Genomic DNA, 57,671 nt, shown 5'->3' with positions numbered 1-57,671 from the left:
CGGGCGCGGGAGTGCCTGAGCTGCTGACCGAGCGCCTCGTGCTGCGGCGGTGGCGGGCCGAGGATCGGGGGCCCTTCGCGGCGATGAACGGGAACGCGGCCGTGATGGAGTTCTTCCCTGCGCCGCTCTCGCGCGCGCAGAGCGACGACCTGGCGGAGCGCGCGGACGGCCTCTTCGAAACGCTCGGCTACGGGCTGTGGGCGCTCGAGCTGCGCGAGACCGGCGAGTTCGCCGGCTTCACGGGGCTGGCCCCGATGCCGGAGGGCGTGCCGGGGGCCGGGGGAGTCGAGGTGGGCTGGCGTTTGGCGCAGCCGTTCTGGGGTCGCGGGCTCGCGACGGAGGCCGCCCGGGCCGCCCTGCGGTTCGGGTTCGAGAACGCCGGGCTGAGCGAGGTGAACTCGATCACCGCCGTGATCAACGTGCGCTCGCGGGCCGTGATGGAACGGCTCGGGATGCGCGAGGCCGACCGCTTCGAGCATCCGCGGGTGCCGGAGGGCTCTCCGCTGCGGCTTCACGTGCGGTACACGATCCGGCCTGAAGGGGAGTTCGGTTCACAAATGCAGAAATAACGAAGAGCGACCCCGTATAGGGCGTCGCTCTTCGTTATTTCTGCAGATTCGAACCGACTACGGGGTGAGGCGGGTCGGGCCGCGGAACAGGTACACGACCTCGCGCAGGTTCGTCTGGTGCAGCATCAGCATCAGCACGCGCGAGAGGCCCATGCCGAAACCGCCGTGCGGCGGCACGCCGTAGCGGAAGAAGTCGAGGTAGAAGCCGAGCTCCTCGGGGTCGAGGCCCTTCTCCTTGGCCTGCTCGATCAGCACCTCGACGCGGTGCTCGCGCTGGGCGCCGGTGGAGATCTCGACCCCGTTGTAGATGAGGTCGTAGCTGTTGGTGAGGCCCGCGTCGCCCTCGTGGCGCATGTGGTAGAACGGCCGGATGCTCGAGGCGTAGTCGGTGAGGAACACGAAGTCGTGCCCGTAGGTCTCCTTGACGTAGGCCGCGATCTGGCGCTCGCCCTCCGGGTCCATGTCGTCGTCCTCGCGGGGCACGACGTAGCCGCGGTCGGCCACGATCTGCTTCGCCTCGGCGAGCGGGATGCGCGGGAACGGCTGCGTGGGAACCTCGATGTCGACGTCGAACAGCGCCTTGATCTCCTCGCCGTGCTTCTCCTTCACCGCTCGGAGACCGGCGACCATCAGGTCTTCGTGCAGCTGCATGACGTCTTCGTGCGAGTCGATCCAGCTGATCTCGGCGTCGACCGAGGTGAACTCGGTGGCGTGACGGGAGGTGAACGAGGGGTCGGCGCGGAACGCGGGCCCCACCTCGAACACCTTGCCGAAGCCGGCCGGCTGCGCCATCTGCTTGAAGAACTGGGGGCTCTGCGAGAGGTACGCCTTGGTCTCGAAGTACTCCACCTCGAACAGCTCGGCGCGCGACTCGCTGGCCGAGGCCATCAGCTTCGGGGTGTGGATCTCGATGAAGTCGTGCTCGACCCAGTAGGTGCGCCACGCGTGCTCGAGCGTGGTCTGCACGCGGAAGACGAGGTTCTGCTCGGGGCGGCGCAGGTCGAGGAAGCGCCAGTCCATGCGCTTGTCGATGCCCGAGTCGGCGGCGATCGGCGTCTCGGGGATGGCGGCGGTGACGAGCTCGAGGGTGGCGAGCTTCACCTCGATGCCGCCGAGCTTCACCCGCTCGTCGTGCTTGAGCTCACCGGTGACGGTGATGAAGGAGCCCTGCGCGAGGCCGGAGATGGTCTCGGCCACGGCCTCGGTCTCCTCGGTGCGCGGGTTCACCAGCTGCACGGCGCCGGACTCGTCGCGGAGCACGACGAACTGCACCTTCTTCTGATCGCGCACCGTGTCGACCCATCCGGACACGGTGACGGGGCCGTCTTCGAGGGCGGCGAGGTTCTTGACGAGGGTGCGGGAGCTGGTGGTCACGATCGGCAAGTCTACCCGCCGGTCACGCGTCGGCCGGAGCGTAGGCCCCGAGCAGGTACACCTTGCGCAGCGTCTCGGTGACGGTCCAGGTGGTGTGCAGGCCCTCGCCGAGGCGGCCGATGGTGCCGGGCTCGAGCACGAGGGTGTGCGCTCCGTCGCCGTCGCTGTACTCGACCGTCGCTCGGCCCGAGAGCACGACGAACACCTCATCGGTCTCCACATCCGTGGAGACGCCCGGGGTGATCTCCCACAGCCCGAACTCGACCTCGCCCACGGTGCCCAGTTCGGCCGCGGCGGTGGTCGGGCGACCCGAGACGACCTGCTCATCGGCAAGGGCCTCGTGCGGGAGCGGGACGGTCAGAGCCGTGGCCTGCAGGATCGCGGCGGGTGCGACAGGTGCGGCGGGTACGGCGGATGCGTCGGTCATGAGGCGATGCTACTCAGGGCGTGCGACATCACAGGGCGGCGTCGAGCGAGCCGAGGGCCGCGTCGATGATCGCGAGTCCGCGCTCGGCCTCGGCGGGGCTGATCACGGCCGGCGGCACCACGTGGATGCGGTTCTCGGCGAGGAACGGCAGCAGCCCGCGCGCCATCAGGTCGGCCTTCAGGCGGCCCATCGCGGCGGCGGAGAGCGGCGTTCGCGCCGAGCGGTCGGAGACGAGCTCGATCGCCCAGAACACGCCGGTGCCGCGCACCTCGCCGACCACCTCGTGCGTGGCGGCGAACCGCTCGAGCGCGGGCCCGATCGTCGATCGCCCGATCTCGCGGGCGTTCTCGACCACGCCCTCCTCGGCCATCGCGGTCAGCGCGCCGACGATGCTGGCGGCGGCCAGCGGATGCCCGGAGTACGTCAGTCCGCCCGGGAAGACCCGCTCGTCGAAGTGGTGCGCGATCGGGCTCGAGATGAGCACGCCGCCCACCGGCACGTAGCCGGAATTGACGCCCTTCGCGAAGGAGATCAGATCGGGCACCACGTCGAAGGCGTCGAAGGCGAACCACTCCCCGGTGCGTGCGAAGCCCGCCATCACCTCGTCGAGGATGAGCAGGATGCCGTAGCGGTCGGCGATCGCGCGCACGCCGGCCAGGTAGCCGGGCGGCGGCACCAGCACGCCGGCGGTGCCCGGGATGGTCTCGATCAGGAACGCCGCGATGGTGTCGGCCCCCTCGGACTGCACCACGCGCTCGAGGTGCTGGAGAGCGCGCTCGGTCTCCTGCTCGGGGGTGGTCGCCCAGAAGTCGGAGCGGTAGAGGTAGGGGCCGAAGGCGTGCACGTGCCCGCGCGCGTACTCGTTGGGCATCCGCCGCCAGTCGCCGGTGGCGACGACCGCGGCACCGGTGTTGCCGTGGTACGAGCGGTAGTGCGAGACGATCTTGTCGCGGCCGGTGTACAGGCGCGCCATCCGCATGGCGTTCTCGTTGGCATCCGCCCCGCCGTTGGTGAAGAACACCTTCTCGAAGCCCTCCGGGGCGCGGTCGAGGATGAGCTGTGCAGCGCGGGCACGCGTCTCGTTGGCGTGCGCCGGGGCCACGGTCGAGAGAAGGGCGGCCTGCTCCTGGATGGCGGCGACGACCTTCGGATGCTGGTGCCCGATGTTCACGTTCACGAGCTGCGACGAGAAGTCGAGGTACTCGCGGCCGTCGGCGTCCCAGACGGTGCAGCCGAGGCCGCCCGCGATCGGCAGCGGGGCGAGGGCGCCCTGCGCCGACCAGGAGTGGAACACGGTGGAGGTGTCGAGCGCGCGGATGGAGTCGTTGGTGGCCATGCCTTCAGTGTGAGCGCGGCGAGGCGATCGCCGTGGTGCCAGAACGTCGAAGGCTAAGCTGGAAGTTGGACGAATTGAAGCGCGGCAGACGGTGCTGCGCGAGTCGAACGGATGGCGGGCCCGTGCCCGCGAAGGAGGACGGATGCCCGCGACGTTGCGCAGCATCCTGGCCCGCCGCGAGTTCCGGATGGAGCTGGTGGCCGGCGGCACCCTGCTCGACCCGGTACTGGATCAGCCGCTCACCTGGGCGCACAGCTCCGACCTCGACGACCCGACGCCGTGGCTGGAGGCCGGGCAGCTGCTGCTGACGGATGGCGCGCAGTTCGAGCGCACACCCGGCGAGGCCTTCGCCGCCGCGTACGTCGGCCGCCTGCGCGACAGGGGAGTGCTCGCGCTGGGTTTCGCGCGCGGGATCTGGCACGACGACATCCCGCCGGCGCTCGTGCGAGCCTCTGACGAGGCCGGGCTGCCGCTGTTCGCGGTGGCGACGGCGACGCCGTTCATCGGCATCATCCGCTTCGTCGCCGACGTGATCGCCGAGGAGCGGCGTGAGCGCCTGGAGTGGTCGCTGGAGGCGCAGCGGGCGATCGCGCGGGCGGCGCTGCGCGTCGACGGGCTCGGTGCCATCCTGCTCGAACTCGCCGAACGGCTGGAGAGCTGGGTGGCGCTCTACGACTCGGCGGGCACGGCGGTGCGGGTGCCCGGGCTCGCGCCGGTGCCGAGCGAACTGCAGCCGGTCGTCGAGCAGGCCGTCGCGCAGGCGCTCGGGCGCGGATCGCGGGCGGGGCTGCGCATCATCGAGGAGGGCGGCGGCATCTCGCTGCAGACGCTCGGGCAGCGCGGGCACCTGCGGGGAGTGCTGGCGGTGGGGGCGTCGACGCCGCTGGATCCGGCCGGCAGCGACCTCGTGGCGAGCGTGATCGGCCTCGCCAGCATCGCGCTCGAGCAGCGCAGAACACTGGATGCGGCGCGGCGGCGACTGCGCACGGGCCTGTTCGAGCTGCTGCAGTCGGGGGTCGTCGACGTGGCCGACCGCACGGCGGGAAGCCTCTGGGGGCCGTTGCCGACCGAGCCCGTGCGGGTGGCTCTCGTGGTGGGAGAGGTGCCCGGGCAGTCGCTGTTCGACGAGCTGGAGCTGCTCGCCGACCGCAATGCGGGGCGGATGTTCTTCGCCGAACACGGCGACGAGACGCTCGTCATCACGCGCTACGACGAGCGCGACGAGGCGCATCCGCTGCTGCGGCGGCACGGATTGGGCGCCGGGTCGTCGGGGCCCGTGGGCTGGAGCGAGCTGCCGAGGGCGCTCGCCGAAGCGCGGCACGCGGCGGCCGCCACCACCCGCGAGCGGCCCTTCGTCGACTTCGAGAACCTGGCCGAGCAGGGCCTGCACGGCCTGCTCGCGGCCTCGGGCGGCGCCGAGGTGGCACGGCGCGTGCTGCGGCCGGTGCTCGAGCTGCCCGAGGCCGAGCGCGAGACGATGCTCGCGACCTTGCGGGTGTGGCTGGCGCAGAACGGGGCGTGGGATCCGGCCGCGCGCGAGCTCGGCGTGCACCGTCATACCGTGCGCAACCGGGTGGATGCGGCCGGCGCCCTCCTGGGCGTCGACCTCGAGCGCTTCGCGGCCCGCGCCGAGCTCTGGGCGGCTCTGCAGCTCGTCTGAGCCGCAGAGCCGCCATCCGCTCGGTTACCGGAGCGGCGTCAGTTCTGGGCTGCCCGTCAGTTCTGCGCTGGCGTCAGTTCTGGGGGAAGCCCAGGTTGATGCCGCCGTGCGAGGGGTCGAGCCAGCGCGAGGTGATGGCTTTCTGCTGGGTGAAGAAGCGCACACCCTCGGCGCCGTGCGCCTTGGTGTCGCCGAAGAGGGAGGCCTTCCAGCCGCCGAACGAGAAGGTCGCGGCCGGAACCGGGATCGGCACGTTGATGCCGATCATGCCCACCTGGATCTCGTTCTGGAAGCGGCGGGCTGCCCCACCGTCGTTCGTGAAGATGGCGGTGCCGTTGCCGAAGGCACCCGAGTTGATCAGGGCGACGCCCTCGTCATAGGAGGAGACGCGCACGATCGACAGCACCGGCCCGAAGATCTCCTCGGTGTACACCCGCGAAGTGGTGGGCACGTTGTCGATCAGCGTCGGGCCGAACCAGAAGCCGTTCGGGTCGCCGTCGGGCTGCACGTCGCGGCCGTCGACCACCACGGTGGCCCCGTCCTGCTCGGCGATCTGCACGTAGGAGGCCACCTTGTCGCGGTGCGCCTCGGTGACCAGCGGCCCCATGTCGCAGCCGCGTCGGCCGTCGCCGATCCGGAGTCCGGCCATCCGGGAGCGGATCTTCTCGATCAGCGGATCGGCCACGGGCTCGACCGCCACCACGACCGAGACGGCCATGCAGCGCTCGCCGGCGGATCCGAAGCCCGCATTGATGGCGGAATCGGCGACCAGGTCGAGGTCGGCGTCCGGCAGCGCCAGCATGTGGTTCTTGGCCCCGCCGAGAGCCTGCACGCGCTTGCCGTGCTTGGTGCCGGTCTCGTAGACGTACCGCGCGATGGGGGTGGAGCCGACGAAGGAGATGCTCGCGACGTCGGGCGAGGTGAGCAGGCCGTCGACGGCCTCCTTGTCGCCGTTCAGCACGGTGAAGACGCCGTCGGGGAGTCCGGCCTCCTTCCACAGCTGGGCGAGCCAGATGGCGGCCGATGGGTCTTTCTCGCTGGGCTTCAGGATGACGGTGTTGCCGGCCGCAATGGCGATCGGGAAGAACCACATCGGCACCATGGCCGGGAAGTTGAAGGGGCTGATGATGCCCACGACGCCGAGCGGCTGCTTGGTGGAGTACACGTCGATGCCGGTCGAGACCTGCTCGGAGTACTCGCCCTTGAGGTGGTGCGCGAGGCCGGTGGCGAACTCCACGACCTCCTGGCCGCGGGCGATCTCGCCCATCGCGTCGGACAGCTCCTTGCCGTGCTCGGCGGTGATGATGGCGGCGAGTTCGCCCTTGCGGGAGTTCAGCAGCTCGCGGAACGCGAACAGCACCGACTGGCGCTTGGTGAGCGAGAGGTCGCGCCAGGCGGGGAACGCGGCCTTGGCCGAGGCGATCGCGGCGGCGATCTCGTTCTGGTCGGCCAGGGCGACCTGCTTGGTCACGACGCCGAGGGCGGGGTCGTAGACGGGAGCGGTGCGGCCGGAGGTCGAGGGGTGCTCGGCGCCGTCGATCCAGTGCGGGACGACGGGGACGGGGGAGTCGATCGGTGCGGACATGGGATACCTCGGCGTCTCGTTCTCGAAAGGGGCGGTCGAGAGCGAGCGTAGGGGGGTGATCCGGTCAGGGTCCGTACCGGAATGTCGATCGAGCGGATGCCTGTTGGACGGAAGGTCCAAGTGGGCCGGCCGCCCGATCGATCCGGGTCAGCGGTGGCTGGGAACGGCGCGGTAGCCGTCGACGCGGAGCGTCTTGACGGTGGCGACGATTCCGGCGACGGAGACGAGAGCGAATGCGGTGAGGGTGATGAGGGTCATGATTAAGCCTTTCTGCCTACAATTATTCGCGCGACAACCGTTGAGCACAATCGCATAGTTCTACAAGTCTCGTGTAGCGGATCTACATTGTCGTGGCGAGCATCCGGCTCTCGGCGGATACACGGCAACACCGCTCGTAGACTGGATGCCGTGCCCGCCAGCCAGATCCATCTCGTCCGCCACGGCGAAGTCTTCAATCCCGATCACGTGCTCTACGGGCGCATCCCGGGGTTCGGCCTCTCCGAGCTCGGCCGGCGGATGGCGCAGGCGGCCGCCGACGACCTGATCGCGCGCGACCGGCCGATCGCGCGGCTCTACACCTCTCCTCTGCAGCGGGCTCGCGAGTCCGGCGAGCCGATCGCTCTGGGGCTCGGCCTCGATCCGGTCGTCGAAGAGCGCATCATCGAGCCCACCAACGCCTTCGAGGGGCGCCGGATGTCGGGCCCCGGCGGAGCGCTGCGCGACCCGCGGATGTGGCGCTACTTCTACAACCCCTGGCGGCCGTCGTGGGGCGAGTCGTTCAGGAGCCTCTCGACCCGGATGCTCGCGGCGATGACGGATGCGCACGCCTCGGTCGAATCGGGCGACGTCGTGATGGTCAGCCACCAGTCGCCGATCTGGATCGCGCACCGCACCATCGTGGGCGAGTCGCTGCCGCACGACCCGCGCAAGCGCCGCTGCGCGCTGTCGAGCGTCACGAGCTTCGAACGCCGGGGCGACCGCTTCGTGGAGGTCGGGTACACCGATCCCGCGGCGCCGCTGGCCGCGACCGCGACCGATGTGGGGGCGGTGTGAAGCTCCGTCTCGCGCTCGCCGCCGTGGTGGCCGCCGGCGCCCTGGCGCTGACCGGGTGCACGAACGATCCGCTGGCGCAGCAGTACCTGGATGGCAGCAACAAGGGCTACATCTCCGGTGACGGCACCGTCACCGAGGTGAACGAGGCCGATCGCGGCGAGCCGGTCGAGTTCACCGGCACCGACGAACAGGGCGAGACGGTCAGCTCGGCCGACTACGCCGGCCAGGTGCTCGTGCTCAACTTCTGGTACGCCGGCTGCGCGCCCTGCCGCGCCGAGGCCCCCGACCTCGAGAAGCTGAACCAGCAGTTCGAAGGCTCGGGAGCATCCTTCCTCGGCGTGAACGTGCGCGACCAGGCCGACACCGCAGCGGCCTTCTCGAAGACCTTCGGCATCAGCTATCCCTCGATCGTCGACACCGACGGGGCGATGCAGTTCGCCTTCTCCGGCACGGTGGCCCCCAATGCGGTGCCGACCACCCTGGTACTCGACACCGAGGGCCGCGTTGCGGCGCGCATCCTGGGCCGGGTGAGCGATCCGTCGATCTTGGAGACCCTCATCAAGTCGAGCCTCGGCGACACCTCGACGCCGGCCGCCACGCCGACGCCGGCCGCCGTCGGGGCGGACTGAGCCCGTGGGCAATCCCTTCGCCGAGATCGTGCTCAGCGGGCAGCTGCTGCTTGCCATCCCGATCGCCCTGCTGGCCGGGCTCGTGTCGTTCGCGTCGCCGTGCGTGCTGCCGCTCGTTCCGGGCTACCTCGCCTACGTGGGCGGCATCTCGGATGCCGGCGCGCGCGCCGAGGGCGGCTCCCGCAAGGCGGGCCGGCGGCGGATGTTCCTCGGCATCGCCCTGTTCATCCTCGGGTTCTCGGTGATCTTCCTGGCCTACTCGGCCGCGTTCGGCGCCCTCGGCACCTGGCTCGTCGTCTGGCAGGACGCCATCACCCGCATCATGGGCGTGGTCGTCATCGTGCTCGGGCTCGTGTTCATCGGGCAGTTCAGCTTTCTGCAGCGCACCTTCAAGCCCTCGTGGCGGCCGGCGACCGGCCTCGCGGGCGCGCCCGTCCTGGGCATCGTGTTCGGTCTCGGCTGGACGCCGTGCATCGGCCCGACCCTCGGCGCGATCCAGGCGCTCAGCCTCACCAGCGGCTCGGCGTGGAGTGGCGTGCTGCTCGGCCTGTTCTACTGCATCGGCCTCGGCGTGCCGTTCCTCCTGGTGGCCCTCGGGCTCGACTGGGTGACCGGATCGGTGTCGTTCCTGAAGCGGCACATCCGCACCATCAACATCGTCGGCGGCGCGCTGCTGGTCGCGATCGGCGTGCTCATGGTGAGCGGCCTCTGGACGATCTGGATCTACCAGCTGCAGGCGGTGATCAACGGTTTTGTCTCGCCCATCTGATCACTACGACTCCGCGGAGCCCGGCGCCGGCAAGCGCGGCGGCTTCGGCGGCGGCACCGGATCCGGCTCGGGTTCTGGCGCCGATTCCGGTTCCGACGACATCACGCAGCCCAAGCTCGGGTTCGTGGGCTGGCTGCGGTTCTTCTGGCGGCAGTTGACGAGCATGCGCACGGCGCTGTTCCTGCTGCTGCTGCTCGCCCTCGCGGCGGTGCCCGGATCGCTCGTGCCGCAACGCGCGGCCGACCCGAACGGCGTCACGCAGTACTTCGTCGACAATCCCGATCTCGCACCGGTGCTCGACAAGGTGCAGGCGTTCGACGTGTACACCTCGGTGTGGTTCTCGTCGATCTACCTGCTGCTGTTCATCTCGTTGATCGGCTGCGTGGTGCCGCGCACGAAGCACCACTTCGACGCACTGCGGGCGAAGCCGCCGCGCACCCCCGCGCGGCTGTCGCGGCTCGCGGGGTTCACGACGCGCGACATCGCGGGTACCGCGGAGGGGGCATCCGGATCGGGCGTCTCGGCGGCGGCCCCCACCGTCTCGGCCGCCTCGGTGGTCGACTCGGCGCGCGCTCTGCTGAAGCGCCAGCGCTACCGCACGGTCGTGTTCACGGGCGTCGACAAGAAGACCGGGCTGGAGACCGCCTCGGTGTCGGCCGAGCGGGGCTACCTGCGCGAGACCGGCAACCTGGTGTTCCACTCGGCGCTGGTCGGCATCCTGCTCACCGTCGGAGTCGGCGGCGGTTTCGGGTACAGCGGCCAGCGCGTGGTGGTGGAGGGCCAGACCTTCGTGAACACGCTGCTCGCCTACGACTCGTTCAACCCCGGCCGGTTCTTCAGCGACGACCAGCTCTCGCCGTACTCGCTCACGCTCGACTCCTTCTCGGCGACCTATGAGACCGAGTCCCTGAAGGCCTTCGGCCAGCCGCTCGACTACACGGCGGCGGTCACCACCACGCAGGCCGACGGCACGGCCTCCTCCGAAGACATCAAGGTGAACAGCCCGCTGAAGATCGGCGGCACGGACGTGTACCTGCTGGGCAACGGCTACGCGCCTACCATCACGGTGCGCGATCCTTCGGGGAACGTGGTGTTCACCGACTCGGTGCCCTTCCTGCCCCAGGATGCGAGCCTCACCTCGCTCGGCGTGGTCAAGGTGCCCGACGGGCTGGCCGACCAGCTCGGCATGATCGGATTCTTCTACCCCACCCAGTCGCAGTCCTCGTCGGGGGCGTACTTCTCCAGTTTCCCCGACCTCGAGTACCCGGTGCTGACGCTCAACGTCTACGACGGCGACCTGGGCCTGGACGGCGGCGTGCCCGCATCCGTCTACTCGCTGGACACCGACAAGATGAACCAGCTCACCGGCGGCGCCACGGGTGTGGACTCGATCGAGCTGAAGCCGGGCGAGACCGCGTCGCTGCCGAACGGTCTCGGCACGGTGTCGCTGGACGGCGTGAAGCGCTTCGCCTCGTTCGACGTGCATCACGACGCCACCCAGACCTGGATGCTGCTGTTCGCCATCCTGGTGCTCGGCGGCCTGCTGACCTCGCTGTTCATCCCGCGCCGGCGGGTGTGGGTGAAGGCGACCGCCCGGGCCGACGGGAGTGTGCACCTCGAGTACGCCGGGCTCGCGCGAGGCGACGACCCGCGGTTGGTGGAGGCCGTGGCGGCGCTCGCCGATCGGCACGCGGGGGCGTACGTCCCCTTCTCCACAACCCCCGGTGACGAGGGGGTTTCTCCCCAGGCGTCATCCTCTTCTCCGTCATCCGATCCGAAGGCTTAGGCTCTAGCTGTGACACAAACCCTCGACGAGATCTCGATCATCCTCATCTACTCGGCCATGGCCGTGTACGCGCTCGCGTTCATCGCGTTCGCGCTCGATCTCGCGCGCCGTTCGTCCACCGTCAAGAGGGCCGTAGCGGCCGAGTCGAAGGTGCCGGCAGCCGTCGGGGCCGGGGGCGGGGGCGCATCGTCGGGCGCACCTGGCGCATCTGCCGACGACGCGGAGCTGGTATCCCTGGCGGGTGTGGATTCCGCGGGCAAGCGGTCGATCGCGCTGCGCCTGGGCGTCTCGTTCACCATCCTCGGGTTCGTCATCCAGCTGGGCGGCGTCATCCTGCGCGGCATCGCGGCCTCGCGAGTGCCGTGGGCCAACATGTACGAGTTCTCCATCACGGGCACGCTGCTGATCGTGGCGGTGTTCCTGGTGGTGCTGATCCGTCAAGACATGCGCTTCCTCGGAACCTTCGTCACCGGGCTGGTGCTCATCCTGCTCGGCATCTCCACGCTCCAGTACTACGTCACGGTGGCGCCGCTGCCGCCGGCGCTGCAGTCGGCCTGGCTCGTCATCCACGTGCTCGTGGCCATCCTCGGCACGGCGTTCTTCGCGCTCGGCGGTGCCCTGTCGGTCATCCAGCTGCTGCAGACGAAGGGCGACTCGGTCTCGCGCCTGGCCACCGTGCTGCGCCTGCGGTTCCTCAAGACGCTGCCGGATGCCGAGACGCTCGAGCGCCAGGCCTACCGGGTGAACATCGTCGGCTTCGTGTTCTGGACCTTCACGCTCATCGCCGGCGCCATCTGGGCCGAGCGCGCCTGGGGCCGCTACTGGGGCTGGGACACCAAAGAGGTCTGGACCTTCATCATCTGGGTCATCTACGCCGGGTACATCCACGCTCGCGCCACCCGTGGCTGGCGCGGTTCGCGGTCGGCGTGGCTCGCGATCGTCGGCTTCGCCGCGGTGCTGTTCAACTTCGGCGTCGTCAACGTCTTCTTCAAGGGCCTGCACGCGTACTCGGGCCTCTGAGCCTGCGCTCACCCCACCCCACCCCACCCCACTCCCGTCGACCCGTCACTCGGTCCCGCTTTGGGGCCGCGATAACGGCACCAACTGACGGGTCGGTGTGGTTGGGGGGGCGTCTGGCGCGCGCGCGGCGTGGCGTGGCGCTCAGGTGTGGGGCACGAGGAGGGCGTGGCAGCGGGTGATGCGTTCGCGCCACCACTGCTCGCGGGCGGCGGGCGCGCGGTACCGTTCCAGCAGGGCGGGGTCGACCTCGGGGCGAGTGACCGGGATGCGGCCGTCGTGCGGAACGAGGCTCTCGCGCACGATGTCGCCCTCGAAGAGGTCGACGGTCGCCAGGCCGCAGTCGTAGTCGAGTTCGGGCAGGGCGGCGGCGAGGTGCGCGCCCATCGCGATGCCCACCGAGCTCTCCAAGGCTGATGACACCACCGCAGGCAGCCCGGCGGAGGCCACGATCTCGAGGGCCCGGGCCACGCCGCCGAGCGGCTGGGCCTTCACGATCACGAGGTCGGCGGCGCCGGCGCGGGCGACGGCGAGCGGATCCTCCGCCTTGCGCACGCTCTCGTCCGCGGCGATCGGGATGTCGAGATACGCGATCCGCTCGCGCAGCTCGGCGAGCTCGGGCACGCTCGCGCACGGCTGCTCGACGTACTCGAGGTCGAACTCGGCGAGCCGGTGCACGGCGTGCTCGGCCTCGTCGACGTTCCAGCCGCCGTTGGCGTCGATCCGGATGCGCCCCTCGGGCCCGACCGCCGCGCGGGCGGCGCGCACCCGGGCCACGTCGTCGTCGAGCACCTGGCCGCGCTCGGCCACCTTCACCTTCACGGTGCGGCAGCCGTCGTAGTGCGCTAGCACCCGGGCCACCTCGGCGGCGGGCACGGCGGGCAGGGTCGCGTTGACCATGATCTCGGGACGGATCGCGGCCGGCGTCGCGCTCCAGCCGAACTCCACCGCCGCTCGCAGCCAGTTCGCGGCCTCCTCGTCGGGGTACTCGAGGAACGGCGAGAACTCCGTCCACCCCTCCGGCCCCTCGAGCACGGCGAGCTCGCGCACGCTCTGCCCCCGGAACCGCGTGTGCAGCGGGATCGCCACCACGTGCATCCGCTCGAGCAGTTCGGGGAGGTCGGGCACGTGCAGCTCTGAGGTCACTCTCGCAGTCTCCCATCAGTTGCCCCGAGCCCGTTGTGCACAGGCTGCCGAGATCGGGGATCCGTCCACAGCTTCGGCCGCGCCGCGGGCGGGCGCGCGCCGGAGCGTAGGCTTTCGGGTATGAGCGAACGCACCACCGTCAGCGACATCTTCGACCCCGATGAGTGGGTCGTCGCCCCCGGCTCCGAGGGCTTCACCGACATCACGTACCACCTCGACATCGAGGGGCGCGTGGCGCGCATCGCGTTCGACCGGCCGGAGGTGCGCAACGCGTTCCGGCCCAAGACGGTCGACGAGCTCTACGCGGCGCTCGACGACGCCCGGCAGAACCCGCGGGTGGGCGTGGTGCTCATCACCGGCAACGGGCCGAGCCCGCGCGACGGCGGCTGGGCGTTCTGCAGCGGGGGAGACCAGCGCATCCGGGGCCGTGACGGCTACAAGTACTCCGAAGAGGAGACGGCGGCGGGTATCGACACGGCGCGCTCGGGGCGGCTGCACATCCTCGAGGTGCAGCGGCTCATCCGCTTCATGCCCAAGGTGGTCATCGCGGTGGTTCCCGGCTGGGCGGCCGGCGGCGGCCACTCCCTGCACGTGGTCTGCGACCTCACCCTCGCCAGCGAAGAGCACGGCAGGTTCAAGCAGACGGATGCCGACGTCGGGTCCTTCGACGCCGGCTACGGCAGCGCATACTTCGCTCGGCAGATCGGGCAGAAGTTCGCGCGCGAGGTGTTCTTCCTCGCCGAGGAGTACAGCGCCCGGCGCGCCTACGAGATGGGTGCCGTCAACGCCGTCGTGCCGCACGCCGAGCTCGAGACCGAGGCGTTGCGCTGGGCGCGCGTCATCCTGGGCAAGTCGCCGACCGCCATCCGGATGCTGAAGTACGCCTTCAACGCCGTCGACGACGGGCTGGTGGGCCAGCAGGTCTTCGCCGGTGAGGCCACCCGTCTGGCCTACGCCAGCGACGAGGCGGTCGAGGGTCGCGATTCCTTCCTGGAGAAGCGGGATCCGGACTGGTCCGCGTTCCCGTACCACTTCTGATGCGCCCGCTCGAGGGTCCGATCCCTCCGTTCGTAGGCGTCTGATGCATCCGCTCGAGGTCGTCGACGGCGGTGATCCGCGGGCGGTGGCGGTGGCGCTGCGCCGAGCGCTCGCGCATGAGGGGCCGGCGGTGCTGCCGCGTGACCCTCAGGCCGACGACCTCTTCGGCGCCGAGCTCCCCCACGAGGTGCCGACGGCCGTGTCGCTCGTGATCGAGACCTCGGGGTCGTCCGGTGCGGCGAAGCGTGTCGCCCTCAGCGCCGACGCGCTGCTGGCGTCGGCGGCGGCCTCCGAGGGGGTGCTCGGCGGGCCCGGCCAGTGGCTGCTGGCTCTGCCCACGCACTACATCGCGGGGGTGCAGGTGCTGGTGCGGTCCATCGCGGCCGGAACCGAGCCCGTCATCCAGCCGCTCGGGCACTTCACGCCCGAGCTGTTCGCCGCCCTCGCCGGGCGCCTCGAGGCGCCCCTTCGCTTCAGCTCGCTGGTGCCGGCCCAGCTCGCCCGGCTGGTCGAGGCCGGGGAGCAGGATGCCGGCATCCGCCGGGCCGTGGCCCGGTTCGACAAGCTGCTGGTCGGGGGGCAGGCCCTGCCCGACCCGCTGCACGAGCGAGCCACGGCGCTCGGCTACACCGTGGTGCGCACCTATGGTGCCAGTGAGACGGCCGGGGGCTGCGTCTACGACGGGCGGCCGATCGGGCGCACGGTCGCGCGGATCACCGATGGCGAGATCGAGCTCTCCGGGCCGAGCCTGGCCGAGGGCTACCTCGACGACGACGAACTCAGCCTGAGGTCGTTCCGCACCGAGGGCGGCGTGCGCTGGTACCGCACCGCGGATGCGGGAACGGTGATCGACGGGGTGCTGCGCGTCACCGGCCGCGTCGACAACGTGATCATCTCCGGCGGCGTGAAGGTGTCGCTGGATCGGGTGGAACGGATCGTGCAGGGCGTGCCGGGCTACGAGGAGGCCGTGGTCGTGGGGCGCGACGACGAGCGCTGGGGGCAGGTGGCCGTGGTGGTCGTGGCGGATGCGGGAACGGCGTCCGAGGTGCACGCCGCAGAACTCCGCCACCTGCGAACGATCGTGGCCGAGGCTGCGGGGCGGCCGGCGGCGCCGGCCGGCATCCTGCGCCTGGCCGAACTCCCGCGGCTGTCGTCGGGCAAACCCGATCGCCGTGCGATCGCCGGCTCGCTCGTCGTTCCCACTGCCGACTCCAAGCTCCCGCCGATCAGAAGCTGACTAGAATCAGCCCCGATGTCAGCTACGAAATCGAAGAAGCGCCGCTCCGGCCACCCCGCCCGCGCGCACGACCGCGGCCGCGCCGCCTCCGGCCGACCGGCCCGTCCCGCCGGCCCGAAGACAGCCGCCGGTGCCTGGATCGCGGGGGCCCGCCTGCGCACGCTCCCGCTGTCGATCGCTCCCGTCGCGCTCGGCACCGGAGCCGCCATGGTGATGACCGACATCTCCAAGCTGCTGATGGTGCTCTGCTTCTTGGTGGCGGTGTTCCTGCAGATCGCGGTGAACTACTCCAACGACTACTCCGACGGGGTGCGGGGTACCGACGACGTGCGGGTGGGGCCGCCGCGTCTCACCGGCTCGGGTCTCGTGCCGGCGAAGCGTGTTCTCGCGGCCGCCATCGTCTTCTTCGCTCTCGCGGGCGCGGCGGGTCTGGCGATCACGATCATCACGGGGCACTACTGGCTGCTGGCCGTGGGCGCGGCGGCGATCGCGGCGGGCTGGTTCTATACCGGCGGCAAGCATCCGTACGGCTACTACGCTCTCGGCGAGCTGTTCGTGTTCGTGTTCTTCGGGCTGGTGGCCACCGCGGGCACGACCTTCATCCTCGCGGGCGACGTGAACACCGAGAGCTGGGCGGGCGGCGTGGCCGTGGGGGCCATCGCCTGCGCGGTGCTGATGGCCAACAACATCCGCGACATCGAGCAGGACAAGCTGGTGAAGAAGCGCACCCTCGCAGTGCTGATCGGCCGCACCGCGTCACGCGTGGTCTACGTGTTCTGGTTGCTGGTGGCCTACGCGGTGCTGGCGTTCTTCGCGCTGCTCTACCCGCTCGCGCCGCTGGTGTTCTTCACCCTGCTGGCCGCGGTGCCGGCGACGATCATCATGCTGACCGCCACGAAGCCGCGCGAGTTCGTGACCGCGCTTCAGCTCACCAGCCTGGTGGGCCTGGCGTACGGGATCGGGCTGGGGCTGGCTTTCGCCTACTGAGCGGAGTCGGTGGGGCGGGACGGGGCGGCTTCGGCCGAATCCACGGCCTGGTCTTCGACGTCTTCGTCTTCCGAGACCTTGGTGGCCGGCTCGGTGCGGGCCTGGCCGCGGTTCAGCCGAGCCTCGTGAAGCGTGCGGGAGGCGTCGTCGCGGGGCTTCCGCAGCGCGATGATCGAGATGCACAGCGCGATGACGGCGGCCACGATCGCGGCGATCCAGCCCGGGATCTGCAGCAGCAGCAACACCCCGAGCACCGCGGCGAAGATGCCGACGCGGATGAGGGTGTACACGAGCCACGTTCGTCCAGGTTTCACGGCTTCGAGTCTAGGCCGGGCATCCTGACCGTGCGCTCGAAGCCGCATCCATCCGCCCGCGCATCCGGCCGTCCGGGGGCCCGCGAGCCCACGCCCGGGACGGGTCGAACCACCCGGTGAGCGCACGGCCGACGCGCAGTCGGCTCACGGATGCCGGGAGTACAGTTACTGCATGGCTCGCGTACTCCTTGCCCTCGTCATCGTGGTGGTGGCGTTCACCGTGTACGCGCTCGTCGACTGTCTCATGCTGCCGAAGTCGCGCGTGAAGGCTCTGCCCCGAGTGGCGTGGGTGTTCATCATCATTCTGTTCACCCCCATCGGTGGCATCCTGTGGCTGCTGATCGGTCGCGGCCGGCGCATCACGACTCCGCCGCGACGGGCGATGGGGCCCGACGACGACCCCGACTTCCTAGGCACCATCCGCCCTGTGCACGATCCCCTCGAAGACGAGCGGATCCGTGAGCTGGAGCGGCGTCTCGCCGAGACGGACGACGAGGACAACGGCAGAACCGAACGGTGACGTCGAGTCCGGCCGCCACGAGCGCCACCCGGCTCGTGCGCGCGTTCGCCGCGCTCGGGGTGCAGCACGCCGTGGTGTCTCCCGGCTCGCGCTCGCAGGCACTCGCGCTGGCGCTCGCCGAACTCGAGCTCGAGGGCCGCATCGCCCTGCACGTGCGCATCGACGAGCGGGTCGCGGCCTTCACGGCGCTGGGGCTCGCGCGCGAGAGCGGACGGCCGGCGCTGGTGGTCACCACCTCGGGCACCGCCGCCGCCAACCTCTTGCCCGGTGTGGTGGAGGCGAGCCACTCGGGGGTGCCGCTGATCGTGCTGACGGCGGATCGGCCGGCGCGGCTGCGGGGTACGGGCTCGAACCAGACGACCTGGCAGCCCGGGCTGTTCGGCCGCTTCGTGCGACTCGAGCTCGACGTGCCTCCTCCTTTGCCCGACGAGATCCCGGATGCGCGCGCACTGGCGGCGCAGGCGTTCGGCGCGGCGACCGACGGGCTCGCCTCCGGGCCTGTGCACCTCAATCTGCAGTTCGTGGAACCGCTCTCGGGCGACGTGGAACCGGAGGAGCCGGCATCCGTCGACTCGTCCGGCTCACGCCCCTTCGACGAGCCGGTCGATTCTGCGGGAGGCACCGTGGGGCGGCGCTCGGTGCACCTCGCCGCCGGTCCGCGCACCGTCGTGATCGCGGGTGCCGACGCGGGCGAGCGGGCCAACGCCTTCGCTCTGGCGGCGGGCTGGCCGCTGATCGCCGAGGTCTCCAGCGGGGCGCGCTTCGGCCCCTGCCTGGTGTCGGGCTACCGCACCCTGCTCGACCACCCCGAGTTCGGCGGGCGCGTCGAGCGCGCCGTGGTGTTCGGGCATCCCACGCTCAGCCGTCAGGTGCCGGCGCTGCTCGGGCGGGACGACGTGGAGGTCGTGGTGGTTCGTGGGGCCGGCGAACCGTTCGTGCCGCATCCGGATGCCGTGCTGGTCGACGAGGCGACGGCCGATCCCGACGATCGCAGCGACCGTGCGGCGCGCGCCTGGACGGGGCAGTGGGTGTTCGCCGGGCGCGAGCTGCTCGAGCAGGAATCGCAGGCCGACGAGGTGGCGCCACCGCTGCTCGGGGGAGCCGATGCCGGTCCCGGCGACGTGGCGGCCGCGCGCGCGTTCGCCAAGGCCGAGCTCACGGCGCTGCGCGCACCGGTGACCCGGCGTGCGCTCGCGCTCGCGGTGTGGCGCGCGACCTGGCCGCACGACCGGCTGGTGCTCGGGGCGTCGCGGCTGATCCGCGAGCTCGATTCGGCAGCGGGCGGAAAGAAGATCCCGGTGCACTCGAACCGCGGGCTCGCAGGCATCGACGGAACGGTGTCGACCGCGCTCGGCGTGGCGCTGGCCAGTCAGTCGGAGTTCCGGGATGCCGGGTCGGCCGGTGCCGGTGCCGGTGCCGGTGCCGGTGCTGCGGGCGCCTCGCGGCGCGGCACGGCGGGCACGACCCGCGTGCTGCTCGGCGATCTCACCCTGCTGCACGACGTCGGCGCTCTGCTGCTTGCGCCCGGCGAGACGCGGCCCCGCATCCAGCTGATCGTCGGCAACGACGGCGGCGGCACGATCTTCGACGGGCTCGAAGTGGCGGGCACTGCGGCACCGGCGCAGTTCGACCGGGTCATGTTCACGCCGCAGCAGGCGGACATCGCGGCGCTGTCCGCCGCCTACGGTTGGCCGCACCGGGCGATCGCCACCCGCGGCGACCTCGACTCGGCGCTGGCCTCGCCTCCGGCCGGGCCGAGCATCCTCGAGGTGCGCCTCGACCGCTGAGGGCCCGTGACGTGCCCGGTTTCGAAGACTCCTCCACAGGCGGCCCCGAACGGGTGCGATTCGGGAGAGCCTGTGGACAACTCTCCGATGTCGCCACCGCGAACTAGGCTCGACTCGTGACCCAGACATCAGCATCCGTAGCGCTCGACACCCTCAGCCGGGTGTTCGGCTACGACTCGTTCCGCGGCGACCAGGCCGAGGTGATCGACCACGTCATCGCCGGCGGCGACGCGGTCGTGCTGATGCCCACGGGTGCCGGTAAGTCCCTCTGCTACCAGGTGCCCTCGCTCGTGCGGCCCGGCACCGGCGTGGTCATCTCGCCCCTGATCGCGCTGATGCACGACCAGGTCGAGGCGATGAAGGCGGTCGGCGTGCGCGCCGCGTTCCTCAACTCCACGCAGGATGCCCGGGAGCGCGCCGAGGTCGAGCAGGCGTACCTCGACGGTGAGCTCGATCTGCTCTACGTGGCGCCCGAGCGGCTGTCGGCCGAGAGCACGAAGCGCTTTCTCGAGAACGGGCAGATCGCGCTGTTCGCCATCGACGAGGCGCACTGCGTGTCGCAGTGGGGGCACGACTTCCGGCCCGACTACCTCGCGCTCGCCGAACTGGCCGAGCGCTGGCCCACCGTGCCGCGCATCGCGCTCACGGCCACGGCCACCGAGGCCACCCATAAAGAGATCACCGAGCGGCTCTCGATGGGCCGGGCTCGGCACTTCGTGGCCAGCTTCGACCGGCCGAACATCCAGTACCGCATCGACCCGAAGGGCGAGGTGCGCAAGCAGCTGCTCTCGTTCGTGCGCAACGAGCACGGCGGCGAGGCGGGAATCGTCTACGGCCTCTCGCGCAACACGGTCGAGAAGACGGCGCAGTTCCTGGCCGAGAACGGCGTCGACGCGATGCCCTATCACGCGGGTCTGGATGCCCGGGTGCGGGCGCGCACGCAGGCCCGGTTCCTGCGCGACGAGGGTGTGGTGATCGTCGCCACCATCGCGTTCGGCATGGGGATCGACAAGCCCGACGTGCGGTTCGTGGCGCACATCGACCTTCCGAAGTCGGTGGAGGGCTACTACCAGGAGACCGGGCGCGCCGGGCGCGACGGGCTGCCGTCGACGGCATGGATGGCCTACGGGCTGAACGACGTGGTGCAGCAGCGGCGGATGATCGACGACTCTCCCGGCGACCTCGCGCACCGCCGACGGCTCTCGGCGCACCTCGACGCGATGCTCGCGCTCTGCGAGACCGTCAGCTGCCGCCGGGTGAATCTGCTCGCGTACTTCGGGCAGAAGAGCGAGCCCTGCGGCAACTGCGACACCTGCATCACGCCGCCGGAGTCGTGGGACGGCACGGTGCCGGCGCAGAAGCTGCTCTCCACGGTGGTTCGGCTGGAGCGCGAGCGCAACCAGCGGTTCGGGGCCGGGCACTTGATCGACATCCTGCGCGGCAAGCGCACCGAGCGGGTCGGCCAGTGGAAGCACGACGAACTCACCGTGTGGGGCATCGGCGCCGACCTGAGCGAACAGCAGTGGCGCGGGGTCGTGCGGCAGCTGCTGGCCCAGGGGCTGCTGGCCGTGCACGACGACGGGTACGGCACGCTGGTCATCACCCCGGAGAGCGCTGAGGTGCTCTCGGGTGCGCGCGCGGTGCAGCTGCGGCGCGAGCCCGAGCGGGTAGCGTCGTCGCGGGGGAGCGGATCGGGGTCGAGCGGATCGGGCGGCTCCCGCAGCGGCTCGGCCGCGAAGGCCGAGCTGTCGACCGAAGACGCCGAGCTGTTCGAGGTGCTGCGGGCCTGGCGGGCGGCGACCGCGCGTGAGCAGGGTGTTCCGGCGTACGTGGTGTTCCACGACGCGACGCTGGCCGCGGTCGCGGCCCAGCGGCCCAGCAGCGTCGAGGCGCTGGCGGGCATCGCCGGCATCGGAGAGCGCAAGCGCGAAGCCTATGGCGAGGGCCTGATCGCGGCGGTCTCGTCGGGGGAGTTCATCGCGCCGGCGGGTGCGGCGGCGCCGACGGGCAGCGGGTCGGGCGGCGCCGCAGGAGGTGGCTCACGGCGATCGAATGCGCGTGGTGCGTCGCCCACGCGTCCCCGTCCGGGGTTCACGCAAGCGGAGGAGCCTCCGTTCGACGACGTCCCGCCCGACGAAGAGCCGCCGCCCTACGACGACATCCCGCCGTACGACGACCACGAGGCGCCGCCGCTGTACCCCTGATGCGCCCGCCGGCCGTGTGATGGGCCCGCCGGCCGTGGCGCGGGGGTCACTCGCGGGCGGCGAGCAGCTCCTGCATGTACTGGATCTCGCCGTTCTGGGCGAAGACGATCGCGTTCGCCAGGGCCAGCACCACGGGGTTGGTGGTGCGGGCGATCACGGCCTCCGCCATCTCGACACCGCCCTTGTGGTGGGCGATCATCAGCTGCAGGAAGAGCTTCTCGGCCTCCACGCCCGTGAGCGTCGAGAGACGCGCGATGTCCTCGGCGCTCGCCATGCCGGGCATCGGATCACCGGGAGCCATCTCCGCGCCGGTCACCGTATTCGTCATCGTGCCGTCACCGCCGTGCGCGTGGTCGTCGGATCCGTCGAGGGTCGGCTGCAGCATCCACGTCATGGTGGGCTGCGAGGAGGCCTGGGGGAGCTGCCAGAGGTTCAGCCAGCCGTACATCTGACCCGACTGCTGGGCCTGCGAGGTGGCGATGTCGTAGGCGAGCGAGCTCACCTCGGGGTCGTCGGTCTGCTGGCGGACGATCATCGCCATCTGCACCGCCTGGTCGTGGTGCTCCTGCATGTCCCGCGCGAACCCGGCCTCGACACTGGTGTCGGAGGGGGTCGCGATGCGAGGCGCCGCCAGCCAGCCGGCCGAGAACGCGGCGATGCCGATCACCGCTGCGGCCACGACGGCGGCGAGGACGATCCGGCCCCGCGACGCGCGAGGCGCTGCGGAGCCGGCCGCGGTCACCGATCCGGAGTCGCTCAAGCGACCTTCCCGGGAGCGTCGAGTCCGCCGGTGCAGGCCGCGCCGGGCTCGGGAGCGTCGTTCGAGCGCCAGAACTTGGTGACGAAGTCGCTGAGACGCTCGTCGTCGACGCCGTCCAGGTACACCTGGTTGCCCCACGCCGACGCCACGACGGGAGCGCTGAGGCCCGGGAAGGGCGAGAGCACGACATAGGTGTCGGGCAGCTCCGAGCGCAGCGTCTCGACACCGGCCTCGTCGACGACGGTGGGATCGTAGGTCACCCACACGGCGCCGTGCTCGAGGGCGTGCACGGCGTTCTCGTTCGGAACGGCCTCGGAGTAGACACCGCAGTTCAGCCAGACGGCTGCGTGGTCGCCGCCGGCGGGAGGGGTCTGCGCGTAGTCGACCTTCGTGCTGACGTGGTTCGAGGTGAGGTCGGGGTAGGTCTGCAGCTCGCCGATCGCGATCGACGCGGGGTCGACCTTCGGCTCGGCGCTGGTGACCACGAAGCCGATGACCAGGGCCACCACGGCCACGCCTGCGACGCTGCCGCCGATCCAGGCGAAGCGGCGGTTGCGCTGCTGGCGCTTCTGCTCCGCCACCATCGCCGCGACCTTCTCGGCGCGGCGGGCATCGCGTTCCTGCTTGACGGTGAGCTTCTTCGCCTGCTCCTTCGCCTTCGGCAGGAGGGACGAGGAGGAATCGGAACGCGAGGGCACAGTGCTCATTTCGATCAGGGAGGAAAGGAGTTGACGCTACAACTATTCCCGAGGATGCCTGGAAAATCCATGTACACCCAACGACCCGCCCTGCATAGCCGTGGCGGCATGCGATCCGTGTGAGGATCGGGGGATGTTCAAGTCGGTGGCGAGGGGCGTCGTGCGCCCGGTCGCCCGGGTGCTCTACCGGCCGACGGTGGAGGGTCGCGAGAGGGTTCCGCGGTCGGGTCCCGTGCTGTTCGCGAGCAATCATCTGAGCTTCATCGACAGCGTCGTGATCACCCTGATCGCCCCGCGGGACGTGCGTTTTCTGGCCAAGGCGGAGTACTTCACCGGCGAGGGTGCCAAGGGGCGGCTCTCGAAGACCTTCTTCGAGTCGATCGGTGCCATCCCGGTCGACCGCGCGAGCAATTCTGCCGCTCAGGATTCGCTCGAGAGCGGCCGTGAGGTGCTCGACGGCGGCGGTGCCTTCGCGATCTATCCCGAGGGCACCCGCTCGCGCGACGGCCGGCTCTACCGAGGCCGCACCGGCGTCGCCTGGCTGGCGCTGACCACGGGCTGCCCGGTCGTGCCCGTGGCGCTCACCGGCACCGAGGAGCTCTTGCCCGTGGATGCCAAGGTTCCGCGCATCCGGCCCGTCACCATCCGATTCGGGGAGCCGATCGATCCCGCCGCGTACGGCGAGGCGTCGTCCGCGCGCGCCCGCCGCAAACTCACCGACGACGTGATGGCCGCCATCGGGGAGATGTCGGGCCAGGAACTCGCCGGCGCCTACAACGAGCCGCCGGCGGCGAACGTCGTGGAGCGGGTGCGCCGCGCCCTGCACCGCAACGACCCGAGCTGAGCGGCACGCGCCCGATCGGATCGCACCCGTTGGGTCGCAAATACGCGTCTATAACGTGGAAGATAGACGCATTTTTGCGACCCAACGAGGTGGGCGGGGGCTCGTGACTACCAGCGCTCGCGCGCTGCGGGGCCGGGGGTGAAGGCGACGCGGTCGTCGGCGACGGGGTGGCCCTCGGGGTCGACGAACTGCAGGGAGAGGGCCGATCCGTCGGCTGCGTCGACCACGAGGGAGGCCGCACCCCCGGTGTAGGGGGCGTAGGCGTCACCCCACTGCACGAGGGCGCCGAGCACCAGCGAGAGGCCCCGGCCCTTCTCGGTGAGGTGGTAGCTGGAGCGCTCGCGGGAGCCGGCCTCGCGGTAGGCGCGCTTCTCGAGAACGCCGGCGTCGACGAGCTTGCCGAGGCGCTGGGTGAGGATGTCGCTGGGGGCGCCGAGCGCGGTGCGGAACTCGGTGAATCGCGTGCGGCCCCGGAACGCCTCGCGAATGATCAGCAGCGACCACTTCTCGCCGATCACGTCGAGCGACCGCGCGATCTGGCACCGCAGCTCCTCCTGGGCGTCGGCCGGGGCGCTGGTGGTGGTGTCGCCCGTGCCCGTGCCCGTGCCCGTGCCCGTGCCCGTGGCCGGGGTCGTGGTCGGGGCCGGGGCTGAGGCGTGGGGTGGGGCCGAGGTCAGCGCCTGGGCCGTGGCGCTGGTGGCGGCGGCGATCGCACCGTGCGTGGCATCCGGAACCGACTCGCTCATGCCATCAGAGTACGCTTTTGGGTGCTGGATTGGAAATTCCAACTGAGAGGCGTACAGTCGCCGCATGACGAATTCGTGGCGCTTCGCCCGCCGGGGCACCTTCTGGTCGGCGGCGGCCGTTCTCGCACTCTGCCTGTGGTCCAGCGGGGCTCCGAGCGTGCTCTACCCCGTGTACGCCGCCGAGTGGGAGTTGCCGGCCGTGGTCACGACCTCGGTTTTCGCGGCCTACCCGCTCGCGCTGCTGCTGGTGCTGCTGGTGTTCGGCGGGCTGTCGGATGCCATCGGCCGCCGCCGCGCCATGCTGCTCGGTGTCGGGCTGATCGCCGTGGCCGCCGCCGTGTTCGCGCTCGCTCCTAACGTCGGCTGGCTCTTCGCCGGGCGGGTGCTGCAGGGTGTCGGCACCGGATTCGCCTTGGGCGCCGCCAGCGCGGCCCTGGTCGAGAACAACCCGGGGAAGAACCCTCGCACCCCGAGCATCCTCACCACGGTGTCGACCGCGGCCGGGCTCACCCTGGCGCTGGTGCTGAGCGGGGTGCTCGCCCAGTTCGCGCCGTTGCCGCTGGTGCTCTCGTTCGCCGTCCTGTTCGTGCTGTCGACCGTGGCCTTCGTGGCGGTCTGGCGCACGCCCGACGACGCGCCCGGGCGGGCGGCTCCGGATGCGGTGGCGAATGCGGTGGCGGGAGTGCCGACTCCGGATGCGGTGGCGGGAGTGGCGGCTCCGGCTCAGGATACGGTCGAGGGAGTGGCGGGAGTGGCGGTTCCGGATGCGGCGGCGGGAGTGCCGACTCCGGGTGTGGCGGCTCCGGGTGTGGTGGCGGGAGAGGCGGCCCGGGTTCCGGATGCGGCGGCGGGAGTGGCGGCCCCGGCTCCGGATGCGGTGGCGGCGGTGCCGGAACCGGCTCCGGATGCGGCATCCGAGGTCTCCGGGACCGTCGACGACGGGCGGCCCGGGCGTCTCTCCGTGCCGCGTGGCATCCGGCTTGCCTTCGCGGCGGCGGCCGCCTCGGTGGCCACGGCCTACAGCGTGGGTGCGATCTTCCTCTCGCTCGGCGCCCAGATGGCGCGCGATCTCACCGGGACCAGCGACTTCGTGGTGATCGGCGGCCTGCTTGGCATCTCCTCGATCGCGATCGGGGTGACCGCGCTGTTCCTCGGCCGGCTGCCCTCGCACACGGCCATCCTGATCGGCGCGGTGCTCTCGCTGGCCAGCCTCGCGGTGATGGCACTCGCGGCGGCGGCCGGCTCGATCGTGCTGCTCCTGGTGTGGTGCGTGGTGGGCGGGATCGCCTACTCCTTCGCCTTCACCGGGGGCCTGGGGCTGGTGAACCGCACCGCGCCCGCCCGGCATCGCGGGGCGACGCTGTCGCTGCTGTACCTGTGCTCGTACCTCTTCCAGGCGCTGACCGCCGTGGGGGCCGGAGCGCTGGCAACGGCGATCGGCCTCGGGGCCGCGGTCGATCTGGCCGCACCTCTGGTGGGCGTCCTGGCCGTGCTCGCGGGGGCGTTCGCCGCAGCCGATCTCCTCACCGCTCGGCGTGTCCGGTCGCGGGAGGCGGCGATCGCCGTGGAGGTGCCGGTCGCGGGATAGCGCCGGGCGGAGCATCCGCTGGTCGGGGTCGGGGTCGTCGTCGTCCCGCCGCCGCCGTCGTCGTCGTGCGCCGACCGGCATCTTTGTCTGGCTCGGTAGACGAATGCGGTGTCGGACTGTGGGATGTCCACAGTCGTCCGTCGCTCCGTTCGCCCCCTCTTTGTAGGCGCAGGACGGGGGATTCACGGGTGTCGGCGGTGGCTCGTACCGTGGAGGAGTCCCGTCACCGCGGCCTGCGGCGGCGAGCGACGGCACGACTTCGGCACGACGATGAGGACTGCACATGACGCACACGGTCGACACGACTCCCCGCGACGAGAGCCGCGCCCCCGACTCGAGCCGGCAGGATGCGGGCCACGAACTCGAGACGGAGGCCACCGAGCCCGAGGCGATCGACAGCGTGCTCGACGCGCCGGTGCGCGGCGGCAAGCGCAGCGACGTGGTGGTGGCCCGCACCGACGTGGAGTGGCTCGGCCGCTACCTGCTCGGCAGCTGGGCCGAGGTGCGCCTGGGCGCCCGTGAGCTCACCGCTCGACCCGAGCTGCAGCGCATCGAGGGCCTGGGCGTCGACGAGCACCGCGCCCGGGTGTTCGAGCAGTTGAAGCTGCTGGTCGAGAACGGCCAGGTGCACCGCGCGTTCCCGAAGTCGGTCGGCGGCGAAGACGACCACGGCGGCAACATCGCGGGCTTCGAAGAGCTGGTGACGGCCGATCCGAGCCTGCAGATCAAGTCGGGTGTGCAATGGGGCCTGTTCGGCGCCGCGGTGCTGCACCTCGGCACCGCCTACCACCACGAAACCTTCCTGCCCGGCATCATGAGCCTCGAGGTGCCCGGCGCCTTCGCCATGACCGAGACCGGCCACGGGTCGGATGTCGCGGCCATCGGCACCACGGCCACCTACGACGAGGCCACTCAGGAGTTCGTCATCCACACCCCGTTCCGCGGGGCCTGGAAGGACTACCTCGGCAACGCGGCCGTGCACGGCACCGCCGCCGTGCTGTTCGCACAGCTGATCACCAAGGGCGTCGACCACGGCGTGCACGCCTTCTACGTGCCGCTGCGGGATGCCGCCACGAACGAGTTCCTGCCCGGCATCGGCGGGGAGGACGACGGGCTGAAGGGCGGCCTGAACGGCATCGACAACGGCCGGCTGCACTTCGACCAGGTGCGCATCCCGCGCGCCAACCTGCTGAACCGCTATGGCGACGTGGCCGAAGACGGCACCTACTCCAGCCCGATCCAGAGCCCCGGCCGCCGGTTCTTCACCATGCTCGGCACGCTCGTGCAGGGCCGGGTGTCGCTCGACGGCGCATCCGTCGCCGCGGCGAAGATCGCGCTCACCATCGCGATCACCTACGGCAACGAGCGCCGTCAGTTCACCGCCGGCAGCGATACCGACGAAGAGGTGCTGCTCGACTACCAGCTGCACCAGAAGCGGCTCATCCCGAAGCTGGCCACCACGTACGCGGCGAGCTTCGCGCACGAGCAGCTGCTCACCAAGTTCGACCAGGTGTTCTCCGGCGCGGCCGACACGGATGCAGACCGCCAAGACCTCGAAACCCTCGCCGCCGCACTCAAGCCGCTCAGCACCTGGCACGCGCTCGAGACACTGCAGGAGGCCCGCGAAGCCTGCGGCGGCGCCGGGTTCCTGGCCGAGAACCGCCTGGTGGGCCTGCGCGCCGACCTCGACGTCTACGCCACCTTCGAGGGTGACAACCACGTGCTGCTGCAGCTCGTGGCCAAGCGCCTGCTCTCCGACTACAGCCGGCGCTTCGCCAAAGCCGACTTCGGCGTGCTCGCCCGCTACGTGGTGGAGCAGGCCGCCGACAAGACGGTGAACGGATCGGGTCTGCGCTCGCTCGCGCAGACCGTGGCCGACTTCGGTTCGACCGCGCGTTCCGTGGGGCAGCTGCGCGACGCATCCGCTCAGCGCCAGCTGCTCACCGACCGGGTGGAGACGATGGTGGCCGAGGTCGCCGGTGCGCTGCGACCGGCGTCGAAGCTCTCGCAGAAGGCCGCCGCCGACCTGTTCAACGCCCACCAGGCTCAGATCATCGAGGCTGCCCGTGCGCACGCCGAGCTGCTGCAGTGGGAGGCGTTCACCGAGGCCGTCGACGGTGCGACCGGATCGGCCTCCGGGATGGACGACGGCACGCGCGTGGTGCTCACCTGGCTCCGCGACCTGTTCGGGCTCGGCCTGGTGGAGAAGCACCTCGCTTGGTACCTGATGAACGGGCGCCTCTCGCCTAAGCGTGCCCAGGCCGTCGGTCGCTACACCGAACGGCTCGCCGCCCGCCTGCGCCCCCACGCGCAAGACCTGGTGTCGGCCTTCGGGTACGGGCCCGAGCACATCCGTGCCGCCATCGCGACGGGCGCCGAGAAGGCCCGCCAGACCGAAGCGCGCGACTACTACCGTGCCCAGCGTGCCTCCGGCACGGCGCCTACCCCCGAGAAGAAGCCCAAGCCCGCCAAGTCCCGCTGACGCGCCGCGCGCGCTACGCGCGCTGCGGGTGAGGGGCGGGGCTGGGGGTCACCGGGGGAGGCGCTGGCGGTCCCAGGGGGACGCGCTGAGGCGCGCCGAGGGAGCGGAGGATCGCGGCGACCGCGTCTCGGCCGGCACGGTTGGCGCCGACGGTGGACTGGGACGGGCCGAAGCCGATCAGGTGCACGCGCGGTTCGGCCAGGGGCTGCGTGCCGCGGAGGGTGATTCCGCCGAGGTCGTTGCGCAGGTGCAGCGGATCGAGATGCGCGAGCGAGGCCCGGAAGCCGGTGGCCCACAGGATGACGTCGACCGACGTGAAGCTGCCGTCGGCCTCGCGCACGCCGTGCGGCTCGACGACGGTGAACATCGGGCGCCGCTCGAGCACGCCGCGGTCGCGAGCGGCGCGGGCGTAGGAGGTCCAGCCGAGGCCCGTGTAGGAGACGACGCTGCCGGTGGGCCGGCCGGCCTCGACATCGGCGGTGACCTTCTCGATCGTGGCCCGGCCGGTCTCCTGGTCGAACTCGCCGGGCGAGAACACCGGCTCCCGGCGGGTGTACCAGGCGGTGAAGGCCACGCGCGAGATCTCCTCCAGCTGCTGCAGCGCCGAGATGCCGCCGCCGACCACGGCGACCCGGTGGCCCGCGAAGTCGTCCAGGCTCACGTAGTCGCGCGTGTGCAGCTGGCGGCCGAGGAAGCGGTCGCGGCCGGGCACGTCGGGCAGCACGGGGTTGTCCCAGGTGCCGGTGGCGTTGATCACGAAGCGCGCGCGCCACGTGGTGGTTCCGGATGCGGCGCCTGCGTCGGGGCCGGAGGCGGTGCGCGACGCGGTTCCGGACTCGGGGCGGGAGGCGGTGCGCGACCCGGGGCCGGATGCTGCACCCGACTCGGGGCCGGAGGCGCCGCGGGAAGCCGTGTGCACGAGCAGCTCGCCATCCGGAGCGTCGTCGGCCCGCTCCACCGCGAGCACACGCACGGGGCGCAGGATCGGGAAGCCGAAGCGCTCCTCGTAGGCCGCGAAGTAGCGCGGCACCGCGTTGCGGCTGGGCTCGTCGGCGTCCAGCGGCGGCTTCGCGAAGCCCGGCAGGTCGAAGATGCCGTTGACCGTCGCCATGTGCAGCGACTCCCAGCGGTGCTGCCACGCCCCGCCCGGTGCCTCGGCCGCATCGAGCACGACGAACGTGCGCGAGGCATCCGGATGCTCGATCGCGCTCAGGAAACCGTGCCGCTGCAGGTGGAACGCGGCCGAGAGCCCGGCCTGCCCCGCACCGATCACCACGACCGTCGCCGACGCCGCGCGCAGCCGCTCGGCCCGGGAATCGTCGCGGAACCGGTGGCGGAACTCGCTGCGCATGCTGTCGTCCACGTCGGATGCAACGCCCCGCACCGCCGAATGTTCCCGTGCCGCGTAGTACCTGGGGACTACGCCGGCCGAGCCGAGATCACCCCCCGGGCGGATGAGCCCGGGCCGTCGCATCCGTACCGTGAGAGGGGTGGCGCGAGGGGCGCCCACCATGACACACGAGGAGCTGCTGAGAATGATCGAAGCGACCGCACTGACCAAGCGCTACGGCGACAAGAAGGCCGTCGACGGGGTGAGCTTCACCGTGCGTCCCGGCCAGGTGACCGGATTCCTCGGTCCGAACGGCGCCGGCAAGAGCACCACGATGCGGATGATCGTGGGGCTGGACCGCCCCACGTCGGGCCGCGTCACCGTGAACGGCATGCCCTACGCCGAGCACCGCTCGCCGCTGCACGAGGTGGGCGCCCTGCTCGAGGCGAAGGCGGTGCACACCGGCCGCAGCGCCCGCAACCACCTGCGTGCCATCGCCGCGACCCACGGCATCCCTCGTCGTCGCGTCGACGAGGTGATCGACCTCACCGGTCTGCACGCCGTCGCCGGCAAGCGCGTGGGAGGCTTCTCGCTCGGCATGGGCCAGCGCCTCGGCCTCGCCGCCGCCCTGCTCGGCGACCCGGCCACCCTCATCCTCGACGAGCCGGTGAACGGACTCGACCCCGAGGGCGTGCTCTGGGTGCGCGGGTTCGTGCGCTCGCTCGCCGCCGAGGGCCGCACCGTGCTGCTCTCCAGCCACCTGATGAGCGAGATGGCGCTGACCGCCGACCACATCATCGTGATCGGCAAGGGGCGGGTGATTGCGGATGCTCCGGTGGGTGACATCGTCGGCTCCACCCAGACCTACATCCGGGTGCGCAGTCCCCGCATCGGGGAACTCGCCCGGCGGCTCGGCCAGCCCGACGTGGTGGTGACCGACGTGGCCGCCGACACCGTCGAGGTGCGCGGCCTCGCCCCCGAGGTGATCGGAGACGCGGCGCTCGCCGCCGGCGTGCCGCTGTACGAGCTGAGCGTGGTGAGCGGATCGCTCGAAGACGCCTACATGGAACTCACCCGCGACGAGGTGGAGTACCGCACCGCGGTGCCCGCCGGCACCACCAACCCGACCGCTACGAACCCGACCACGAGCAACCAGGAGGTGGCCCGATGACCGCCGCAGTCACCGCCCCGTCCCACGCCCGGGCCTCGCACCAGCCGCTGCCGGAGGCGCGCCTGCGCTTCACCGGCGTGCTGGCGAGCGAGTGGATCAAGCTCACCACGCTGCGTTCCACCGTCTGGGCCTACGCCGTGCTCATCCTGCTGCAGGTGGGCATGGGAATGGTGCTGGCGCTGAACATCACCACCGGTTCGCCCCAGTCCGATGCCTCCACCGCGGTGTTCGCCGCCTCGATCGGCGTCATGCTCAACCAGCTGGTGATCTCGGTGCTCGGCGTGCTGGTGATCAGCGGCGAGTACAGCACCGGGCAGATCCGCTCCAGCCTCACCGCGGTGCCCAAGCGGCTGCCGGTGCTCTGGGCCAAGGCGATCGTGTTCTCGGTGACGAGCTTCGTGGTGTCGCTGGTCGGCATCCTCGCCGCCTACGCCGTGACCTCCCCGATCCTGAGCGGCGCCGGCGTGAGCTCGTCGCTCGCCGACCCGGAGGTGTGGGCGCACCTCGTGGGCGCCGCCGGCTACCTAGCGCTGATCGGGCTGTTCGCCTTCTTCGTGGGTGCGCTGCTGCGCAACACCCCGGGCGGCATCGCGGCGGTGCTCGGTCTGGTGCTGGTCGTGCCGGCGGTGCTGTCGTTCATCTCGGCCGAGTGGGTGACCGTGCTCACGCAGTGGCTGCCGGCGAGCGCCGGTCAGACGCTGTTCTTCGGCGGCGGCGTGTTCGAGCCGTGGCAGGCGGTGCTCGTTATGCTCGGGTGGATCGCCGTGGTCGCCATCCCGGCGGCGGTGCTGCTGAGACGGAGAGACGCCTGACCTCGACACCCGGCCCCGCACGGGGCTCCGGAACCCCCTTCGCGTCCTCGGCGCCGCCGGCTCAGCCCGCCGGCGCCGAGGACCTTCGGCTGCCCAAGCCGCCGGGGTTCATCCGGGCGTACCTCTCGCGGCACCCGTGGCTGCTGGACGGGTTCATCGCGGGCGGCTACGGCCTGCCGGCGCTGGCGTTCGCGTTGTTCAGCTTCGTCACCGGCGTCTTCGGGCTCTCGCCCTTCGGCGACGACACCATCCGCAACACTCCGGTGTTCGCCGTGCTGCTGCTGTACATCACGGCCGCCGTGGTGTTGGCGCTGCTGTTCCGGCGGCACGTACCGGTGATCACCGCGGCGATCTGCGCGGCCGCCCTGCTGCTGCCCACCACGCCCACGCAGCAGCTGGACGCCATCCCGATGATGTTCGCGCTCTACGCGCTCGCCGTCTACCGCTCCTCGCGCTCGGCCTGGCTCTGGACGGCGGTCGCCGCGGTGGCCGGCGGCGTCGCGACCTTCCTCTACGACCCCACGGCCGTCATCTCCAACATCGCGTTCACGGTGCTCTTCGTGCTGCTGATGCTCGTGGCCACCCTGGTGGGGATCACCTTCGGCAACCGGCGCCGCTACATCCAGGCCCTCCTGGACCGCGCCGAGCAGCTGGCGCGGGAACGCGACCAGCGGGCGAAGCTCGCCACCGCCGACGAGCGTGCCCGCATCACCCGCGAGATGCACGACATCGTGGCCCACAGCCTGACCGTGATCGTGTCGCTCTCGGATGGCGCGGCCGCCAGCGTGGAGCGCTCTCCCGCCGCCGCAGCGGAGGCCATGCGGCAGACCGGCGCGACGGCCCGGCGCGCGCTCACCGACATGCGCCGCTCGCTCGGCCTCCTCGACCCCGCCGCTCCGCTCGCGCCGCAGCCGGGGCTCGCCGAGCTGCCCGAGCTGATCGCCTCGTACCGGGCGGCGGGCCTCACCGTGCGGTACACCGCCGCGGGCACGCCTCCGGCCGATCCGCTCGTTCAACTCACCGTCTACCGGGTGCTGCAGGAGGCGCTCACCAACGCCCTGCGCTACGCCGTGCAGTCGACGGCGGTGGATGTGGTGGTGGCGTACTCGGCGACGGGGATCGACATCACGGTGACGGATGACGGGGTCGACCCCGGGCGGGGGGCCGTCTCCACCGGCTCAGGCCAGGGCCTGATCGGCATGCGCGAGCGGGTGGCCGCGTACGGCGGCACGGTGGCCGCGGGCCCCGTCGGCCCGCCCGGCAGTCGCGGCTGGCGCGTGGCCGCGACCTTGGGCGCGTCTGCGGTCGCCCCCGCCGCCGAAGCTCACCGAGTTGCGAGTTCTGGCTCCGAGAGTGCCGATTCAGCAGCCGAAAGTCGCAAGTCAACGGAGGGGGAGGCGCGGGATGAGTGACGTGAGCGGGAACGGGAGCGGGGGCATCCGGTTGCTGCTGGTGGACGACCAGCAGCTGATCAGGATGGGGATGCGGCTCGTGCTCGAGTCGCACGAGGGGCTCGAGGTGGTCGGCGAGGCCGGCGACGGGTACGAGGCGATCGCGGCCGTCGGCCGGCTGCAGCCCGACGTGGTTTTGATGGACGTGCGGATGCCGGGGCTCGACGGGATCGAGGCGACCCGGGCGATCGTGGCGGCGAACCCGGCCAGCCGCATCCTGATTCTGACGACCTTCGATCTCGACGAGTACGCCTTCGCCGGGCTGAACGCCGGGGCGAGCGGATTCCTGCTGAAGGACGCGCAGCCGGCCGAACTGGTGGCGGCGGTGCGGGCGGTGGCCTCGGGCGATGCCGCCGTGTCGCCGCGGGTGACGCGCAAGCTGCTCGAGCTGTTCGGGCCGCAGCTGCCGGCCGGTGCAGCGGCAGGCGAGGGCGCAGCGGCTGGTGCAGCCCCGGCGACCTCGGGCGTATCCGCTCCCTCACCCGAAGCGGCCCGCCTCGCCACCCTCACCGAGCGCGAGCGCGAGGTGCTCGTGGCGATGGCGGAGGGGCTGACGAACACCGAGATCGCGAGCCGGTTGTTCCTCTCCGAGTCCACCGTGAAGACGCACGTGGGCCGCGTGCTGATGAAGCTCGAGCTGCGCGACCGCGTGCAGGCGGTGATCTTCGCCTATTCGGTGGGCCTGGTGTGAGCGACGCTGGCCGATCGCGTTCAGTCCAGCGAGTTTCAGGCCGAGCTCATGCACTATGGCGGAGCTTGCCCTGAGACTCGCTGGAGTGAACGCCTAGGCTCGGGGCATGCGCACTTTCTACCCCGAGATCGAGCCCTACGCGAGCGGGATGCTCGACGTCGGCGACGGGCAGTCGCTGTACTGGGAGCAGAGCGGCAATCCCGAGGGCAAGCCGGTCGTGTTCCTGCACGGCGGCCCGGGCGGCGGTACCAGCCCGCAGCACCGGCGGCTGTTCGACCCGGCGCTGTACCGGATCGTGCTGTTCGACCAGCGCGGCTGCGGCCGGAGCGTGCCGCACGCGAGCACGCCCGGCATCGATCTCGAGACCAACACCACCTGGCATCTCGTGGCCGACATCGAGCGGCTGCGTGAGTCGCTCGGCATCGACCGCTGGCAGGTGCTCGGCGGATCCTGGGGCAGCACCCTCGCGCTCGCCTACGCCCAGACGCATCCCGAGCACGTGACCGAACTGATCGTTCGCGGTGTCTTCATGCTGCGCAAGAGCGAGCTCGACTGGTTCTACGAGGGCGGGGCGTCGGCCATCCTGCCCGACCGCTGGGAAGGCTTCGTCGCGCCGGTGCCCGAGACCGAGCGCGGCTCGTTCATCCAGGCCTACCATCGGCTGCTGCACGATCCGGATCCGGCCGTGCACGGCCCCGCGGGCGTCGCCTGGTCGACCTGGGAGGCCTCGGCGCTCACCCTGCTGCCGCGCGACGACCTCGTCGCCAGCTTCGGCCGGCCCGACTACGCACTCGCCTTCGCGCGCATCGAGAACCACTACTTCGTGAACCAGGGCTGGCTCGAGCCCGACCAGCTGCTGCGCGACGCGCACCGGCTGCGCGACATCCCGGGCGTGATCGTGCACGGCCGCTACGACCTGTGCACCCCGGTGTACAACGCCTTCGACCTGCACAAGGCCTGGCCCGAGGCCGATCTGCAGGTGATCCCGGATGCCGGGCACGCCTTCGACGAGCCCGGGATCCTCGACGCGCTGATCACCGCGACCGACCGCTTCGCGGGGGAGAAGGAATGACCCGTGGTCCGGTTGCGAGGATGAGGCGCGGCGCCGGCACGATCGCTGTCGCGACGGCTCTGCTGGTGGGGGTGGCCGGGCTGGCGGGCTGCGCCACCGGGAACGGCGGGGTGGGCGGCCGCACGGGCGAGTTCGAATCCGCCGAGGCCACGCCCGGAACCGAGGCCGGCGCATCTTCCACGCCCGGAACCACTTCCGGTGGCGCCGCCGTACCGCTGCTCCCCGACAACGCCGTCGTCGACTACCAGCTCGGCGGCGGCTACCCGCCCTCCGACGGCGTCACCGTCGTGGCGCGCGACAGCACCGACGAGCCCGCCGAGGGCCTCTACTCGATCTGCTACCTCAACGGGTTCCAGACCCAGCCCGGCGCCGACTGGCCGGATGAGCTCGTGCTGCACGACGCATCCGGAGCCGAGGTGTTCGACCCCGGATGGCCCGACGAGCGACTGCTCGACATCTCGACGGCCGACAAGCGCGAGGCCATCGCCGAGCGGTTCCAGCCGGCGATCGCGGGCTGCCGTGCCGACGGGTTCCAGGCGGTGGAGTTCGACAACCTCGACTCGTACACGCGGTCGGACGGCGCGTTCGGCGTCGACGACGCCGTCGGCCTGGCGACCCTTCTGGTGGCGTCGGCGCACACCGAGGGCCTCGCCGCCGGGCAGAAGAACACGGCCGAGCTCGCCGATCGCGGCCGCACCGAGATCGGCTTCGACTTCGCCGTGACCGAGGAGTGCCGCCGCTTCGACGAGTGCGCGACCTATACCGACGTGTACGGGGCGCAGGTGATCGACATCGAGTACACCGACGATCTCGGGGGCACGGTTGCCGAGGTGTGCGCCGATCCGCAGCTGCCTCCGGCCAGCGTCATCCGGGATCGCGACCTCGTTCCGGCGGGTGCGAAGGGGCACGTCGAAGAGCGCTGCTGACGTTCTGCCGGCGCATCCGGCGGCAGCTCTTCACCCGCCGTTCATGTGCCCGTCGGCGAGCGGTCGCGGCCCACGCCCTGCGCACCCCCCAGGATGAACGGAACCCGGTGCGGATCGGGTCGGGTGCAAGGCGATCGAGGGTGGTTCCAGGTGCGGACGGACGGAGCGCTGCGCGGCACGATGGTGCTGTTCGACTGGAACGGCAGCGTGGTGGCCGACGCGGATCGCGCCCGCGCCGCACTGAACGAGGTGCTGGCGCGTCGAGCCCTGCCCATGCTCGGCGAGGCCGAGTTCTCACTGCGGTTCCGGCTGCCGCTGTCGGAGCTGTTCGCGCGGCTCGGCCTGCCCGCCGGCGATCTCGCGGCGGCCGAGCAGGAGTGGGCCGAGGGGATGGCGCACCCGCACGCCCGGCTGCGCGACGGCGCCGCGAGTTGTCTCACGACGCTCTCGGCGGAGGGCGCCTGGCTCGGCGTGCTGTCGGCCGCCTCGGCCGCCGCGGTGCGCTTCGACCAGCGCGCGCTCTCCGTGCCCACGGTGTGGAACGCGGTCGACGCCTCGGTCACCGACAAGTACGCGGCGCTGATGCGGCATCGACCCACCCGCAGCCGCGCGTTCTACGTGGGCGACACCGCCGACGACCTGCGCTGTGCGTCGGCCGCGGGCTACATCGCGGTAGGGCTCGCCGACGCCCAAGGCAGCGGCGGCGCGGATGCGGACGCCCTGCGCGTAGCGGGTGCCGCGTACGTGCTGCACACCCTCGAGGAACTCCCGCCGATCGTGGCCCACGCCGCGGTACCGCTCACGGTGTAGCGAGGTACTTGTCCAAAGCATCGCGAACAGTATCCGAGATGGTGTTCGTGCCGCCGAGGACGACGATGCGATACGGCTTCAGCCGTTGCAGCTGAGCGACGACCGAAGCGGGAATGGAGTCCCGGGTCACGAGCAGCACGGGTGCTTTGTCAGCGATAGCTCCAGCGGATCCCGAGAGGGCGTCGGGGAACACCGCGCCAGAGGCGACGTAGACCACGGACTAGCCGTTCGGAAAAAGGTCTTGGGACACCCCCGCTGAGACCTCGAATCGGTCCGCACCGCCGATCCTCCGAACGAGCGAGGCCCTCTTCCCTAGGTCGGATGCGACCGTGTCCGAGATGGTGTTCCGGCCCCCCAGAACGACGATCTCGTTCGGGGCTAGTCGGGCCAGTTCTGCCGACACGGAGGCGGGTATCGAATCCTTCGTGACTAGCAGCACGGGGCCTGCGAGGAGCCCAGCCGCGGCCGAACCGGACAGGGCGTCGGGGAACACCTCGCCGGAGGCGACGAACACGATGGGTGTGCCCTTCGGAAAGCGAGCGGCCGAGATCGCCGCGGAGACGGCGAACCTGTCGGAGCCTGCGACGCGCGAGACCGAAGCGCCGAAGGCGCCGAGCGCAGTCTCGACGCGAGAGCTGATGGTGTCAGCGCCACCGAGAATGACGATCGAGGCGGGATGGAGACGCCGGAGTTCGTCGGCGATGGAGTCGGGCACCGCGTCTTCGCTGACGAGCAGCACAGGAGAGCCCTGCGCGCCTGCGGCCGCCGACCCCGAGAGGGCGTCGCTGAAGATCGCGCCCGATGCCACGTAAGCCACGGGGACGCCCGGAGGGAACGTGGCGGCTGAGACCGCAGCCGAGACCGCGTATCGGTCGGCTCCGCCGATCCGGTCGACGCTGGGGCCCTTGAGTCCGTGCAGGTAGACCTGAGCGGGGCCGGGACTCCCCGCACCGAGCAGGTTTGCGGCGGCACTGAAAGCGATCTGCTGCCCATTGGACGACATCCGGGGTGTGGTCGGGGACGAGACGCCGGAGTCGTCGCTTCCCCGAGTTGGATCTGCAGTGGAAGAGCTGGCGAGCATCGTGACCCTCGAGGGGACGTCGCGCCAGTAGACCTGCCAGGTTCCCCGAGTGTCTGCGCGCGTGATGTCACGTGCGTTGGAGGTGAATCCCACTCGCAGTCCGTCTCCCGAGATCGAGGCCTGCAGCGATCTCCCGGCAGCGACCTCACCTTCGCCGGTCACACTCAACAGCTCGGATGTGCTCTGCGACAGGTCCCGTAGGTAGACCTGTTCGGTCCCTGTGCTCGGCGAGTTCGGAGCGAGGTTCGTCGCATTGGAGATGAACGCCACCCGTCGTCCGTCGGAGGAGATCGACGCTCCACTTGCGATCGAGTCGGCGCCTCCGAGGCCACTCGCTGCGAGACTCACGAGCCTCGTGCGCGAGGTTTCCAGCGAATGCACGAAAATCTGATCGGCGGAGGGCGGAAATGTGTCCGCGGTCAGGTTGGAGGACCTGGAGGTGAAGGCGACGACGGTTCCGTCGTGGGAGAGGGAGGGCTCATAGGAGAAGCCGTTCCCTGCTTCTCCCGGGGATGGCGCTCCCGTGTCGGCGGTACTGACGATACCGGTCACCTTCATGGACCCCGCGACGACCTCCGCTCTGAAGATCTGGCCCTTGCCGGGGTCCACGCCCGAAAGGAGATCACGTGCGACCGAGCCGAATACCAGCCTTGTGCCGTCGCCGGAAAGCGACGGACTGTACGAGTTGTACTGTCCTCCGGCTGTCGCCGTCGTGTTTCGCGTGACCAGCCGGGTGGAACCCGCCGCGAGGTCTCGGATGTAGATCTGTGTATGGTCGTCGGCGAGGGGCAACGACGCATCGAGATTCTTCGCCCCGGAGGTGAAGGCGATGAATCTCCCGTCGCCGGAGATGGACGGATCATACGAGGGACCGTCGCCTCCCGCCGTTCCTGCCGAGTTGACACTGACCATCTGGGTGAGCCCGGTGGACATGTCCCGTACGAAGACTTGGGTCATGAATCCTGTGGGAATGCTGGTCAGATTGTTCGCGTCGGAGGAGAAGGCCACGAAGCGGCCATCATCCGAAATCGACGAGACGAAGGACGCATAGTTGGCGGCGCCTGAACTCGAGGCGCTGACAAGTGCGGTTGCACCCGGGGACGGTAGTGGCGTGTTCGCCGCGTGTGCCGGAGTGACCCCGGTGAAGGAGCCAAGTGATGAGGCGACGACGATCGAGGTCGAGGCCAGCACTGCAAGGCGGTGGCGCAGAGAACGCATCGGACGGTTCCTCCATGAACGAGGCGGCGTGCTCTCACCGCTCACATGAAGATGAATTTACCTCACTGGTATCCCGAAAGCCATCACTGGCCGATATCTCAGGTGCCGGTGTAGCCGAGCGAGGGGTCGATCGAGCCCATCATGCCGAACATCAGGTTCATCACCCAGATGAACACGGCGATGCCGATGATGAACGAGAGCGCGAACAGGCCGATCGCGACCCACATCGGGGCGATGCCGCGACCGCTGCGGCGGCGCACTTGGAGCGAGCGGCCGATCGGGTAGACCGGGGCTGGGATGAAGGCGAACGCCCAGTGGAACGCGGGCACGATGCCGCGGCGGATCAGCCAGCGGCGGTCGAAGAAGGCCAGCACCACCCCGGCCGCGTAGATCAGCAGGCTCGCGATGTTCATCGCGGCCTCGGTGAGCTGCAGCTGCAGAGACGTGCTGCCGTAGCCGCTCGAACCGCTGTAGGCATCCACGAAGGCGGAGTTCATCGCGCTCTGCACGCCCGAGAGCGAGAGCGGCAGCAGGAGCAGCGAGATCGCCGGGAGCAGGGTGATGATCCAGATGAAGGGGCCGTACACCGGGGCGTCGGCAGGGATCGGCGCCAGGGGCTGCGCTGCCTGCGCGGCGAAGGGGGCCGGGGAGGTGTAGCCGGGCTGGGCGGCGTGACCGGGCTGGGCGGCGTACTGCTGCTGGCCGTACTGCTGCTGGCCGTACTGCGGCTGGGCGGCGGGCTGCGCAGCGAGGGGCGCGGCCGGCGCGTGCGCCTGCGTGTGTTCGGTCCAGCGCGCGCCGTCCCACCAGCGGAGGCCGGCGGCTCCGCTCGGGTCGGGGTACCAGCCGGCGGCGACGGCGGAGGGGGTGTTCGGATCGACGTTGCTCACAGGAGGCCCTTCGTGCGTGACACCGCCACTATACGGGTCGGGAGCCGGTATTCTCGTGGGGGGAAATCGACGGGATGAGCATGACCACCAGCAGCGGCACACCACCCGTACTCGACGACTCCGTGCGGGTCGAAGGCGGGGTCGTGCGCATCCTCGACCGGAGGGCCTTCCCCGAGCGCGTCGAGTGGGTGACGGCGCACGACGCCGAAGAGGTGGCCGCCGCCATCGCGACCATGGTCACGCAGAGTTCGGGCCCGCTGTTCGCGGCCTACGCGGGGATGGAGATCACCGCCCTGCAGGTCGCGGGGCTCGAGCTGGGCGCCGCCCACAACCGGATGCGGATCGCCGGCCACACGCTCGAGACCGCCCGGCCCACCAACAACCACCCGCGCGAAGCCGTGCACGGTGTGCTGGGTGCGATCGCCCCGGCCGTCGACACCGCCGAGCTCGTCGCGCTCGCGATCGAGGCGGCCCGGGCCGGCGCCCTGTCGTACCGTGCCCGCAGCCACCGTCTCGGTGCCGAGACCGTCGCCCTTCTGCCCGACGGCGCGCGCATCCTCACCCACTGCTGGATGGACACCTACCTGATCGAGCTCGTGCGCGCCGGCCGGCTGGCCGGCAAGCGCTTCGACTGGGTGGCCACCGAGACCCGCCCCTATCTTCAGGGCGCGCGCCTCACCGCGCACACCCTGGCCGAGCTGGGCGAGCACGTGACCCTGATCACCGACGGCATGGGGGCCGCGGCGCTCGCGCCGGGTTCGCGCATCGGTCCGATCGACGCCCTGGTCACGGCCGCCGACCGGGTCTCGCTCGACGGCAGCGTGGTGAACAAGGTCGGTACGCTCGGACTCGCGGTGGCGGCCTCGGCCTTCGACGTGCCGTTCTACGCCCTGGTGCAGGCCCCGGATGCCGAGGCGCCGACGGCGGCCGACATCGTGGTGGAGGAGCGCGACCCGAGCGAGGTGCTGCACACGCTCGGCCGTCGCACGGCCTCGTCGCTGCTGACGGATGCCTGGTACCCGGCCTTCGACGTGACCCCCGCCCGCTTCGTGACGAAGATCGTCACCGACCGCGGAGCCTTCGACCCCGCGCGCATCGGCGAGGCATATGCCGCCGCGGGAATGCACGGCGCGGGAATGCTCGAACCGGAGGCCGCCCGATGACCGAGCCGTACGAGCTGCTGGTGACCTCGGCCGACGTCGTCGACTACCTCGCCGGGCAGGGGCTGCTCGCCGGTCTCGCCGGGCGGCCCGACGAGGTGCGGGTGGTCGAGGTGACCGCCGGCAACATGAACCGGGTGTTCGTGGCATCCGGCCCGCTCGGCAGTCTCGCGGTGAAGCAGGCTCCCCCGTGGGTGCAGGTGGTGGGGCCGGAGTGGCCCGTCGACCCCGGGCGCATCGCCTCGGAGGCCCGCACGTACGAGCAGCTGGCGGCGCGGGTGCCGGACTCGATCCCCGAGATCCTGCTGTTCGACCCCGAGCGGTACGTGCTGGTGATGGAAGACCTCTCGGGGCTCGACGTGCTGCGCGACGCCCTCGTGCGGCAGGTCGCCACACCGGCGGATGCCGCCGAGATCGACTTCGGCACGCTCGGCGCCGTGGTGGGGCGCTTCGTCGGGGAACTCGGATCGGCGACCTCGCTCGGCACGCTGGGGGCCGAGGCGCACGCCGCCCTGGTCGACCTCGCCGCCAACCCCGAGCTGTGCGCGATGACGCTCGACGTGGTGCTCGACGAGCCCTACCGCGAGCACGAGCACAACCACTGGCATCCTGCGCTCGAGTCGCGGGTGCGCGCGCTCTACGCCGACGCAGAGGTGGCGGCGGCCGTCGACCGCATCCGCGAGAGCTTCCTGACCCGCGCCGAAGGGCTCATCCACGGCGACCTGCACACCGGGTCGGTGATGGTGGGCCGGCGTGACGGGCAGCAGCTCGTGAAGGTCTTCGACCCGGAGTTCAGCTTCGTGGGGCCGATCGGGATGGACCTCGGGCTGTTCTGGGCCAACCTCGAGATCGCCGCGATCGCGGCCGATGCGGTGGGCGACCACGCGCTGGCCCGGGCCCGTGAGAGTGCGATCCCGGCGAGCCTGGACGCCTTCGCGGCCGCCTGGGGGGACGACAACGGCCTGCCCCAGATCGTCGCCGACGCCTGGCGCTTCGCCGGCGTCGAGCAGATGCGCCGTGCCGCCGGGTTCTCGCACGCGGCCGACATCGAGTCGCTGCCCGGCCGCGCGCTCGGCCCCGCATCCGTTCGCCTGTTCGACACCGCGCGACACCACATCCTCACCGGTACGGCCGTGACCGCCGCCCCGGCCGTCTGACCTCGATCCCGCACCACTAGGAGCCACCCGTGACCGACACCGTTCCCACCCCCGCCCCCACGCCCGATCCGCTGATCGTCGACGCGCGCTACCTCGTGGTCGACCTCGAAGGCACCACGAGCGCGGCCGGCTTCATCCTCGGCGACCTCTACGACTACGCCCGCCCCCGGCTGGCCGCCTGGCTCGACGAGCACGCCGTCGACCCGGTGATCGCCGAGGCGCGCCAGCAGGTCATCCACGACGCCTCGCTGCCGACGGATGCCTCGACCGAGCAGGTCGTGGCCGTGATGCACGAGTGGATGGAGCGCGACGTCAAGGCGACGCCGCTCAAGACCGTGCAGGGGCAGATCTGGGCCGAGGGCTTCGCGCGCGACGAGATCTCGTCGCACTTCTTCGACGACGTCATCCCGAAGCTGCGCGCCTGGCACGCCCAGGGCGTGGGGCTCGCCGTGTTCTCGTCGGGCTCGGTGGCCTCGCAGGTGCCGTGGTTCCGGCACTCGCCCGACGGTGACCTCACCGCGCTCATCACCGACTACTTCGACACGATCAAGGCGGGCCCGAAGAAGGAGTCCGGTTCGTACGACCGGATCGCCGAAGCGCTCGGCGTTCCCGCCGCCGAGATCGTGTTCTTCACCGACAACCCCGGAGAGGTCGAGGCCGCGATCGAGGCCGGCTGGCAGGTCGTCGCGTTCTCGCGCGAGGGCGAGCCGTTCTTCGAGGCCGACTTCGGGGCGGCCGCGGTCGTGAACTCCTTCGACGACGTCGAGGTCGTCGCCCCGGCCGGTGTCACCGGCGCTCCCGGCACGGAGGCCTGATGAGCGTCGGATCGGGTCCCTGGGCGCCGAACGTCTTCTCGCCCCAGGGCCTGACCGCCGAGACGGTGACGGATGCGGGGGCCGCGCTGGCCGCCGAGTCGGCTCGCTTCGCTGCGATGGGGTGGATGCCCGGAACCGCGGGCAACCTCTCGATCACCCTCGGTCGCGACCCGCTGCGCCTGGCCGTCACGGCATCCGGACTCGACAAAGGCGAGCTCACCGCGAGTGACATCGTGCTCGTCGACGGCGAGGGGGAGTGGGCTCCGGATGGCGCGTCCGGCGCGCTCACGGAATCCCTCGGTCTGGCGCGCAAGCCCTCCGCCGAGGCCGGCCTGCACGCGCGGATCGCCGCGGTGACCGGCGCCGGAGCGGGCATCCACGTGCACGCGCTGGCGGCGGTGCGGGCCGGCCGCGCCTGGCCGCAGGGTGTGGAGCTGCACGATCTCGAGATGCTGAAGGGCATCGGCCACAGCGCCCACGGCGAGCAGGTCGTCATCCCGGTCGTGCAGAACCACCAAGACATGCGGGTGCTGGGCGACGACTTCGAGCGCGTCTACCGCCGCGCCACCGAGGAGGTCGCCGAGGTGCCGGCGCTCATCGTTGCCGACCACGGCATCTACGCCTGGGGCCCCACCCTGCGCCAGGCCCGCTGGCACCTCGAGCTCACCGAGGCGCTGCTGCAGATCGCGCTGTCGCGCTGACGATCCGCTGATCCTTTACCGCCGCCCGCTGCGGGTGTAGCTTCGCGCTCGTGGATGCTGTCATCACGACCGAATCGCTGCGCAAGCAGTACGGACGGGCCGCCGCGCTCGACGGGCTCGACCTCGAGGTGGCGCCCGGCGAGATCCACGGTTTCCTCGGGCCGAACGGGGCGGGGAAGTCGACGACGATCCGCATCCTGCTCGGCCTGGTCAGGGCGAGCGCCGGCCGGGCGACCGTTCTGGGCGGCGACCCCTGGAAGGATGCCGCGCGGCTGCATCGCCGGATCGCGTCGGTGCCGGGCGACGTGAGTGTGTGGCCGAACCTCTCCGGCGGCGAGACGATCGACCTGCTCGCCCGTCTGCGCCAGGGCCGGGACTCCGACCGCGTCGCCTACCGGCGCGAACGGGAGCGTCTGCTCGAGGTGTTCGAACTCGACCCGCGCAAGAAGGGCCGCGCCTACTCCAAGGGCAACCGGCAGAAGGTGGCGCTGGTGGCCGCCTTCGCCGTGCCGGCCGAACTCTACATCCTCGACGAGCCGACGAGCGGGCTCGATCCGTTGATGGAACTCGTCTTCCAGCGCGAACTGGCCCGGGTGCGCGAGACCGGGGCGGCGGTGCTGCTGTCCAGCCACATCCTGTCGGAGGTGGAGCAGCTCTGCGACCGGATGAGCATCATCCGCTCGGGCCGGGTGGTCGAGACCGGCACCCTCGCCGAACTCCGGCACCTGACCCGCACCGAGGTGTCGTTCGAGGTGCCGCACGGCGCCGTGCTCCCCGCGTTCCCGGATGCTCACGACCTTGTGGTGACGCAAGGCCGGGCTCGATTCACCGTCGACAGCGATGCGGTGGCGGCCGTGCTGCCCGAACTCGCCCGGTTCGGGGCTCCCGGGCTGCGGGTGGAGCCGCCGTCGCTCGAAGAGCTCTTTCTGCGCCACTACGGCGGCGACGGGGCCGGGCACCCGGACTCGAGCGGGCGATGAGCCGCTTCGGCGCGCTGCTCGGCGTGCGGCTGAGGCGTGACGCCGCCCAGCTCGCTCTCTGGATCCTCGGCACGGCCGCACTGGCGGGGCTCACCTACGTGGGGGTGACCGGCTCGTACGGCACCGAGCAGGAGCGGGCGGCGCTGCTCGCGACGGCGGTCGCGAACCCCGTCATCCTGCTCTTCCGCGGGCTGCCGTCCGGCGCCGGGGAGGGGGCGTTCCTCGGCTTCCTCATCCTGCCGTTCCTGGTGATGCTCGCGGCGTTCATGAGCAGCTTCCTCGCGGTGCGCCACACCCGCGCCGACGAGGAGGAGGGCCGGGCCGAGCTCGTCTCGGCGACGCCGGCGGCACGGCTGCTGCCGCTCGCCGCCACCGTCGTGCACGCGGTGATCGCGAACACGGTGCTCGCCCTGCTCTGTGCGGCGGCCGTCGCCGCGACCGGGCTCGGTGTGCGCGGGGCCGCGGTTCTGGGGCTCGCGACCGGTGCAGCGGGCCTGACCTTCTTCGCGCTGAGCCTCGTGGCGGCGCAGCTCGTGCGCACGTCCCGGGCCGCGAACGCGGTGGGGGTCTGGATCATCATGGCGAGCTTCGTGCTGTGCGGCGTCGGAAACGCGGCCGGCACGCCGAGCGCGGATGCGCAGCGCGTCGAGAGCGGCTGGCTCGCCTGGCTCACCCCCTTCGGCTGGGCCGAGAACACCCGCCCCTACGACCGCGACGACCTCGCACCTTTGCTGCTGTGCGCTCTGGCCGTGGTCGTGCTGGTCGGCGCCGCCCTGGCACTGCAGGGCTCACGCGACCTCGGGGCGAGCCTGCTGCCGGAGCGCTCGGGCCGGGCGCGGGCCCGCGCGTCGCTCGCGGGCCCCTTCGGCCTGGCGTGGCGGCTGAGCCGCGGCGCCCTGCTCGGCTGGGCGGCGGGCGGTCTCGTCACCGGCGTGCTCGCCACCCGGCTGTCGGCGGTGCTCGACCAGGTGAGCACCCAGGTTCCCGCGGTGCAGGTGTTGACCCAGGCCCTCGCTCGCGACGGTTCGCTCGCTCAGGCGGCCGTGGTGATCTTCTTCACGATGCTCGGGGTGCTCGCCTCCTGCTGCGCCGTGCAGTCGATCTGCCGTGCCCGCCAGGAGGAGGCGCGTGGTACGGCCGAGCCGGTGCTCTCCGCCTCCGTCGGCCGCCTGCACTGGTTCGCGGGCCACGCAGCGGTCGCCGGTCTCGGCATCCTCGCCACGGTCGTCGGGGGGATTCTCGGGGCGGCCGTCGGCATCGCCTCGCTGGCGGATGCGGACTGGTCGCTGCTGGAGACCGTTCTGGTCACCGGCGCGGGCCAGGCCGTCGCGGCCGCGGTCTTCCTGGTGCTCACGGCCCTGGTCTTCGTGGTCGCGCCCCGCCTCACGATCCCGGCGGGCTGGGCGCTCGTGGTGGTGGGGATGATGCTCGGACTGTTCGGCCCGCTCTTCGGATTCCCGCAGTGGCTCACCGAGGTGTCTCCGATCGCCGTCGCGCCCACTGTCGCGGGGCCGGACGTCGACCTGCGGGGGCTGGTCTGGCTGCTGCTCGCGATCGTGCTGGGCGGCGGGGCGTCCGCTCTGCTCATGCGGCGTCGCGAACTGGCTCCCGCGGGCTGAGCGCCGGCGTCACCCCCGGCTGGGGAGGGAGCCGCGATCCGAGGTGCACGCCGGATGCTCCGCGAACACCGCCCCCAGCGCGAGCGCCGCGGGCTTCGGGCGGCCCCACCAGTCGAGGAGGGCGAGGCTGACGGCGCAGGGGAAGGAGTCGTGGCCGAGCCACACGACGAAGCCGGCGCACCGGGGGAAGCGCGCGAGGGTGGCGCGCGCGGCACGGGCCAGCAGGTCGGCCTGGCGGTCGGCGCTCTCGGCGACCCACTGCTCGATCGGCTGGGCGGCATCCGCGGCGTCGAAGCGGGTGAGCCACCAGCCCGAGGAGTGCGTCCAGCGCTGGCGCAGGGCCGCGCGGTCGGGGGCGTCGAGCAGGCCGAAGTGGGCGAGCAGGTCGAGCGGGCTCGCACCGGCGACGCCCACTTCGGAGCGCATCACCGAGTCGTCGCCGTCCCAGTAGGCCTGCCACTCGGCGTCGGTGCCGGTGAACTCCCACGGGCCGTGCACGTCGTGGTGCAGTCCCAGGCCGTACTCACGGGCATCCGCCTCGAAGCGAGGGCCGGTGGGCGAGGTGGCCACGTAGCGGCGACCCGGGTCGGTGGCGGCCAGTGCCCGTCCGGCGGCGGCGAGGGCCGGATGCGCCAGGCTCAGCGGCGGGCCCGGCACAGCCGGGGCGGGCACCCGGGTGAGCTCGTTGCCGCCTCCCCAGAGCACGAGCGAGGGGTGGTGCCCGAGCCGGAGCGCGTAGGAGCGCGCGATGCCGGCGAGCTCGGCAGCGTAGGCGTCGTCGGCGGGCGGCTCGTTGTCGAGTCCCGACGAACTGAGCGGCAGCTCCTGCCACACCAGCAGCCCGAGCTCGTCGCACAGGTCGTAGAACACCGGCCGCTCGGCGGCGGCCCCGCCCCACACCCGCACGAGCGTGAAGCCGAGGTCGCGATAGCTCGTGAGGCGGGTGCGGTACTCCTCGTCGGCGAGGTCGGCGTAGTCGGGCCGGATCGGCACCCAGTTCACCCCCGCGAGGAACACCTCGGCCCCGTTCACCACGCAGCGCCAGGCATCCGCCCCCTCGGGAGCGCCCTCGGTGGGTGTCCAGCGCAGCTCCCGGAAGCCGAGCCGCCGCTCCGCGCGATCGAGCTCCGCGCCCTCGGAGGTGCGCAGGGTGACCGTCACCGGGTACAGAGGCTGTTCGCCACGCGGCCGCACGTGCCAGAGGGCGGGATCGTCGACGGCGAGCGTGACCGTGCCGGCAGCGCCGGCACCAGCAGCGTCGGCGCCGGCGGCACCAGCATCCATCTCCCCGATCCTGATCGAGCCACGGATGCCGGCTACCTCGACCTCGAGGCTCGCGTCCCGGGCCTCCGGAGCATCGAGCCGGCATCCGGAGACGTCGACTGTCACGAGGCCGCGGCGGGTGGCCGCATCGTAGGAAGAACGCACGACGAGCCCCTCGAGTGACGCGCCCGCCGGCCCGAACTCGAGCACGGGCGCCTCGGTGATGGCCGTCTGCACGATACGCGGCGTCCAGTCCCAGCCGTAGTAGAAGCGGGGCTTCCAGTCGCGGATGCGCGAGGTCCAGCCGTTCTGCCCCAGACCGTCGGGCACGGTCGTGAACATGACGGTGAGGGCCTGCCCGCCCGCGCGGACCGCGTCGGTGAGGTCGAACTCGTGCGGCGTGAACGATCCTGCGAACTCGCCCACGACCGTCTCGTCGACCAGCACGGTTCCGGCGTAGTCGAGGCCGGGGCCGCGCAGCACGATCCGGTCCTCCGGATGCGCCTCCAGCCACGCGGCGGCCTCACGAGGCAGCGGCCGGCTGAACGACCAGTGCCGGTTCTCGATCCACTCGCTGACGCGCGACTGCTCGCCGCGAGCCGGGTCCTCGGCGATTCCGGCGGCCACGAGGGCACCGCGAACAGACCCCGGCACCGTTGCGGGCACCGGCCCGACATCCGGATTCTGCACCTTCGCGCGTTCGGGGGTGAGCGCCAGCTCCCAGTCGTTCTGCCGCCAGCCGCGCAGGGTCCATTCGCCGTCGAGGGCGAGGCTCTGCCGCCGCGAGGCGCCCCGCTCACTCATCGTCGCCCGCCACGGCCCGGTAGAAGTAGAGCTCGCGGCTGCCCTCGGCGGCGTCCCAGCCCTGGGCGAAGTACACGCCGCCGTCGAAGCCGGCCAGTCCGCCCCAGGCCAGCGAGCCGCCGCGGTGCAGCTCCCGCTGGGTGAATGGGGCGTCGACGCTGTAGAGCGCCTGGGCCGCGGCGAGCTCGCCGTCGGCATCCTGGTAGAAGAAGTCGAGCACCAGGTCGCCCGAGTCGTCGTGCCCGGTGACCGCGCAGGCCACCTCGAACAGGGTGCCGCCGTACTCGCCGAGATCGAGGTAGTCCTGCTGCTCGAAGCGCCAGGTCACGAGGTCGTCCGAGTGCCCGACGTAGCGCACGCCGTTGCAGCCCTCGGAGAGGTACATCAGGTATTCGCCGCCGATCCGCACCGCCTCGCCCCGGGTGTTGCGGGGGATGACGGCGCCCTTCACCCAGAGCCGGGAGATCTCGTAGGGCACCACGATGCCGCGCTTCTCCCAGTGCACGAGGTCGTCGGAGACGGCCACCATGATGTCGCAGCCGATGTTCTCGAGCGGATGCCCGAACGACGGGTACTGCTCGGCCTCCGAGGTGCCCTCGAAGTCCCAGATGCCGTTGTAGAAGAGCACGTAGCGGCCGTCGTCGGCCTTGTAGATCTTCGGGTCCTCCACACTCAGCACCTCGTTGTCGAGGGTGGGGAAGAGGATGGGGTTCGCCGGGTCGTCGACCCAGCCCGTCTCGCGCGTGTAGTGCGCGAGCCCGATGCGGCTGCACATCGACTCCTTGCGGGGCGAGGCCCGGTAGAACAGGTGCAGGGTGTCGTCCTCCACCAGCAGCGAGGGGTTGAAGATGAAGCCGTCGGTCCAGCCGATGCCGGTGGGGTCGTTCCAGGTGGCCGGCTGGGTGAAGGTGAGCGAGTCGTCGCGGCGGAACGGCCCGATGGCCCAGTCCGGCCGCTCGGGGTACTCGGCCGAGAACTGGTCGGTGGTGATGTACGAGATCAGCGGGTGGTCGAACCGGGTCGCGGTCTCGTAGGCGGCGCGGAGCCGCTCGGGGGTGATCGGATGCATGGTTCCTTATCCTTTGACGGCGGATCCGACGTCGGTCGAGACGAAGTACCGCTGGAAGACGATGAAGAGGATGACGACGGGCGCGGCCAGCACCACGGCGCCCGCCAGAACGGCGCCGTAGGGGTTGGCGGTGGACGCGGCCACGTTGGTGACGTAGTTCGCCAGCGACACGGCGAGCGGCTGCATCGAGGCGTCCTTCGTGATCAGGAAGGGCCAGAGGAACTCGTTCCAGGGCCCGATGAAGGTCAGCAGCAGCGCCGTCACCACGGCGGGCCGCACGAGCGGAAGCGCCACCCGCCAGAGCAGCATGAACTCGCCGGCCCCGTCGATCCGCGCCGCCTCGAACAGCTCGCGCGGGAGCTGCAGGAAGTACTGGCGGAAGATGATGACCGCCGTGGAGTTGATGGCGAACGGCAGGATCATCCCGAGGTAGTTGTCGGAGAGTCCGTAGTTGCGCGCGATCAGCACGTAGAGCGGGATCATCAGCAGCTGGAACGGCACCACCTGCACCAGCAGCACCAGCGCGAAGGTGGCGCTGCGCCCGCGCCAGCGCAGGATGGCGAGCGCGTAGCCGGCCAGCACACCGAACACCACGGTGCACAGCACCACGCCGCCGGTGAAGATCCCTGAGTTGATGAGCCCCTGGAACAGGTCGATGCGGCTGTTGATGGCTTCGTAGTTGGAGGTGGTGAGGTTCGAGGGGTCGGGGAACGCGCCCGACACGGAGGTGTCGGGAGAGCTCTGCAGCGATCCGATGATCATGTAGTAGAAGGGGAACAGGAACACCAGCGCCCCCGCTCCGAGCACGACGCCCCTCAGCACGGCCTGGCCGCGGCTGAGCGGGGCCGATCCGGCACGGGCGAACCGGCGGGTTCTGCGAGTCATGCGGCTCATTCCTCTTTCCCTCCCGCGAAGCGGCGTTGCAGCAGCGCCACGATCAGCACGGCGATGGTGAGCAGGATGCCGAGGGCTGCAGCGAACCCCGGATGCCCCTGCTGGATGCCGCGCTGGTACATGATGAGCACCGGCGACGCGGATGCCCCGTTCGGGCCGCCCCCGCCGGTGAGCAGGTAGGGCTCGGTGAAGAGGTTGGCGCCGATGATGGTGGAGAGCATCAGCACGAGCACGGTGGCCTGGCGCACGCCCGGCACGGTCACCGAGAAGAAGCTCCGGATGACGCCGGCGCCGTCGGTGGACGCCGATTCGTAGAGCTCCTTCGGCACGTTCTGCAGCGCGGCCAGGTACAGCAGGATGTAGAAGCCCAGCTGCTTCCAGGTGACGAACAGGGCGATGGTGGGCATCGCGAGCGCCGGGTTCACCAGCCAGGACGGGGTGGGAGCGAGCGGCCCCAGGATGTTGTTCACCAGTCCGTTGCCGCTGAACAGGAACAGCCACACGCCCACGAGCGCGACGCTCGCCGTGACGTAAGGCACGTAGTAGCTCACCCGCAGGAAGGTGCGCAGGTGCACCACCTTGTTCAGGGCGCTGGCCAGCACGATCGAGAGCACCACTGTGAGCGGCACGTTGATCACGAGGAAGACCAGCACGTTGCCGAGCGACTGCAGCACGGCGGGGTCGGTCACCACGGCGACGTAGTTGTCGAAGCCCACGAAGGGCTTGTCGACCTCCACGCCCGGCGCCGAGAAGAAGTAGTCGAAGAACGACATGTAGATCGCGAAGGCCAGCGGGTAGGCGAACACGATGATCGCGAACACGAGGTAGGGGGCGCCGAACAGCCAGCCGATCGGCTGTGCGCCGAGGAGGCGCGACAGCAGGGAGCGGCGGCCGGAGGGCCCGGGGCCCCGCCGGGAGGACCGCGCGGTGCGATCCTCCTGGCGGGTCGTGGTGCCGGACATCAGGGTCAGCCCTGCGTGGCCAGCGAGTCGATCTTCTTCGCCGCCTCGTCCAGAGCGCTCTTCACGTCACCGTCGCCGGTGACCACGGCCTTGGTGTACGCGTCGCGCAGCGCCTGCATCATCGCGACCGCCTCCGGGTCGCTCGGATCCTCGACCGTGCGGTTGGCCTGGTCGCCGAACACCTCGTAGTCGGGGTTGGCCGTGAAGTAGTCGGAGTAGGTGGTGGCGAGGTCGGTGCGGATGGGCATCTGGCCGGTGAGCTCGAGCAGCTGTCCGTCCTGCTCCTCGCCGGTCGCGAACTTCAGCACGTCCCAGGCGGTTCCCTGGTTCTCGCAGGAGCTGTACATGCCCACCGACTTGGCGTCGGAGAAGGTGTACGTCTCGTCTGCCGGGGTGCCGTTCTCGGTGGGAACCGGTACCGCGCCCCAGTTGGCGATCTTGTCGCCGTAGTAGGCGATCGCCCACGGGCCCACGATGGCCATGGCCGCCTTGCCGTCGGCGAAGGCGTCGCCCTCGTACTTCTCCTTGCCGGCGAGGTCGTCGCTGTAGACGCTGGCCCAGAAGTCGGCGACCGCGTATCCGTCGTCGTCGGCGAAGGTGGCCTTGCCGTCTTCGACGATCTGCTGGCCACCGGTCTGCGCGGCGAACAGCGGGATGAAGTCGAAGTTGGGCTGGAAGAACTCGCTGGTGGGCGAGGGGTTGATGGCGAAGTCGGCGGCCCCGCTGGAGACGATCGCCTTGGCCGAGGTGAGGAAGTCGTCGTAGGTCGACAGCTTCGGGTTCTCGGGGTCGAGGCCGGCGGCGGTGAAGAGGTCCTTGTTGTAGAAGATCATCACCGGGTTCGACTTCCACGGCAGCTGGTAGAAGTCGCCGTCGGAGGAGCGGTACTGCTCGGCGATGTCGCCGCTGCGCGCCTGGATGTAGGAGTCGCCGTCTTCGAAGCTCGACAGGTCGACCAGGCCGCCCTGCTTCTGGAACTGGCCGGTCGCGGCCGGCAGGTTGTTGAAGACCAGGCACGGGGTGGTGCCGGCCGTGATGGCGGCGGTGATCACTTCTTCGCTGCTCTTGCCGGCGGGGATCTCCTGCGCGGTGATCTCCTCATCCGGGTGGTCGGCGTTCCAGGCCTCCACCATTCCCTTGCCCCACTCCACCTCGGAGGCGTTGTTGGAGTACCAGATGGTGATCGGGCCTCGGGCGGTGGCGGCGTCGGAGGCGCTGCCGCCCCCTCCGCCGCTGCAGGCGGCCAGGGACAGCGCCGCCACGGTGCTGGCGGCCAGCACGGCGATTCGAGTGCGTCTTTGCACGGGGTTCTCCTATCTCGTCGACGGCGTGGCCGTCTGCTGTGGGGTGTCGACGGCGGAGCCGTCGGGTGTGGGGGGTGGTGCGATGGAACCGCGCGGGATGAACTCCGCGGCGGGGAGCGTGACATCCTCGGATGCTCCGGTCTCGATCAGCGCCAGCAGCGAGTGAGCTGCGGTGCGGCCCCATTCGGCGGGGTCGTTGCCGACCGTCGCCAGCGGGGGGAAGAGGTACTGCGACATCTCCGAACCGTCCATGCCGGTGATCGACAGCTGCTCGGGCAGCCGGTATCCGAGTTGCTGGGCCACGGCCATGCCGGCGATCGCCATCGGGTCGTTCGCGAACACGATGGCGGTGGGAGCCTCGTCGCGCGCGAGCAGTGCCCGCGTCGCCTGGGCGCCGGCATCGGGTGAGAAGTCGGCGCCCACGACGATCGGCTCACCGCCGGAGGCCCGCACGGCCTCCGCGAACTGGTCGCGACGGCGGGTGCCGTGCAGCATCCGGTCGTCGCCGGCCACATGGGCGATGCGGGTGTGGCCGAGTTCGCGCAGCCGGGAGACGACCGCGGTGATGCCGTGGCCGTAGTCGCGGTCGATCACGGGGAACCCGCTCGGAACATCCGGCCGCCCCAGGGTGACGGCAGGGATGCCGAGCTCGGCCAGCAGGGCGATGCGCGGGTCGTGGTGGCGCAGGTCGGTGAGGAAGACGCCGTCGACCCGGCTCTCGGCCGCCAGCTTGCGGTAGGTCTCGAGCTCGCGCTCCTCGTCGGGCACGACGCTCAGCAGCATCACCCGGCCGCGGTCGGAGAGCACCGCCTCGACGCCGGAGATGAAGGCGGGGAAGAACGGGTCGGAGCCCAGGATGGCCGGGTCGCGCAGCACCACGAGCCCCAGGGCGTACGCCGTCTGGGTGGTGAGCGAACGGGCGTTGGGGTTCGGCCGCCAGCCGAGCTCCGCGGCGGCGGCGAGGATGCGGTCGCGGGTGGCGGGCGAGACGCCGGGCCGGCCGTTGAAGACGAACGACACCAGGCCCTTCGAGACGCCGGCCTCGTGGGCGACGTCGCTGATCGTCGGTCTCCTGCTCACGCGGACTCCTCGTCGAGATGGGCGCCATCCGGTGGACCCTGTGGCCTATACCGGTTTAGCACTGTGAAGGTTATACCGGTTTAGGAAAGCCCGTCAACCCCTCGGATCGACCTTCCCTCGAGCCCTTGACTTCGTCGCGATTCGTCACGGATCATGTTCCGCGACGGTCGGACAACGATGTCTCCGGCCCGGTCCGACGAGGAGTTCCCATGATCCAGTTCCGAACCAGCGCCCGCGCGTCCGGCGGGAGGCCCCGTCGTCCGCGCTCGTGGAGCGCCCTCTCCGCCGGGCTGGCCGCCGTGCTCGCCGGGGTCGTGGTGGTGGCCGTGCCCGCGGGCGCACCGGCCTCCGCCCTGCCGCAGCCCGTGGCCTACGAGCTGCCGAACGCCGACTTCGGCAGCCCGCTGGAGACCGGCTGGTCGGTGCAGGGAGATGCCCGTCAGGAGCGCACCCTCGAGCTCGCACCCGGCGGAGTCGCCTACCAGGGCATCGCGGTCGGCGCGGATCCCTCCGGTGTCGCTGCGGGCGATCTGATCAGGGCCGAGGTCGACGTCACCCTGCACGGCGACGTCACCGTCGACTCCACCGTGCTGGTGCGGGTGACCGACGGCAGTGCGATCCTCGGGGAGTGGAGCGACCTCACGTCGCTCGCCCGCGGCCAGCGCGTCACCGTCGGCAGCCAGCCCGTCGGCACGGGACGCGTCGGCGCCACGGCCGGCACGGTCTACGTCGAGCTGCACAACGACACCGGCGGCACGATCGAGTTCCACCAGGTGCGGCTGTGGGCCGACAGCGGCGCGGGTGAGCGGCCGGTCGCCGTGCCGAACGCGGCGTTCGCCGACGACCTCGACGGGGAGTCAAACTGGTCGAGCTCGGGGGCGCGGATCGCCTCCGGCGTCGTGCTCGAACCCGGAGCCACCGTCTCGCGCGCCGTGCCCGTGGGAACCGATCCGGCGCTGCCGCAGGTCGGCGACGTGTTGTCACTGGCCGTCGACGCCTTCATCGACCCGCGCACGCCGGCGGATGCCGGAACGGTCGCCGCGGTCCAGTTAGGTGGCGCCGACATCCTGAGCGCCACGGAGGCGCCGGGGCAGGACCGCGCGCTCTGGCAGGAGCTCGCGGCGACGGCTGCCGACGCGGCATCCGGAGCCCCGGTCGTGCCGGCCTCGGCCACCGCCCTCGACCTCGAACTGCGCAACACCTCGGCCTACCCGCTGCGGCTGCGCGACGTGCGCCTCTCGGGCGAGCGGGAGCAGGGGAACGACGACCTCGACGGCAACGGCGTCGTGGATGCGGCGGATGCCGCCTGGTTCGAGCAGCAGATCGCCGCCGGGGCATCCGACCCCGCCCTCGACTACGACGGCGACGGCCAGGTGACCACCAAGGATCTCTCGTACTACGTGCGCTTCGTGCTCGGCGACACCTCCGAGGTGTACGCCAACCTCCGCCACCTCGACTTCTTGAGCGAGCACGTGGAGCTCGACGGCGAGCCGGCGATGATCGTGCACCTCTACGCCGAGCCGCTGGACCGCGACGACCTCGCCGCAGGCTACGAGTGGGTCGGCGACCCGCAGGAGGGCGTCTCGGCGCTGGACGACGTGGCCCGGGCCGTGATCGTCTACGCCGAGCACTACACGACCTACGGAGACGCCCACAGCTACGACCAGATGAAGCGCGGCCTCGAGTTCGCGATGTGGATGCAGGCGCCCAACGGCGACTTCGACAACTTCGTGGCGCGCGACGCCGACGGCACCCTGTTCAAGAAGGACAGCGCCTCCTCGCAGACCGCGTTCAGCTACTGGGCGGCCCGGGCCTATGAGGCCATGGCCACCGCTCTGCCGCTGATCACGGATGCCGACGCCGAGCTGGCCGGCCGCCTCCAGAGCCGGCTGCAGCTGTGCCTGGACCGCGTCGGCGAGCTCGTCTCCGCCGAGTACGGGCAGACCCAGCCCGACGGATCTCCCGCCTGGCTGCTGTTCGACGACAGCTGGCTCTCGGCCACGGCCGTCGCGGCGCTCGTGAAGCACGCCGATCTGCTGCAGGGCGCCGAGCGAGATGCCGCGGTGACCGTGGTGAGCGAACTGGCCGAGGGCATCGCCTACTACCAGGCCGGTGACTTCGACCGGTATCCGCTCGGAGCGATCAAGCACAGCAACGGCAACTGGTACGAGTGGGGCAGCATCCAGACCAAGGCACTCGCCCTGGCCGGGTCGCTCACCGGGCACACCGAGTGGATCGACGCGGCGGAGCTCTCGGCCGACAGCTTCCTCGCCGACCTGCTGATCTCGGGCCGGTCGATGGAGGTGAGTCCGAACAAGAGCGGGCTGCCGCAGATCAACTACGGCACCGCGAGCTACGTCGAGAACTACCTGGCGCTGTACGCGGTGACCGGCGAGACGAAGTACGCCGACATGGCGGGTGTGGCCGCCACCTGGTGGATGGGGCAGAACCCGCTCGGCGTGCCCATGTTCGACCAGACGCTGGGCCTCGCGTTCGACGGCATCACCGTGGACGGGCTGAACAGCAACAGCGGCGCCGAGTCGGTCGACGAGGCCCTGCGCGCCATCCTGCGCGTGCAGCGGGTTCCCGAGGCGCTCGCCGTGATGACCGCCACGAAGGTGGAGGAGCGCACGGCGACCACGGTCGAGATCGAGGATCTGGTGGCCGAGGGGCGTCCGTCCGACGAGCAGCTCGACGTGCCCGACGGCGGACTGAACGATCCGGCACGTGCCGTGGTGACGCAGGCGCCCGGATCGGGCACTGACGAGGCCGCGATCTATCAGGACTCTCTCGCCGTCGACTCGCCCCAGCCGATCTACCAGGGGTGGGAGGGGCAGAACGCGCTCTTCGTCTCCGGCGACGGCTACAACAACGTGCGGGTGTTCGACGGCGGATCGATCGAGACACGTCTCGCGGTGGGCGGTGACGGCCAGCCGCAGGCGGGCGATGCGCTGATGCTCGACTTCGCGGCCCTGCTGCAGTTCGGGGTCGACCTCGACGCCGAGGTGCTCGCGGTCGACGCCTCCGGCACCGAGACGCTGCTGGCCGACGACAGCGGCTTCGGCTACAACCCGCGCACCTGGTATTCGGGCGCCGGGTCGGTGCGCACCACGCTGATCGGCACGGTTCCGGATGACGCGGCCGCGGTGATCGTTCGGTTCTCGAACGACTCCACGAACCCGAAGCCCTACGAGGGGTACGCCACCGTGACCCTGGCCTCCCTGTACCGCCTCGGCGTGCCCGAGGTGCGGTACGGGTCGTCCGCCTTCTCGAACCGGGCCTACGCGCACCTGGAGGCGGGCACGAGTTCGACCTACGACCTCGACGTGCCGATTGCGGGGGAGCACCTGCTGTTCCTGAGTGCCGTCGACAGTGCGGCCTCGGCGCCGCCGTCGGTGTCGCTCTCCTCGCCCGGCCGTTTCGACACCACGGCGCAGCTCGCCGGCGCCGACGGCGCGGTCACGATCCGCACCCTGGGCCGCGCCGACCTCTCGGCGGGAACCGTCCCGCTGCAGATCGCGACGACCCCGGATGCCGCGGCCGATCTCGACGCCCTCATCCTCTACCCCGTCGAGAGCTACGCGATCTACCGCCTGCTCGACGGCAGCGAGCGGATGGTGCTGAGGGATGCCGACTCCCGCGCCCTCTTCGCGGGCACCCCCGAGGAGGTGCGAGGCCGCGACGGCGCCCCGGTGGAGCCCGGAGGCCCGGGTTCCGAGACGCCGGGGGCGGGCAGCCCCGGTGCGGGTGACGCCGATCCGGCCGCCGCCGGCGACCCCCGGCTCGCCGCCACAGGAGCGACCCCCGGGTCGCTCCTGGCCCTCGCGCTGCTCGCGCTCGTGCTCGGCCTCGCGG

The 57,671-nt window shown here is 71.1% G+C and carries 48 protein-coding genes and 1 pseudogene; 30 read left to right on the top strand and 19 right to left on the bottom strand.

Going from position 1 to position 57,671, the window contains the following annotated elements; genetic code table 11:
* The first annotated feature begins 11 nt into the window (after positions 1–11).
* Positions 12–569, top strand: coding sequence for a GNAT family N-acetyltransferase (locus Q0D75_RS05560; protein ID WP_291050279.1), 558 nt, complete (start codon positions 12–14; stop codon positions 567–569).
* A 57-nt stretch (positions 570–626) separates the two neighbouring features.
* Here Q0D75_RS05560 and aspS read toward each other — a convergent pair whose 3' ends face one another.
* The 3 genes from aspS to Q0D75_RS05545 are packed head-to-tail and all read right to left on the bottom strand — an operon-like array spanning position 627 to position 3,706.
* The gene (gene aspS / locus Q0D75_RS05555; protein WP_291050277.1) at positions 627–1,943 is read right to left on the bottom strand and encodes an aspartate--tRNA(Asn) ligase; all 1,317 of its coding nucleotides are present in this window, start codon (positions 1,941–1,943) and stop codon (positions 627–629) included.
* A gap of 22 nt (positions 1,944–1,965) precedes the next feature.
* The gene (locus Q0D75_RS05550; protein WP_291050275.1) at positions 1,966–2,370 is read right to left on the bottom strand and encodes a cupin domain-containing protein; all 405 of its coding nucleotides are present in this window, start codon (positions 2,368–2,370) and stop codon (positions 1,966–1,968) included.
* Positions 2,371–2,398: 28 nt separating this feature from the next.
* Positions 2,399–3,706 carry an aspartate aminotransferase family protein gene (locus Q0D75_RS05545; RefSeq protein WP_291050273.1) on the bottom strand — a complete coding sequence of 436 codons (1,308 nt, stop codon included), beginning with the start codon at positions 3,704–3,706 and terminating at the stop codon, positions 2,399–2,401.
* 142 nt (positions 3,707–3,848) lie between these two features.
* Between Q0D75_RS05545 and Q0D75_RS05540 the strand changes: the two genes are divergently transcribed.
* The gene (locus Q0D75_RS05540) at positions 3,849–5,366 is read left to right on the top strand and encodes a PucR family transcriptional regulator (protein WP_291050271.1); all 1,518 of its coding nucleotides are present in this window, start codon (positions 3,849–3,851) and stop codon (positions 5,364–5,366) included.
* 73 nt (positions 5,367–5,439) lie between these two features.
* On the opposite strand, the gene Q0D75_RS05535 is transcribed toward Q0D75_RS05540, so the two are convergent.
* Positions 5,440–6,951 carry a CoA-acylating methylmalonate-semialdehyde dehydrogenase gene (locus Q0D75_RS05535; protein WP_291050269.1) on the bottom strand — a complete coding sequence of 504 codons (1,512 nt, stop codon included), beginning with the start codon at positions 6,949–6,951 and terminating at the stop codon, positions 5,440–5,442.
* Positions 6,952–7,359: 408 nt separating this feature from the next.
* Between Q0D75_RS05535 and Q0D75_RS05530 the strand changes: the two genes are divergently transcribed.
* The 5 genes from Q0D75_RS05530 (at position 7,360) to ccsB (ending at position 12,208) form a co-directional block, all read left to right on the top strand.
* Entirely contained in the window at positions 7,360–8,004 is a 645-nt protein-coding gene (locus Q0D75_RS05530; RefSeq protein WP_291050267.1) for a histidine phosphatase family protein, read from the top strand.
* The gene (locus tag Q0D75_RS05525; protein ID WP_291050265.1) at positions 8,001–8,633 is read left to right on the top strand and encodes a TlpA disulfide reductase family protein; all 633 of its coding nucleotides are present in this window, start codon (positions 8,001–8,003) and stop codon (positions 8,631–8,633) included. The genes Q0D75_RS05530 and Q0D75_RS05525 overlap by 4 nt, the downstream gene beginning before the upstream one ends.
* 4 nt (positions 8,634–8,637) lie before the next feature.
* Positions 8,638–9,402: a cytochrome c biogenesis protein CcdA gene (locus tag Q0D75_RS05520; protein WP_291050263.1), complete on the top strand. Its 765-nt coding sequence runs from the start codon at positions 8,638–8,640 to the stop codon at positions 9,400–9,402.
* Between the two features lie 100 nt (positions 9,403–9,502).
* On the top strand, positions 9,503–11,188 hold the full coding sequence (locus tag Q0D75_RS05515; RefSeq protein ID WP_291050362.1) for a cytochrome c biogenesis protein ResB: 1,686 nt from the start codon (positions 9,503–9,505) through the stop codon (positions 11,186–11,188).
* 9 nt (positions 11,189–11,197) lie between these two features.
* Positions 11,198–12,208, top strand: a complete 1,011-nt coding sequence (gene ccsB / locus Q0D75_RS05510) for a c-type cytochrome biogenesis protein CcsB (protein ID WP_291050261.1) — start codon at positions 11,198–11,200, stop codon at positions 12,206–12,208.
* Between the two features lie 141 nt (positions 12,209–12,349).
* On the opposite strand, the gene Q0D75_RS05505 is transcribed toward ccsB, so the two are convergent.
* Positions 12,350–13,339 (bottom strand): o-succinylbenzoate synthase, encoded by a 990-nt coding sequence (locus Q0D75_RS05505; RefSeq protein ID WP_291050360.1) that lies wholly within the window; start codon positions 13,337–13,339, stop codon positions 12,350–12,352.
* A gap of 132 nt (positions 13,340–13,471) precedes the next feature.
* Between Q0D75_RS05505 and Q0D75_RS05500 the strand changes: the two genes are divergently transcribed.
* The 3 genes from Q0D75_RS05500 to Q0D75_RS05490 are packed head-to-tail and all read left to right on the top strand — an operon-like array spanning position 13,472 to position 16,613.
* On the top strand, positions 13,472–14,389 hold the full coding sequence (locus Q0D75_RS05500; RefSeq protein ID WP_291050259.1) for a 1,4-dihydroxy-2-naphthoyl-CoA synthase: 918 nt from the start codon (positions 13,472–13,474) through the stop codon (positions 14,387–14,389).
* Between the two features lie 43 nt (positions 14,390–14,432).
* A complete protein-coding gene (locus tag Q0D75_RS05495; RefSeq protein WP_291050257.1) occupies positions 14,433–15,626 on the top strand; it encodes an AMP-binding protein in 1,194 nt (397 codons plus the stop codon).
* 15 nt (positions 15,627–15,641) lie between these two features.
* A complete protein-coding gene (locus Q0D75_RS05490) occupies positions 15,642–16,613 on the top strand; it encodes a 1,4-dihydroxy-2-naphthoate polyprenyltransferase (RefSeq protein WP_291050255.1) in 972 nt (323 codons plus the stop codon).
* Here Q0D75_RS05490 and Q0D75_RS05485 read toward each other — a convergent pair.
* On the bottom strand, positions 16,607–16,927 hold the full coding sequence (locus tag Q0D75_RS05485; protein ID WP_291050253.1) for a DUF4229 domain-containing protein: 321 nt from the start codon (positions 16,925–16,927) through the stop codon (positions 16,607–16,609). The two genes, Q0D75_RS05490 and Q0D75_RS05485, sit on opposite strands and share 7 nt — an antisense overlap.
* Before the next feature lie 172 nt (positions 16,928–17,099).
* On the opposite strand from Q0D75_RS05485, the gene Q0D75_RS05480 reads away from it, so the two are divergent.
* The 3 genes from Q0D75_RS05480 (at position 17,100) to recQ (ending at position 21,438) form a co-directional block, all read left to right on the top strand.
* Entirely contained in the window at positions 17,100–17,447 is a 348-nt protein-coding gene (locus Q0D75_RS05480; RefSeq protein WP_291050251.1) for a PLDc N-terminal domain-containing protein, read from the top strand.
* Positions 17,444–19,234 carry a 2-succinyl-5-enolpyruvyl-6-hydroxy-3-cyclohexene-1-carboxylic-acid synthase gene (gene menD / locus Q0D75_RS05475; RefSeq protein ID WP_291050249.1) on the top strand — a complete coding sequence of 597 codons (1,791 nt, stop codon included), beginning with the start codon at positions 17,444–17,446 and terminating at the stop codon, positions 19,232–19,234. The genes Q0D75_RS05480 and menD overlap by 4 nt, the downstream gene beginning before the upstream one ends.
* Positions 19,235–19,350: 116 nt before the next feature.
* Complete coding sequence (gene recQ, locus Q0D75_RS05470; RefSeq protein WP_291050247.1) at positions 19,351–21,438, top strand: DNA helicase RecQ; 2,088 nt, start codon at positions 19,351–19,353, stop codon at positions 21,436–21,438.
* A gap of 46 nt (positions 21,439–21,484) precedes the next feature.
* On the opposite strand, the gene Q0D75_RS05465 is transcribed toward recQ, so the two are convergent.
* Together Q0D75_RS05465 and Q0D75_RS05460 are read right to left on the bottom strand one after the other, a co-directional pair.
* The gene (locus Q0D75_RS05465) at positions 21,485–22,198 is read right to left on the bottom strand and encodes a DUF305 domain-containing protein (RefSeq protein WP_291050245.1); all 714 of its coding nucleotides are present in this window, start codon (positions 22,196–22,198) and stop codon (positions 21,485–21,487) included.
* Entirely contained in the window at positions 22,195–22,905 is a 711-nt protein-coding gene (locus Q0D75_RS05460; RefSeq protein WP_291050243.1) for a DUF3105 domain-containing protein, read from the bottom strand. Before Q0D75_RS05460 ends, Q0D75_RS05465 begins: the two co-directional genes overlap by 4 nt.
* A 124-nt stretch (positions 22,906–23,029) precedes the next feature.
* Between Q0D75_RS05460 and Q0D75_RS05455 the strand changes: the two genes are divergently transcribed.
* Entirely contained in the window at positions 23,030–23,740 is a 711-nt protein-coding gene (locus Q0D75_RS05455) for a lysophospholipid acyltransferase family protein (RefSeq protein WP_291050241.1), read from the top strand.
* 107 nt (positions 23,741–23,847) lie between these two features.
* Here Q0D75_RS05455 and Q0D75_RS05450 read toward each other — a convergent pair whose 3' ends face one another.
* On the bottom strand, positions 23,848–24,486 hold the full coding sequence (locus Q0D75_RS05450) for a helix-turn-helix domain-containing protein (protein ID WP_291050239.1): 639 nt from the start codon (positions 24,484–24,486) through the stop codon (positions 23,848–23,850).
* A 64-nt stretch (positions 24,487–24,550) separates the two neighbouring features.
* Here Q0D75_RS05450 and Q0D75_RS05445 point away from each other — a divergent pair, with 64 nt between their 5' ends.
* Together Q0D75_RS05445 and Q0D75_RS05440 are read left to right on the top strand one after the other, a co-directional pair.
* Entirely contained in the window at positions 24,551–26,074 is a 1,524-nt protein-coding gene (locus Q0D75_RS05445; protein ID WP_291050237.1) for an MFS transporter, read from the top strand.
* 283 nt (positions 26,075–26,357) lie between these two features.
* Positions 26,358–28,556, top strand: a complete 2,199-nt coding sequence (locus Q0D75_RS05440) for an acyl-CoA dehydrogenase (protein WP_291050235.1) — start codon at positions 26,358–26,360, stop codon at positions 28,554–28,556.
* Between the two features lie 13 nt (positions 28,557–28,569).
* Here Q0D75_RS05440 and Q0D75_RS05435 read toward each other — a convergent pair whose 3' ends face one another.
* The gene (locus Q0D75_RS05435) at positions 28,570–29,940 is read right to left on the bottom strand and encodes an NAD(P)-binding domain-containing protein (RefSeq protein ID WP_291050233.1); all 1,371 of its coding nucleotides are present in this window, start codon (positions 29,938–29,940) and stop codon (positions 28,570–28,572) included.
* Positions 29,941–30,091: 151 nt separating this feature from the next.
* Between Q0D75_RS05435 and Q0D75_RS05430 the strand changes: the two genes are divergently transcribed.
* The 7 genes from Q0D75_RS05430 to Q0D75_RS05400 all read left to right on the top strand — a co-directional run bounded on the left by Q0D75_RS05430 (position 30,092) and on the right by Q0D75_RS05400 (position 36,819).
* Positions 30,092–31,057, top strand: a complete 966-nt coding sequence (locus Q0D75_RS05430; protein WP_291050230.1) for an ABC transporter ATP-binding protein — start codon at positions 30,092–30,094, stop codon at positions 31,055–31,057.
* A complete protein-coding gene (locus Q0D75_RS05425) occupies positions 31,054–31,869 on the top strand; it encodes an ABC transporter permease (RefSeq protein ID WP_291050228.1) in 816 nt (271 codons plus the stop codon). Before Q0D75_RS05430 ends, Q0D75_RS05425 begins: the two co-directional genes overlap by 4 nt.
* The gene (locus Q0D75_RS05420) at positions 31,812–33,281 is read left to right on the top strand and encodes a histidine kinase (RefSeq protein WP_291050226.1); all 1,470 of its coding nucleotides are present in this window, start codon (positions 31,812–31,814) and stop codon (positions 33,279–33,281) included. The genes Q0D75_RS05425 and Q0D75_RS05420 overlap by 58 nt, the downstream gene beginning before the upstream one ends.
* A complete protein-coding gene (locus Q0D75_RS05415) occupies positions 33,274–34,011 on the top strand; it encodes a response regulator transcription factor (protein ID WP_291050224.1) in 738 nt (245 codons plus the stop codon). Before Q0D75_RS05420 ends, Q0D75_RS05415 begins: the two co-directional genes overlap by 8 nt.
* A 106-nt stretch (positions 34,012–34,117) precedes the next feature.
* On the top strand, positions 34,118–35,083 hold the full coding sequence (gene pip / locus Q0D75_RS05410; protein WP_291050222.1) for a prolyl aminopeptidase: 966 nt from the start codon (positions 34,118–34,120) through the stop codon (positions 35,081–35,083).
* Positions 35,084–35,103: 20 nt separating this feature from the next.
* Positions 35,104–36,009, top strand: coding sequence for an endo alpha-1,4 polygalactosaminidase (locus Q0D75_RS05405; RefSeq protein WP_291050220.1), 906 nt, complete (start codon positions 35,104–35,106; stop codon positions 36,007–36,009).
* A gap of 150 nt (positions 36,010–36,159) precedes the next feature.
* A complete protein-coding gene (locus Q0D75_RS05400) occupies positions 36,160–36,819 on the top strand; it encodes an HAD hydrolase-like protein (protein WP_291050218.1) in 660 nt (219 codons plus the stop codon).
* Here the strand turns inward: Q0D75_RS05400 and Q0D75_RS05395 are convergent.
* The 3 genes from Q0D75_RS05395 to Q0D75_RS05385 form a co-directional block, all read right to left on the bottom strand.
* On the bottom strand, positions 36,809–37,036 hold the full coding sequence (locus tag Q0D75_RS05395) for a cell wall-binding repeat-containing protein (protein ID WP_291050217.1): 228 nt from the start codon (positions 37,034–37,036) through the stop codon (positions 36,809–36,811). The genes Q0D75_RS05400 and Q0D75_RS05395 overlap by 11 nt on opposite strands.
* 3 nt (positions 37,037–37,039) lie before the next feature.
* Positions 37,040–39,118: a cell wall-binding repeat-containing protein gene (locus Q0D75_RS05390; RefSeq protein ID WP_291050215.1), complete on the bottom strand. Its 2,079-nt coding sequence runs from the start codon at positions 39,116–39,118 to the stop codon at positions 37,040–37,042.
* Between the two features lie 98 nt (positions 39,119–39,216).
* The gene (locus Q0D75_RS05385) at positions 39,217–40,008 is read right to left on the bottom strand and encodes a DUF2510 domain-containing protein (protein WP_291050213.1); all 792 of its coding nucleotides are present in this window, start codon (positions 40,006–40,008) and stop codon (positions 39,217–39,219) included.
* Positions 40,009–40,088: 80 nt separating this feature from the next.
* On the opposite strand from Q0D75_RS05385, the gene Q0D75_RS05380 reads away from it, so the two are divergent.
* The 6 genes from Q0D75_RS05380 to Q0D75_RS05355 are packed head-to-tail and all read left to right on the top strand — an operon-like array spanning position 40,089 to position 46,440.
* A complete protein-coding gene (locus Q0D75_RS05380) occupies positions 40,089–41,171 on the top strand; it encodes a hypothetical protein (protein WP_291050211.1) in 1,083 nt (360 codons plus the stop codon).
* Positions 41,168–42,325, top strand: coding sequence for a phosphotransferase (locus Q0D75_RS05375; RefSeq protein WP_291050209.1), 1,158 nt, complete (start codon positions 41,168–41,170; stop codon positions 42,323–42,325). Before Q0D75_RS05380 ends, Q0D75_RS05375 begins: the two co-directional genes overlap by 4 nt.
* A gap of 29 nt (positions 42,326–42,354) precedes the next feature.
* Positions 42,355–43,140, top strand: a complete 786-nt coding sequence (mtnC, locus tag Q0D75_RS05370; protein WP_291050207.1) for an acireductone synthase — start codon at positions 42,355–42,357, stop codon at positions 43,138–43,140.
* Positions 43,140–43,841 (top strand): methylthioribulose 1-phosphate dehydratase, encoded by a 702-nt coding sequence (gene mtnB / locus Q0D75_RS05365; protein ID WP_291050205.1) that lies wholly within the window; start codon positions 43,140–43,142, stop codon positions 43,839–43,841. Before mtnC ends, mtnB begins: the two co-directional genes overlap by 1 nt.
* Positions 43,842–43,891: 50 nt before the next feature.
* A complete protein-coding gene (locus tag Q0D75_RS05360) occupies positions 43,892–44,821 on the top strand; it encodes an ABC transporter ATP-binding protein (protein WP_291050203.1) in 930 nt (309 codons plus the stop codon).
* The gene (locus tag Q0D75_RS05355) at positions 44,818–46,440 is read left to right on the top strand and encodes a polyketide antibiotic transporter (protein WP_291050202.1); all 1,623 of its coding nucleotides are present in this window, start codon (positions 44,818–44,820) and stop codon (positions 46,438–46,440) included. Before Q0D75_RS05360 ends, Q0D75_RS05355 begins: the two co-directional genes overlap by 4 nt.
* A gap of 9 nt (positions 46,441–46,449) precedes the next feature.
* Here Q0D75_RS05355 and Q0D75_RS05350 read toward each other — a convergent pair whose 3' ends face one another.
* Genes Q0D75_RS05350 through Q0D75_RS05325 form a run of 6 tightly spaced genes read right to left on the bottom strand, consistent with a single transcriptional unit; the run spans position 46,450 to position 53,816 of the window.
* Entirely contained in the window at positions 46,450–48,507 is a 2,058-nt protein-coding gene (locus Q0D75_RS05350; protein WP_291050200.1) for a hypothetical protein, read from the bottom strand.
* Positions 48,500–49,576 (bottom strand): hypothetical protein, encoded by a 1,077-nt coding sequence (locus Q0D75_RS05345; RefSeq protein WP_291050198.1) that lies wholly within the window; start codon positions 49,574–49,576, stop codon positions 48,500–48,502. Before Q0D75_RS05345 ends, Q0D75_RS05350 begins: the two co-directional genes overlap by 8 nt.
* Before the next feature lie 6 nt (positions 49,577–49,582).
* Positions 49,583–50,461 carry a carbohydrate ABC transporter permease gene (locus Q0D75_RS05340; RefSeq protein WP_291050196.1) on the bottom strand — a complete coding sequence of 293 codons (879 nt, stop codon included), beginning with the start codon at positions 50,459–50,461 and terminating at the stop codon, positions 49,583–49,585.
* Between the two features lie 5 nt (positions 50,462–50,466).
* On the bottom strand, positions 50,467–51,432 hold the full coding sequence (locus tag Q0D75_RS05335; protein WP_291050193.1) for a sugar ABC transporter permease: 966 nt from the start codon (positions 51,430–51,432) through the stop codon (positions 50,467–50,469).
* A gap of 5 nt (positions 51,433–51,437) precedes the next feature.
* Positions 51,438–52,736 carry an extracellular solute-binding protein gene (locus Q0D75_RS05330; RefSeq protein WP_291050191.1) on the bottom strand — a complete coding sequence of 433 codons (1,299 nt, stop codon included), beginning with the start codon at positions 52,734–52,736 and terminating at the stop codon, positions 51,438–51,440.
* A 9-nt stretch (positions 52,737–52,745) separates the two neighbouring features.
* A complete protein-coding gene (locus Q0D75_RS05325; protein WP_291050189.1) occupies positions 52,746–53,816 on the bottom strand; it encodes a LacI family DNA-binding transcriptional regulator in 1,071 nt (356 codons plus the stop codon).
* Between the two features lie 209 nt (positions 53,817–54,025).
* On the opposite strand from Q0D75_RS05325, the pseudogene Q0D75_RS05320 reads away from it, so the two are divergent.
* A pseudogene (locus tag Q0D75_RS05320) lies at positions 54,026–57,671 on the top strand (hypothetical protein); the annotation flags it as partial.

It is taken from the genome of Herbiconiux sp. (genome assembly GCF_023264855.1).
GTDB lineage: Bacteria > Actinomycetota > Actinomycetes > Actinomycetales > Microbacteriaceae > Herbiconiux.
The sequence above is the reverse complement of the archived record's forward strand: the minus strand, read 5'-3'. Positions and strand labels throughout refer to the sequence as shown.

Bases quoted from the DNA above. Each gene is read 5' to 3' on its own strand.
- pip (WP_291050222.1), top strand. From the start codon at position 34,118: ATGCGCACTTTCTACCCCGAGATCGAGCCCTACGCGAGCGGGATGCTC.
- Q0D75_RS05500 (WP_291050259.1), top strand. From the start codon at position 13,472: ATGAGCGAACGCACCACCGTCAGCGACATCTTCGACCCCGATGAGTGG.
- Q0D75_RS05355 (WP_291050202.1), top strand. From the start codon at position 44,818: ATGAGCCGCTTCGGCGCGCTGCTCGGCGTGCGGCTGAGGCGTGACGCC.
- Q0D75_RS05495 (WP_291050257.1), top strand. From the start codon at position 14,433: ATGCATCCGCTCGAGGTCGTCGACGGCGGTGATCCGCGGGCGGTGGCG.
- Q0D75_RS05350 (WP_291050200.1), bottom strand. From the start codon at position 48,507: ATGAGTGAGCGGGGCGCCTCGCGGCGGCAGAGCCTCGCCCTCGACGGC.
- Q0D75_RS05425 (WP_291050228.1), top strand. From the start codon at position 31,054: ATGACCGCCGCAGTCACCGCCCCGTCCCACGCCCGGGCCTCGCACCAG.
- Q0D75_RS05450 (WP_291050239.1), bottom strand. From the start codon at position 24,486: ATGAGCGAGTCGGTTCCGGATGCCACGCACGGTGCGATCGCCGCCGCC.
- Q0D75_RS05335 (WP_291050193.1), bottom strand. From the start codon at position 51,432: ATGTCCGGCACCACGACCCGCCAGGAGGATCGCACCGCGCGGTCCTCC.
- Q0D75_RS05545 (WP_291050273.1), bottom strand. From the start codon at position 3,706: ATGGCCACCAACGACTCCATCCGCGCGCTCGACACCTCCACCGTGTTC.
- Q0D75_RS05405 (WP_291050220.1), top strand. From the start codon at position 35,104: ATGAGGCGCGGCGCCGGCACGATCGCTGTCGCGACGGCTCTGCTGGTG.
- Q0D75_RS05440 (WP_291050235.1), top strand. From the start codon at position 26,358: ATGACGCACACGGTCGACACGACTCCCCGCGACGAGAGCCGCGCCCCC.
- Q0D75_RS05540 (WP_291050271.1), top strand. From the start codon at position 3,849: ATGCCCGCGACGTTGCGCAGCATCCTGGCCCGCCGCGAGTTCCGGATG.
- Q0D75_RS05390 (WP_291050215.1), bottom strand. From the start codon at position 39,118: ATGCGTTCTCTGCGCCACCGCCTTGCAGTGCTGGCCTCGACCTCGATC.
- Q0D75_RS05345 (WP_291050198.1), bottom strand. From the start codon at position 49,576: ATGCATCCGATCACCCCCGAGCGGCTCCGCGCCGCCTACGAGACCGCG.
- Q0D75_RS05550 (WP_291050275.1), bottom strand. From the start codon at position 2,370: ATGACCGACGCATCCGCCGTACCCGCCGCACCTGTCGCACCCGCCGCG.
- Q0D75_RS05375 (WP_291050209.1), top strand. From the start codon at position 41,168: ATGACCGAGCCGTACGAGCTGCTGGTGACCTCGGCCGACGTCGTCGAC.
- Q0D75_RS05415 (WP_291050224.1), top strand. From the start codon at position 33,274: ATGAGTGACGTGAGCGGGAACGGGAGCGGGGGCATCCGGTTGCTGCTG.
- Q0D75_RS05380 (WP_291050211.1), top strand. From the start codon at position 40,089: ATGACCACCAGCAGCGGCACACCACCCGTACTCGACGACTCCGTGCGG.
- Q0D75_RS05455 (WP_291050241.1), top strand. From the start codon at position 23,030: ATGTTCAAGTCGGTGGCGAGGGGCGTCGTGCGCCCGGTCGCCCGGGTG.
- Q0D75_RS05535 (WP_291050269.1), bottom strand. From the start codon at position 6,951: ATGTCCGCACCGATCGACTCCCCCGTCCCCGTCGTCCCGCACTGGATC.
- Q0D75_RS05430 (WP_291050230.1), top strand. From the start codon at position 30,092: ATGATCGAAGCGACCGCACTGACCAAGCGCTACGGCGACAAGAAGGCC.
- mtnB (WP_291050205.1), top strand. From the start codon at position 43,140: ATGAGCGTCGGATCGGGTCCCTGGGCGCCGAACGTCTTCTCGCCCCAG.
- Q0D75_RS05490 (WP_291050255.1), top strand. From the start codon at position 15,642: ATGTCAGCTACGAAATCGAAGAAGCGCCGCTCCGGCCACCCCGCCCGC.
- Q0D75_RS05460 (WP_291050243.1), bottom strand. From the start codon at position 22,905: ATGAGCACTGTGCCCTCGCGTTCCGATTCCTCCTCGTCCCTCCTGCCG.
- Q0D75_RS05480 (WP_291050251.1), top strand. From the start codon at position 17,100: ATGGCTCGCGTACTCCTTGCCCTCGTCATCGTGGTGGTGGCGTTCACC.
- Q0D75_RS05445 (WP_291050237.1), top strand. From the start codon at position 24,551: ATGACGAATTCGTGGCGCTTCGCCCGCCGGGGCACCTTCTGGTCGGCG.
- Q0D75_RS05340 (WP_291050196.1), bottom strand. From the start codon at position 50,461: ATGACTCGCAGAACCCGCCGGTTCGCCCGTGCCGGATCGGCCCCGCTC.